This is a genomic window from Candidatus Limnocylindria bacterium (assembly GCA_036523395.1).
Classification (GTDB): Bacteria; Chloroflexota; Limnocylindria; order P2-11E; family P2-11E; genus CF-39.
The window spans coordinates 1-56,254 of the sequence record DATDEH010000021.1; the positions used below are offsets into that span (position 1 = coordinate 1).

Here is a 56,254-nt window from a genome sequence, read left to right on the forward strand (position 1 = left end):
CGTCGGGTGCGCGTGGATCGTCGCGATCACGTCGTCGGTCGTCGCCTCGAGGCGCATGGCGAGTGTCGCCTCAGCGATCAGCTCGCTGGCCTGCGGCCCGACGATGTGGACGCCGACGATGCGCTGATCCTTACCGGCCGCGACGATCTTCGTGACGCCGTCGCTCTCACCGAGCGCCCGCGCGCGCCCCGACGCCTTGAACGAGAAGCGCGCGACCTTCACTTCGTCGCCGTACTTCTCTTTCGCCTGAGCCTCCGTGAGACCGACCTGCGCGATCTCGGGATGCGTGTACACGACGTTCGGCACGACGTCGTAATCCATCGCGGCCTCTTCGCCGAGGATCGTATCGACGGCGACCTCGCCCTGTGTCGACGCGACATGTGCGAGCTTTGGAGCACGCGGATCGCCGATGCAGTCGCCGATCGCCCACACCCCCTTCACGCTGGTGCGCATGTGCTCGTCGACGGTGATGCCGAGCCGGTTGGTCGCGAAACCGGCGTTCTCGACGCCGGTGAGGTTCGCGACGCGCCCGGCGCCGAGCAGGACCTCGTCACCTTCGAACGCCTTTGACGCGCCGCCGACCTCGGCGGTCACCTTGACGGTCCCCCCGGACCGCGCGACCTCGGTCACCTTCGCCTCGCTGATGATCGTGATCCCGCGAGACTGCAGCGCCCGCACCAGGAGGCGCACGAGCTCGGGGTCCGCATAGGCGATGGGCTGCGGCAGCATCTCGAGCACGGTCACCTCGGAGCCGAGCTCGGCGTAGAAGGTCCCGAGCTCCAGACCGATCGCGCCGCCGCCGATGACGATGAGCCGCTTCGGTGCGGTCGTGAGCGAGAGGGCACCGACATTGTCGAGCGGCCTGGACTCGGCCAGCCCCTTGATGGGCGGCATGCCGACCTTCGATCCGGTCGCGACGATGACGTTCTTCGCGTCGATCGCCTGCTCTCCGCTCGCGGTCCGTACCCTCAGCTGCGCCGGCGACACGAGCGTGCCCTCGCCCTTGATGAGGTCGACCTTCCGCGCTTTGAGGAGCTGCTCCACGCCGGCGACGTTCTGCGCGACGACGGCATCCTTGCGCGCCACCGCTTTGCTCAGATCGAAACGCGCGCCCTGCACGAAGATCCCGTGCTCCTCACCGTGCGTCGTGACCCAGTACGCATGACTGGAATCGAGCAGCGCCTTCGATGGGATGCAGCCCACGGTCACGCAGATCCCGCCGACGCGGTCGCGTTCGATGAGCGCCACGCGCGCTCCTTTGATGCCGGCGTGGAGCGCCGCGACGTAGCCACCGGGGCCGCCGCCGAGGATGGCGATGTCGTACGGCGTCACGTGAAAAGCGTAATCACTTCGGATGCGTCGCGCTCCAGCGGATGCGCCGCATATCCGTGCTTCGCGTACAGCCGAAGGTAGAGCGGAAGGAACGCAAGACCGAGGCGCTCGTACTGCTTCACATGCCGGAGCTCGTGCCGCCAGAGGCGATCGGTCGGCTCGAACGCGAAAACGATCACGTGCCCGAAGGTGATGGCCGCGTAATGCCGGCGAGTGAGGACGAAGTGCGCGAGGCCGCGGTCGCTCACGTAGAGGAAGCATCCGTCGCGGAACCGTGGACATACGAACGACAGCCAGCCGAGGACATGTCCGATGGGATCGGCATGATGTTCGACGAGCAAGCGCGCGCTACTGCGGCGTGCGCGCAGCGCGAACGCCAAGCAGATGAGCGCAGCGAAGGCTGCGCGATTATTGCTCGACGCTATCGACCACCGCCATCACCGCCGCGGTCACGCGGTCGGCCGTCGTCGCGCGCGGATCGAAACGCACGATGAGCCGGCGATCCATGGCCTCGACGCTCACGCCGACCACTCCGTCGATCTTCCTGCTTCCCGTCACGACCTGTGACGCACACGAGCTTCACATCAGGGCCGAGATCTCGAGCGAGATCTCCACCGTGTCGGCCGCCGCTGTCGAGGCCGGCGCGTCGGGTGCGCTGCCCGGTTTCAGCGCGGGCGAGCCGCACGCGACCACCGCGACGAGCAAGAGAAAGGGCGCCAAGCGCACGTTCTCATTGTGCGCTTGGCGCCCCAGATCGCTATTGGTCAGGAAGTACTAGCGGTTGACGTCCTCGACGTCTTCCTTGACCTCACCAATGACCTGCTTGCCCTTGCCCTTGGCCTGGTCGAGCTTGCCGCCGATCTCGGTCGAGCGGTCGCCGCCGAGCTTGCCGGCCTCTTCCTTGACCTTGCCCTTGGTCTCGTCCCACTTGCCTTCCATCTTGTCGTGTGTGGAGTCCTTCATGAGATGTTTCCTCCTATGTGTGGGCCCGTAGGCCCTACAAGAGAAGCGGCAAGAGCGGTGCCAGCATCGCTCGTGTAACGGTGTTTTCGCCATGTGAGCGCGAAGCCGATCATGCGGGGCGGCGCCCAGCGAGCACGAGCCAACGATGCGCGCGCGCGATCGGCCCCGGCGCCCACCAGTTGAGACCACCGAGCAGGCGCATGGCTGCGGGAACGATGAGGGCGCGCACCAACGTCGCATCGAGAGCGACCGCGACGGCCATGCCGAGACCGATCGATTTGATGATCACGACATCAGCAAGCGCGAATCCGGTGAAGACGGCGACCATGATCGCGGCCGCAGCGGTGATGAGCCGACCACTGCGCTCGAGTCCCTCGGCGACCGCGTGCGTGTTATCACCAGTGCGCTTGTACTCCTCCTGGATGCGGCTGAGGAGCAGGACCTCGTAGTCCATCGAGAGGCCGAAGACGATGCAGAAGAGGATCACCGGCACAGATGGGTCGAGCGCCTGAGGCGTGAAGTTCATGAGCTGGCTGAGGTGGCCGTCGACGAACACCCACACCATCGCGCCGAACGACGCGCTGATCGAGAGCAGATTCATGAGCACCGCCTTGAGCGGTAGAACAACGGAGCCGAGCAGCAGGAACAGCGCCATGTACGTCAACACGACGATGAACGCGACGGCGCGGACGGCATGCGTGGCGACGAAGTCGATGGTGTCGAGGTCGAACGCGGTCTGCCCGCTCACGAGGATCTCGCCACCGGCCGGATCGGGAAGGGCCCGTATCGCGCGGACCAGGTCGCGCGCCGCATCGCTCGAAGCCGGTCGCGCCGTGATCACACGTATGACAGCGATGTGCGGTCCGGTCACCGCCGCGGCGGGCAGAAGGTGGCCGGAGTCATCGAACGGCGCCTCGACGCGCAGCACATCCGGAAGGGTTGCGATCTTGCGCGAAAGGGCGAACACCTCGGCGTCGCGTCCGGAGCGGAGCGGGTCGCCGTCGGCGAAATACAGGACGATCGGGAACGCCGACTGCTCCTGGCCGGGGAAGTCACGGACGAGCATGTCGTAGCCACGACGCGACTCGGACCCCGGCGGAAGCGCGGTCGTGTCCGCGTTGGCCAGACGGATGTGAAGGAACGGCGAGCCCGCGGCCAGCACGAATGCGACGGTCGGCACGAGGACGAGCAGCGGACGACGCATGACAGCGGTGGCGATCGAATGCCAGAGCCCGGTCGCGCTTTGCTCTCGACGCGGGAACGGAAGGCGCCACGCGTTCACGCGCGGCCCGAGGATCGCGAGAAGCGCCGGAAGGAACGTCAGGGCGTAGACCACGGCCACCGCGACGACGATCGCGCCGGCCAGACCCAGCGACGCAAGGAACGTCCCTTCGAAGAAGAGCAGGCCGGAGAGCCCGATCGCCACGGTGAGGCCGGAGAAGACGACCGCGCGGCCCGCGGTCCCCATGCTGCGTGCGAGCGCATCCTCGCGCGACGCTCCGGCCGCGAGCTCCTCGCGGAAGCGCGAAACGATGAAGAGCGAATAGTCGATCGACGTGCCGAGCCCGATGAGCGTGACGATGTTGAGTGCGTAGGTCGAGACGTCCGTGAAGCGCGTCAGGAGGAACACGCCCCCGAGCCCGCCGACGATGGCGAGCACTCCGACGCCGAGCGGTACGAGCGCGCCCACCACGGTGCCGAAGACGATGAGCATGAGGATGAGCGCGACGGGAAGCGACACGATCTCGGCGCGCTGGAGATCCCGGTCGAGGATCACGTCGAAGTCACGATTGATCGGGAGACCGCCGGTGGCGAGGATCGTCAGGCTGTCGGATCGGACCAGGGCACGCAGGTCTTCGAAGTAGACCTCTGCGACCGAGCGTGGGTCCTTCAGCTGGACGAACGCGAGCATGCCGTGCCCGTCGCGGGACAGCAGGCTGGGCGTCGGCGTGTCGTAGTAGGTGCGGATGCTCGTGACGCGCGCGTCTGCGCGCAGCGGAACGAGCGCGTCGACGACGGCCTGCTGGTACGCCGGGTCCTTGACCGCGAGCCTCTCGCTGCGGAACAGGAGAGTGAACGACGCTCCCGCCGGCGCGCCGGTCGGTCGTGGAAGCTCGCTGGTAAGGAGCTGCGACGCCCTCCCGGACTCGGTCGACGGGATCGTGTCGGGATTGCGGAGATCGCCGCCCTGGGCGAGGAGAAGGGCGCTCAGAGCCAGGATCGCGAGCGACACGCCGAGCACGGCCCAGCGTCGGCGGTGCACGAACCTTCCCCAGCCCTCCAGCATGCGCAGACAGTACGTTCGAGGCGGCCGCGAGGTTCCACGGCGGCGTCTCGACTACGTCGGATCGAACATTGACGGTCGGGCCGAGGAGCGGTCATCGTTCATGGCGATGGCTGTAGTTGACGTTCTTCGTCTTGGCGCGCGCCTGCCGGCGGGCTACCGCGCGCGCGACTTCGAGGAGGGCGACCGCGACGCGTTCGTCGCGGAGCGCAACAAAGAACAGCACTGGATGGAGCAGGGCAGCGCAGAAGAGTGGCGCTACTGGGACAACCTCATCAAAGACGCCACGCTCCTGCGGGTGAGCGTTGAGGCACCCGACGGCTCCATCGCGGCGCTGGCGGACATCGGCTCCGGCTTCACGCCGCGCCCCGACCGGTCGCAGTTCATCGGCATGACAGTGCTCGCGCGACACCGGCGTAAGGGCATCGGCGCCGCGCTGCTCGTGGCGCTCGAGGATGAGGCCCGGCGCCGCGACGTTCCGAAGCTGCTTGGGGGCGCGAACGAGGGCGAGAAGTTCGCGCTCGACTGGGCGCTCGGCCACGGCTACCGGCAGATCGGCCGCCGCATCGCTTCCTACGTCGAGCTTGCGACATTCGAGCCCGGCGCGGTTCGCTGATGCGCTCGACCGCGCACGCGCCGCCGGGATCAGGATCACGAGCTTCGCGGAAACGCTCGAGGGCAAGGACGCCGCCGCGCAAGAGAAGTGGTGGCGTGCGCTGTACGAGGCCGAGGCGCCGATGTGGGAGGACATCCCCTTCGCGACGCCGACCCCGCATTGGCCATACGACCGCTTCTACGAGGCGGCGACGAGTGGCCAGCAGCTCGCGGACCTATCGCTCGTCGCGTATGCCGGCGATCGGATCGCGGGGTTCACCACGACGGGCAAGAGCAAAGACAAGGACGGGTGGACCTGGATGACCGGCACGGCGCGCGAGTACCGCGGCCGCGGCGTCGCGCGCGCGCTCAAGGTCGAGGCGCTGACACGGGCCAAGCGCAAAGGGCTGCGCGCGCTGGGAACGACGAATGACGAGCCGAACAAGTCGATGCGCGGGATCAACGCGAAGCTGGGGTACCAGATGCTTCCGGCGCACGTGGAGCTTGAGAAGCCGCTGGCCTGATCTCAGCGGGCAGCAGTAGCAACACGAGCCCCGCGCCGAGCGCCGCGGTCGACGCGAGGATGAGTCCCCCACCCACGTCGGTGAGCTGCCAGATCGCGGTCGCACCGAGCGCGCCGATCACCGTGCCTGTTTGAGCGACCGCGCTCACGACGCCGAACACGCGCCCGCGCCGCGCAGCCGGCACGGCGTTCGTCAGGAGCGCGAACCACGACGCGTTGTACGCGGTCAGCGCCGCGCCGGTGAAGAAGCTGATGGCGTAGAAGAACGGCTTCGGGAGTCCGAAGAAGACGATGAAACCGAAGAGGAAGATCGGGAAAGACGCCAGCACCGCCATGCGGCGACGGCCGGTGCGATCGGCGAGGTGACCGAGCCACGGACCGAGCGTGATGTCGCCGATGCCGAAGATCGTGAAGATGATGCCGACGTCGAATGTCGACCAGCCCAGACGCGTCGTGACGAACGGCGCGTAGCTCGTGACCCAGCCGCCGAACCCGATGAGCAGGAGCAGGTTCCCGGCGAGCAGGATGAATACGGTCCGGTTCCACGCGCGGCCGCCTACCATCGCCGCGGCGTCGTCGTGCGCTCGCGCTTTCGGGCGCGGGAGGAACAGCGCGGCGACGAAGGCGAGCGCGCTCGTGGCGGCGACGATGAAGAACGGCGCCCGGAGATCGCCGCCGGCGGCGACGAGTCCGCCGAAGCCTGGGCCGAGGACGCTCCCCGCGGAGTTCGCGGCGGAGATGATGCTGTTGAAGAACGCCAGGCTCGCCTGCTCCGCAGTCTGCGATATGTACAGGCGGGTCGCGACCATGTTGACGCCGCCCCCGAGGCCCGCGACGAAGCGGTAGCCGATGAGGGCGATCGCGGTGGGCGCCGTCGCGATGAGCACGTTCGCGGCCGCATACGTGCCGATCCCCGCGACGATGAAGCGACGTGCGCCGTAGCGGTCCATGAGGAATCCCGACGCGAACTGCGCGAGGCCGTTCGCGACCGCGAAGCCGCTCGTCATCAGTCCGAGCTGCAGCGGAGATGCGCCGAGCGACAGCGCGTAGAGCGGGAGCAGGGGCAGCATGATCGAGATGCCGAGGCTCGAGACGAATGAGATCGTCGCGAGCACAGCGAGCGCCGGGCTGCCGTTGTCGCGGAGTCGCCGGATCACCGCGCGAGATTACGGCCACGACGGAAAGCTTCCACCTCGTGCACGACATACGCTTGTGAATGTGGGGGACACCGCGATCGCGTTCGACGGTACTAGCAAGCGATATCGAAATGGCACGGTCGCGCTCCGCGAGGTCACGTGGTCGATCCCGCTCGGGGCCCGAGCGTGCCTCCTCGGGCCGAATGGCTCAGGCAAAACGACGTCGATCCGTCTCCTCCAGGGCGCGCTCGCGCCAACGGCCGGCTCGGTGCGGCTCCTCGGTGAAACGGTGAACGGAGCCCACTTGGGGGACGCGCGACGGCGCTGCGGCATCGTTCCCCAGAACGCGGGCATGTATGCCGATCTCACGACCGCGGAGTACCTCGAGCTCGCGCGCAGGCTGTACGGACGCGGCGACCCCGGGCGCGCGATCGAGCAGTTCGGGTTGGGAGAACACCGCGACAAGCGCCTCGCCCAGCTTTCCGGCGGTTTTCAGCGCCGCGTCGTCGTCGCGGCGGCGCTGCTCTCCGAGCCGGACCTCCTGCTCCTCGATGAGCCCAGCGTCGGACTCGACCCGGTCGCCGCGCGCGAGGTCCACGGCTATCTGGGAGAGGCGATGAAGGGACGCACGACGCTCCTCTGCACGCACAATCTCGCGGAAGCCGAAGCGCTCTGCGACGACGTCATCATCCTGCGCGCCGGCGAGGTACTGCTCCACGAGCCGCTGGCCGCCCTGCGCGAGCGTCAGCGTCCGCGCACGCGCCTCGCGGCTCTGCAGCCCGCCGAGGCGCTCGCCGAACGCGTTCGCGCGCACGGTCACATCGCGTCCGTTGAGGACGGCGGCGTCATCGCGCTCATCGACGCGCGACGGGATGCGCCCGGCCTCTTGCGCTCGATGCTGAGCGAGGGCATCGAGGTATACGAGTGCCGGCCGCTGTCGGCAACGCTCGAGGAGCTCTTCCTCGAGGCGGTGGCGCGATGAGACCGAGCTCGATCCGCTCGCTGTTGTGGAAGGAGACCCGGCAGCTCGGACGTAACCGCACCGCGATGCTCACCGCCGCGCTGCTCCCGTTCATCATCCTGTTCCTCGCGCCGATCCAGCTACTCGTGGCGGTGCACTTCGGCGGAGGTCCAGGGATCGAGGACCTTCGCAATTCGCCGCTTCCGGGCTTCGCTGACGTCACCGAACCTTCGCAGCTCCTTGTGCAGTTCTTCTATCCGATGCTGCTTGTGATGGGTGGCCTGCTCCTCCCCTCTCTCACCACCACGTACGCGATCGTCGCGGAGCGTGAACGACGCTCGCTCGAGCTGCTCATCTCGCTCCCGGTCAGCGTTGCTGAGATCCTCGCGGCGAAGCTCCTCGCTGTGCTTGCCGTGACCGCGCTGATCGGCCTGCCATACGTGGCCATCGTCCTCACGCTGCTCCTCATCCTCGGGATCGCAGGCGCTGCGACGATACCGGCGCTGCTCGCGCCTTTCCTCGCTGCCGTTGCGTGCTCCATCTGCATCTCGCTCCTGCTCACGCTTCTCGCACGGGACTTCCGCACGGCGAACAACCTCAGCGGTGCGTTCGTGGTGCCCGCGCTGCTGCTGACCGTCGGAACGCTCGGCGCGGTCGGAGGTCCCGCGCGCACGTATGTCGTCGCGGTGATCCTCCTCGCGCTCGGCGCCTTTGCGCTGTTCGCGGCGCTGCGCTGGGTCAGCTTCGAGCGCTACCTGGACTAGACGCTCAGGCCGACGACACGTGACGCGTACGCTACGTCGCATAGGCGATCCCGTCGGCGGGTTCCTGCTCCTCGGCTCCGCGCTCTGCGCGATCGGCGCGAGCCTGATCGTCTGCTACGTCATCTGGCTGAACACCTGGGAAGGTTGGGAGTCCTGGAACGCGCGCACCGGCCTCGATGCGGACCGGGCGGACGAAGAGCGGCTCCTGGGACACACGCGACGCAGGTAGCCAACAAAGCGCAAAAAGGGAGGGAGGCGATCCCGCCTCCCTCCTTGTGCGCTTTCGCGAGCTTGACTATTCGGCGGGTGTCGCCTCGGTCATCATGCCGGGCTCTTCGCCACCGACCTCGGACCAGATCTTTACGTTCTTTGGCTCCTTCAGGAAGAGCGTTCCGAGGACCACGGTCATGAGCGCGACCGTGATCACGTACGCGAGGCCGAGGTAGATGTTCCCGTTCGGGTCAGGCGGGGTGGACGTGTTCATTGAACGCAGGTCGAAGATGCCGAGCCACGGGACATATGACGTCGCGATCGGGATCGTCGCACCGACGAGACCGGTGAACGTCAGCGGCAGCAGGCCGCCGAACCAGCCGTTCCCGAAGTGGTACGGGATCGAGAGCGATGTGTAGCGGACCTTTGCCCGGAAGTACTCGACCAGGAACGCAGCGATGGGTCCGTAGACCGCCGTCACGTAGACCACCTGGATCCACACCAGGCCGACGAGGAGGAGCGTGTCGGGATTCGCCTTCGTGATCAGTCCGGTGGGACCGTATTCGACGTGCGCCGCGTCGTACATCGCGTGATAGATCGGGATATAGGTCACCGCCGCGATGAGACAGCCGGCGAGGATGATGACCTTGCGTCCGATCTTGTCGGAGAGCCAACCGAAGAACAGGAAGAACGGCGTGCCGAGCGCGACTGCCCACAGCATCACGGTGTACGACTGCGTGAAGGTGAGCTTCAGATACGTCGTCATGAAGAAGTTCGCCTGGAACTGTCCCTGATACCAGACGACGCCCTGACCCGCGGTCAGCCCCAGGAGAACGAGCAGGATCGTGCCGAGCTTGCGTCCGCTGAAGCTCTCGCTGGCCCAGTTGCCGGCGCCGGTGACGGCATTGTTGGAGGCCTTGAGGCGCGCGAACAGCGGCGTCTCGCGAAGCCGGATACGGATGTAGAGCGCGACCGCGAGCAGTACGGCGCCGAGGATGAACGGGTAGCGCCAGCCGACGGATGCGAAGTCGGCAGCGGCCATCGTGGTGCGGAAGTACAGGATGACCGCGAGCGCGAAGAAGAAGCCGAGTGTTGCCGTGGTCTGGATCCATGACGTGTAGAGACCACGCTTGTTGTCCGGCGCGTGCTCGGCCACGTAGATCGCTGCGCCCCCATACTCGCCGCCGAGCGCCAGGCCTTGGATCAATCGAAGGATCACGAGGCCGATCGGCGCGAGGATGCCGATCGAAGCGTACGTGGGCAAGAGACCCATGAGAACGGTCGAAATGCCCATCGCGGTGATCGTCACGAGGAACGTGTACTTGCGTCCGATGATGTCGCCGAGTGCGCCGAAGATGACGGCGCCGAACGGCCGAACGAGGAAACCCGCCGCATACGCGGCGAACCCTGACAGCTGTACTGCGGTCGGGTTGTCACCCGGGAAGAAGAGCGGTGAAAGGAACGGAGTAAGCGTCGCGTAGAGATAGAAGTCGTACCACTCCACGATCGTTCCGGCGGACGCTGCAGAGATGACGAATGGAAGCCCGTAAGTCGGCTTCGCCACCGCAGCCGCGCCCGCTCTAGTCGTTGCCAAGTTCCACCCCCTCCGCCTAATCGCTGAAGCGGTATTTCTGAGACACGCGCGCGCTCACGTCAACTCGCCCATTCAACAGGCGAAAGGCCTCATGGCTCGCCTGGCCGCTCACTCCTCCTTGCCGGAGGCCGAGGCGGTCCGGATCGACTCGACGACGGTCGAGTCCGCCAGGGTGGTCGTGTCGCCCAGCGGCGTGCCGTTCGCGATGTCGCGGAGGAGGCGCCGCATGATCTTTCCCGAGCGTGTCTTCGGCAGCTCGGGCGTGAACATGATCGTTTTCGGCCGTGCGATCGAGCCGATCTTGCCGACGACGTGCTCGCGGAGCTCTTTCGAGAGCCCTTCCCCTGCGTCCTTGCCGCCACGGAGCGTCACGAACGCGAAGATCGCCTGGGTCGTCACCGGGTCTTCCCGGCCGATGACGGCTGCCTCCGCGACCGCCGGATGCGAGACGAGCGCCGACTCGACCTCCGTGGTCGAGATGCGGTGGCCGGAGATCTTCATGACGTCGTCGACGCGGCCCATGAGCCAGAAGTACCCCTCCTTGTCGCGACGCGCGCCGTCGCCGGCGAAGTACCGGCCGGGGTACTTGCTCCAGTACGTCTCGCGGTAGCGCTTGTCGTCCTTGTAGATGCCTCGGAGCATCGCGGGCCACGGCTTCGTGAGGACGAGGTACCCGGCGCCGCCGAGCGGGACCGTCTTGCCGCCCTCGTCGACGACGTCGGCGCCGACGCCAGGGAACGGGAACGTCGCGCTGCCCGGCTTCGTCGTCGTGATCCCCGGCAGCGGAGTGATGAGGATCATGCCCGTCTCCGTCATCCACCAGGTGTCGACGATCGGGCAGCGGCCGCCGCCGATGTGCTCGTTGTACCAGAGCCACGCCTCAGGGTTGATCGGCTCACCGACCGATCCGAGCAGCCGCAGCGACGACATGTCGTGCTTGCTCGGGTACTCCGCTCCCCACTTCATGAACGTTCGAATGGCCGTCGGCGCGCAGTAGAGGATCGAGACCTTGTACTTCTCGATGACCCGCCACCAGCGGTCCTTGTCGGGAAAGTCCGGCGTGCCCTCGTACATGACGCCGGTCGCTCCGTTCGCAAGCGGACCGAACACGATGTAGCTGTGCCCGGTGACCCAGCCGATGTCGGCGGCGCACCAGTACACGTCCTCGTGCTTGATGTCGAAGATGAGCTTGTGCGTCGTGGCCACGCCCGCCAGATAGCCGGCCGTCGTGTGCACGATGCCTTTCGGCTTCGCGGTCGTACCGGACGTGTAGAGCAGGTACAGCATGTGTTCGCTCTCGAGCGACTCGGCCGGGCACTCGGGCTTCTGCTTGTCCACCAGCTCGTGCCACCAGACATCACGCCCGATCGTCCACGGCACGTCCTGCTTGGTCCGACGCACGACGAGGACCTTCTCGATCGTCTTTGCCTGAGAGACCGCGTCGTCGGCGTTCTTCTTGAGCGCGACGGTGCTCCCCTTCCGGTAGCCACCATCCGCGGTGATGAGGACCTTCGCCTCCGAGTCGACGATGCGGCCCGACAGGGCCTCAGCCGAGAAGCCGCCGAAGACGACGGTGAACGGCGCGCCGATCCGCGCGCACGCGAGCATCGCGGCGGGCAGCTCGGGGATCATCGGCATGTAGATCGCGACGCGGTCTCCCTTGCCGACGCCGAGCTCCTTCAGCGCGTTCGCGCACCGGCAGGTCATCTCGAGGAGGTCGCGGTAGGTGAGGGTCCGCGTGTCGCCGGGCTCGCCCTCCCAGTGGTAGGCGACCTTCGTCCCGCGGCCAGCTTTGACGTGGCGGTCGAGACAGTTCTCGGAGATGTTCAGCTCGCCGCCGACGAACCACTTCGCGTACGGGGCATCCCACTCGAGGACCTTCTCGAAGGGCTTGCGCCAGAAGAGCTGCTTCGCCTGCTCGGCCCAGAATCCCTCCAGGTCGCGCTCCGCGCGCTGGTAGATGGCAGCGTCGTTAGCGTTGGCCTTGGCGGCGAAGTCGGGTGGCGGGGGGAATCTGCGGTCCTCCTGGGCGAAGGTCTCGAGCGCCGTGGTGCTCTTGGTGTCGCTCGCCATCGCTTCCACCCCCGTCGTTGTCTGGGTGCCCGAGTATGCGACTAGATCGCGGTGGCCGTTCCTTGGTCAAGCGCCCGCAGATGGGCGGTGTAGTGGTTCGGTAGCGTCAGGAGCCAGCCGAAGCAGTTCAGGTCGCCGTAGTACGGGTGGCGGGCTGTCGCACCCGTGTTCGGTTCAGCCGGGAACTCGGCGCGTAGCCGGCGCAGGGCCCCGGCGGCCTTGTCGGCCAGCGTGGTGATGCCGGGCCGGGTCACGGCCGACGCAGCCGGTCGTGGCTGACCTGTCGAGCCCGCTTCTTGTCCCTGAGCGAGACGAAGGGCGATCAGCGAGACGCCGCGCTCGATGATCAGGAGGTGGACGGCGATCTGACCGATCCCCCAGTCGTCGTCCGAACCCGCGGCGAGGTCGGTGTCGGTCGCATGTTCGACCCGCGCAAGGAGTCGCGCGCGCCAGTCGTCGGTCCCCTCGGCGAGGAGGCGGATAGTCTCACTGACCCAGGCCGGACGGTCAGGCGGGTCATCGGTTACGGTGAGCGTCACAACAACGCATATTGCGCCGTTCGTGTGTGAGAATGCGGCGCGAGTTGGCCGAAAGGCCGCACAGGAGGACGATGTGGCGGGGATCTCAAAGTCGGAAACACTGAATCGGCTCTCGGAGAAGACGCAGCTGACCAAGAAGCAGGTGGGCCTGGTCCTCGAGGAGCTCGCGGCCCTGGCATACAAGGAGGCCCGCAATGGCTTCACGTTCCCAGGCGTCGGCAAGCTCGTGATCGTGGACCGGAAGGCTCGCCTCGGACGCAACCCCGCGACCGGCGAGACGATCCAGATCCCGGCGAAGCGCGTGCTGAAGTTCCGGATCGCCAAGCAGGCAAAGGACTCGACCCTAGCCAAGCGCGGCAAGTAGGAAGCAGTCAGGCTCGCCTGACCGTCCTCTCCGCCGAGCTTCGCTTGGACGTACTAGCCCGCACTCGCGCTTATTAGCGAGGTCCTTCATCGCGTGCGGTGGAGGACCTCGCTGCCGTTCTTGGCATCTGCTACGTTCTGAACGTTCAGATGAAACAGAACCAGGCGAAGATGACGGCGGCTCAGCACAGCTTCATCGATCACATGGGCCAGCAGATGGTCGGCTGGAACCTCCCCCGTACGACCGGGCGCGTGTGGGCCTACCTGCTGATACGCGGGGAGCCCGCGGTGTTGGACGATATCGCGCACGACCTTGAGGTCGCGAAGAGCGGCGCGAGCGTGGGCGCGCGACAGCTGGTGGCGTTCGGTCTCGCACGCACCACCGGCGAACGCGGCAGCCGCCGGGTGCTGGTCAGCGCGATCGACAACATGGAGGCGATGTTCGCTGCTCGGAGCGAGAGCGCGCGCTCACTTCAGCGGCTCCTGCTCGAAGGCGCGCGCGCCGCTTCGACGCCGGGAGCGCGCACGACGCTGAGCGACATGGCATCAGGCATCAACGAGATCCTCGAACGAGAGAGCGCTGCGCTCGGTGCGCGGAGCCGGAAGGGAATACGAGCATGACAGAGGCCATCGAGGCGCTCGGACTCAGCAAGGACTACGGCAATGGTCGAGGGATCTTCGATCTCGACCTCACGGTCGCAGACGGCGAGGTGTTCGGCTTCCTCGGACCGAACGGCGCCGGAAAGACGACGACCATCCGGCTGCTGATGGGGCTGATCCACGCGACGCGCGGCTCAGCGCGGATCTTCGGACTCGATTGCGACCGCGACTCGGTCGCCGTGAAGCGCAAGGTCGGCTACTGCCCCGGAGAGCTCCCCCAGTTCGGCGGCTGGCGTGGCTCCGAGATCGTCGCGTACGTCGCCGGTCTGCGGGGCGATGTCGAGAACGCCTCCATCAAGGCGCTCGCCGAACGACTCGATCTCGATCTCGGCCGCAAGTACCGGGAGTACTCGCACGGCAACAAGCAGAAGCTCGCCCTCGTGCTCGCGTTCATGCACAAGCCGCTTCTCGTGATACTCGACGAGCCGACATCCGGGCTCGACCCGCTCGTCCAGCAGGAGTTCTACGGCATCGTGCGTGATGCGCGGAGCGCCGGATCGACGATCTTCGTGTCATCGCACGTGCTCTCCGAGGTCGAGCACATCTGTGACCGAGTGGGCATCGTGCGCGAAGGTCGCCTCGCGACGGTGAGCAAGCTGGAGGAGCTTGTCGGAATGCGCGCGTTCCACGTCGAGATCGAGTTCGCTGACGGTGTGCCGGCCGAACAGCTGAAGAGCGTCCCGGGTTTCGAACAGCTTCGCGTCGAGGATCACCGAGCCAGCGGCATCCTCCGTGGCAGCTTCGAGCCGCTCATGTCGGCGATCGCTTCGCGTCGAGTGATCGGTCTCGTGAGCCGCGAACCGAGCCTTGAGGAGATCTTCCTCACGTATTACCAGGCGAAGCCGTGACGCTCTTCCGCATCGCCCTGAAGCAGCAGCGGACCGGACTCATCGCGATGACGCTCATGAGCGTGATCGGGGGAGTGCTCAACGCGCTCGGCTTCGTTCAGGTCGCGGGCACGTCGCAAGCGGAGCGGCTCGCGTTCGCCAGGTCGATGGAGGTGCTCGGCGCCCAACTGTCGTACATGCTGCCCATGCCCGAGCGTCTCGACACTCTCGGTGGATACCTGCAGTGGCGCTACTTCGGCCTGATCGCGCTGGTCCTCGGCATCTGGGGCGTCATCTCCTCCACCGGCAGCGGCCGAGGGGATGAGGAGCGCGGACTGGTCGAGCAGTGGCTCGCCGCGGGCGCCAGTCGCGCGCGATATGTCGCGACGCGCGTTCTCGTCTTCATCCTCGTCGCGACGTTCGCGATCGCTGCGACGATGGTGTTCACGTACGTCGTGGGCACCGGCGCGGGAGAGCCACTACCTGTGGCGGGCATGGCCGCGACGGGACTCGACATCCTTGTCACGACGCTCGTCTGTTTCGGGATCGGGCTTGTCGTCGCCCAGCTTGTTGCGACGCGTCGTGCGGCCGGATTCGGCGCGGCCGGGCTGGTGCTCGCCCTCTTCCTCATCAATGGTGCGAGCCGGACCTCCGATGTCGGACCGGTACGCTGGCTCTCGCCCTTTTATCTCTACGAACGCAGCAAACCGCTGACGGGCGCAGGCGCGCTCGACCTCGGCGCCGTGTCCGCCCTGACGGTCGTGGCCTTCGTGCTCATCGCGCTCGCGTTCGCCGCGTTCGTGCGGCGCGACCTCGGCGGAACAGCGGTCACACGCGCCTCGCCGACGAGCCGGCCGACGATGTCGCCCTCCCGTGATCCGCTGCTGCGCCTCCCGGTCATCGCGTTACTCCGTCAGCAGTGGCTTTGGGTCATCACGTGGACGATCGGTCTCACCGCTGTGAGCGCCTTCCTGGCCTCGATCATCAAAACGATCATTGACACGCTCACCACATCATCGACCCCGGTCATGCGGGCGTACTTCGAGCGCGCCGGACTCGGTGGGTACGACTCCTTCGTCGGCGCGATCTGGCTCTCCACACTCATGCTCATCCTGTCCGCGTACGCGATCGTCCAGGTGCAGAGCTGGTCCGCGGACGACGCGGAGGGCAGGCTCGCCACGATCCTCTCGGCGCCGGTCTCGCGTGCTCGCGTGATCCTGGAACGCCTGACCGCCATGCTTGTCGCGGTCGGAGTGATCTGCGCCGCTGCCGGGACCGCCGTGTACCTGGTGACGACATCGCAGGCGATCGAGATCGATCGGTCGAAACTGGCGCTCGCGACCGCTCTCGTCGTGCTCATTCCGCTCGCGTTCGCCGCGGTCGGCCAGCTGCTCGCCGTGTGGCGGCCGCGCAGTGCGCTGGTGCTGCTCTCGACGATCGCCGTCGCCAGCTATTTCCTGGTGGAGTTCACGCCGCTCTTCGGGTGGCCCGAGTGGGTCGCGAACCTCTCGCTCTTCTCGCTGTACGGTATGCCGATGAGTGGTGAGGTGAACTGGAGCGGCATCGCGGGTCTGGTCGGCGTCACGATCGTTGGCACGATCGGCGCGCTCGTCGCGGTCCAGCGTCGCGACGTTGGCGCCTAGCGCTCCGGGACCGAACGTCCCGTTCCCGCCGCAGGAGGCGGAGCTCGTCGAGGAGATCCCGACGGGACCTAAATGGCAGTACGAGCCGAAGTGGGATGGCTTCCGCGGCGTGCTCGAGAACGACAACGGCGAGCTCGCGCTTTGGAGCCGGAACGGACGCCCGCTGCTGCGGTACTTCCCGGAGCTACGTCCCCTCGGCGAGATGCTCCCTCCGCACTCCGCGCTCGACGGCGAGGTCGTCATCGAGCGCGATGGACATCTCGACTTTGACGCGATGCAGAACCGCCTTCACCCGGCGGAGTCGCGCATCCGCAAGCTGTCAGCGGAAACGCCGGCGACGTTCATCGCCTTCGACGTATTGCTCTGGAACGGTGAGCCCGTCCACGAGAGGCCGCTCGCCGAGCGCCGAAAGAAGCTGCTCGAGGTTGCGAGGGGCTTCACGCTCTCGCTCACGACCACGGACATCACGACGGCGAAGCACTGGCTCGAGCGGCTCGAGGTGATCGGGCTCGACGGCATCATCGCGAAGCGCGTCGATAGCGCATACAAGCCGGGCTCGCGCGAGGTCGTGAAGAAGATCAAGTACCACAAGACCTGCGACTGTGTGATCGTGGGCTACCGGACCAACGGCGAGAAGATCGCGAGCCTGCTGCTGGGCCTTTATCGCGAGGACGGCACGCTCGACTTCGTCGGCCACACCTCGGGTATCGCTGGTCCACTTCAGACGCAGCTCCAGAAGATGCTGCCACCGTTGAAAGAGACGGGGGCCCTCGGCTTCGACCCCAGTGAGTGGGGCCGCACACCGGACGCCGGCTCGCGCTGGTCCCAGGGCAAAGACCTTCCGTGGCATGAGATCAGGCCCGAGCTGGTGTGCGAGATCCGCTACGACAAGATGGAGGACGAGCGCATCCGCCACGGCACGCGCTTTCTCCGCTTCCGGCCGGACAAAGATCCGAAGCAGTGCACCTGGGATCAGGTCCGCCCGCAGCCGAAGCGCGGCGACCCGGTGCTCGCGGAGCTGCTCAGCAGCTAACGCAGCAGCTCGTCGCGCGCATACACGAGCGCGGCGCGTTCACGCTCTCGCTCGAAGTTCCAGCCCTGCCAGTCCGGCCGTCGGTCTTCGTCGCGCCGCGACAGCGCGATGCGCAGCAGGATGTCGGCGTAGAGCCGCTGGCTCACCGGAAGACGTGGGAACGCATCCACCAGCTCGACGATCGCGCCGCCACCGAGCGTGACGAGACTGTCCGCGTCGAGGTCTCGCGCCGCATCAGCGGGAAGGCCCGACGGATCGAGGATGCGCGCGATGTTCTGGCGCGCGACGAACGCGGAAGGGCCGATCACGTTCGCGGCCAGCGCGACGATGACCGCGGCCATCGCGAGCGGTTGCAGCGAGAAGAGCATCCGGCCTCGCGCGAAGCACCAGGCGAAGATGACGAGCGCGAGGGCAAGGAACGCGATCGCGCAGTTCGCGTAGAAACGGAGCTCTGTCCAGCCGTAGGCCTGCTGGTAGAGGTCGAGCCGGTACCACGCGGATGCGAGCACGACCGCCGTGAGCGCGAGCAGTGTCAACGCGGCAGCGAGGTACGCACGGCCGCGGCGGTGCACCGCGAGCTCGAGCCCGAAGAGCAGCGCGCCGACCAGCGCCACCGCGCCGATCAGCTCGAAGAAGCCGCGGCGGGCGTACGCGCTGTACGTGATCGCGGCGGCATCGAGCGTGTCGCGGCCGCCGAAGAGATAGGCAAGCTGCAGTGTCACGAAGATCGCGAACAGCACGGCGATGAGCGAGAGGGTGACGGTCGCCGTCTGGGCTGCGAGCAGCGACCGCGCCCGTGACACGACGTGGTCGCGCGGCACGCGGTACAGCGCGGCCAGAGCGCCGGCCGCTGGCCAGGCGACCGCGAGCGCGATGAAGAGCCGGCCGGGGGTCTCGCCCAGGAGCTCGGCGATCCGCTTCAGGTCGAAGACGTTCTCAAGCGACCGCGCGAAGACGGCGTCGGCGGACGAGAACAACACCGCGAAGACGACGACGAACGGCGCAGCCAGACCGATGCCCCCGAGGTAACCGGATGCGCCGGCGAATCGCTTTGGCACGACGCGCAGACGCGGCCAGGCGGGAAGCAAGACGTCGGCGGCGCCGAGGATCAGGCGCTCGCTCAGCGACCAGGCTTCTCTGATCAACGCGACAACGGGGAGCGCACTGACTGGAACTCCGCTCCACGCGGCGACCGTCGCGCTGGCGAGACCGAACGCAGCGAGAACATCGAACGCGAGGATCGGCGCGTCGGCACGGAGCGCGCAGAACGCCGCGAACGCGACCGCGCTTGCCGGCAGCCAGATGTCGCGCCTATGAAAGGGGAGCGCACCGTCGCGCAGCGCCCACTCCGCAGCGAGGAACGGCACGGTGAGCAGCAGCGCGTTCAGTCCCAGTGGCTGGCGGAAGAGCAGGAACTGGGCGACCACGCCAAGCAGCGAGGCGAGCGTGACCGCGGCAAGGGCCCGTCGTTGGAGCATTCGGGGCATGGTCCCGGGCGTTCGCGCCTGAGTCATCGCGCGTGAGAGACATAAGAGTTAGCCGTCCCACAAGTGAGACGACGGCGACACGCGCGGCCGGTACTCTCGGGGACGTGCGGATCCAGAACGCCCAGCGCGTCTCCGAGGCGATCCAGACCCTGAGCGCGGGCACGTCGCTCGACACGCTCGTCGACCGCCTCTACGACCTCACCGATGGAACGCTCGCGCTCGACCGCGCGACGCTGCACCGCATTGCGCGCGGCAAGACGCAGGTCGCGCGCGCCATCGACTCGCCCGAGGAATGCATCCGCCTCTACTTCGCGCTCATGATCCTCGGCTGCGAGCGCGAGCTTTCGGTGGCGTCGATCGCGGAAGAGGGTCATGCGGTACTCGCGGGATTCGTCGGCGAGCCGCTCGCGTCACTGATCTTCCGCGACCTCGCGGCGACGCTGCCGAAGCTGAACGACCGCAACACGCTGAAGGAGTATCTCGAGGAGGGTCTGCGCGTATGGCTACCGAAGTGATCACGGGGCGACCACGCGCCGAGAGCCACACCCTCCGCGCCGAAGAGGAGCGGCTGCGCGCGCATCTCGAGCAGCAGCTTCGCGTGCGCACGCGTTTCGCCCCGCTCTCCGACGTCCGCGCGCTTCTCGTGAGTCCCGATCGCGCCGATCGGCCGAAGAGCCTTGTCGTGAGCTCGCAGGCCAGCGTCGCGGAGCGCATCTACCTGTACGTCCACGTGGCGGCGCATATCGCGCTCGGCCACAACCTTCCGCTGGTCACGATCGTCGAGGGCGCGCCAGGCGTGACGCGCTTCACCGACGCGTCGCGGCACCGCGAGGCCGAGGAACTGGCGCGCGCGATCTGGTGGGGCCAGAGCGATAAGGGCGGGCTGCTCGGCGCGCCGGCGTTCGTCCAACGCTCGGCCGTGCTTCGCCGCCTGCTCGCCAGCGAGACGACGCGCGGCGCGCTGCGCTCGCTACTGATCGGCATGCGGCACGTGTACTACGACCTGCGCATCGAACGCGCTCTGGCTGGCAGTCGGCTCGCGGCCTGGCTCCGCGACGCGCTCTGCGTGACCGCGGTGGTCAGCGTCGCCCCCCAGCTCTCCGACTAGAGCAGCGCCTCTCTGACCGTGGCGACTCGCTCGGGGTGTCGGCGCAGGCGCTAGAGGCCGAGGTACGCCCTTCGGACCTGCTCCATGCCGCGGACTTCCTTCGCGGGACCCTCGATCACCGTTTTTCCATGGTCGAGCACGTACGCGTGGTCGCTGATGGCGAGCGCCATCTGCACGTTCTGCTCGACGAGAAGCATCGTCAGGCCCTGCTTCTTGAGCGTGCGGACGATCTCGAAGAGGTTGATCACGAAGAGCGGCGACAGTCCCAGCGACGGCTCGTCGAACATCAGGATCTTCGGCTTGGCCATCAGGCCCCGCGCGATGGCGAGCATCTGTTGCTCGCCGCCGGATAGCGTGCCTGCGAGCTGCGCTCGACGCTCGGCGAGGCGCGGGAACAGCGTGAGGACCTCGGAGAGCGTTCGCTTCAGCTGCGGGCGCGCGTGCTTCGCTGTCGCACCCATCTCGAGGTTTTCCGCGACCGACATGGTCGAGAAGAGCTGCCGCCCCTCAGGGATGAGCACCAGGCCGAGCTCGGCCTTCTCGTGCGGCGAGAGCTTCGTGATCGGCCGGTCGTCGAGCCTCACCGAGCCCTGCCAACATGGCAGTAGACCCATGACCGTGCGGAGCAGCGTCGTCTTCCCCGCTCCGTTCGAACCGAGGAGCGTGGTCAGCTTTCCCTCGCGCAGCGTCAGGGACGCGCCCCAACAGATCTGCACCTCGCCATAGCCGGACTGCACGTTCTCGACGACGAGCGTGCTCACGCGCCCTGCTCCTCGAGGAAACGCTGCGCGACCTTGGGATCGCCGAGATAGGCCTCGATCACCTTCGGATCGTTCTGCACCTCGGTCGGCGTGCCCTCGGCGATCTTCTTCCCGTGATCGAGTACGACGACCTTGTCCGAGACGTTCATCACCGCGTGCATCAGGTGCTCGATCATGATCACCGTGACGCCCTGGCCCCGGATGCGCCGGAAGTGGCCGAGCATGTCGGCGACCTCCTGCGGATTGAGCCCGGCCAAGACTTCGTCGGCGAGCAGGAGCCGCGGACGGGCGGCCAGCGCCCGCGCGAGCTCGAGCCGTTTCTTCTGAGCGACATTGAGCTTGCCGGCGGGAATCTCGGACTTGTCGGCGAGGCCCAGCTCTTCGAGCACCTGGTCCGCGACCTTCGACGCCAGCGAGAGTGGGAGGTTCTCGCGCCCGAAGCACGCTCCGACCGTGACATTGGCGCGCACCGAGAGATCGTTGAGCGGCCGGACCACCTGGTGCGCGCGCGCGACGCCACGGCGCGCGACCTGGTGGGCGGGCATGCCGGTGATGTCGTCGCCGGCGAAGACGATGTTGCCGCTGCGTGGCTTGTACACGCCGTTGATCGCGTTGAAGAGCGTCGTCTTCCCCGCGCCGTTCGGTCCGATGAGCCCAACGATGGTGGCCTCGTCGGCGTCGAAGGAAGCCCCATCGACGGCGACCAGGCCGCCGAAGCGAACGGTGACGTCACGGACGGAGAGGATCACTGGATGTACGCCCTCAGCACCGGGAATCGATTGCGGAGCCAGCCGATCAGCCCGGCCGTGACGAACAGGACGGTCACGAGAAGCAAGAGTCCTGCGATGGCCAGCTGGAAGTTCGCGAACGTTGGGCTGGTGATGAGGAATCCGCGCAGCCACTCATAGACTGCGGCGCCGACGACCGGCCCGGCGACGGTGCCGATGCCGCCGAGTACCACCATCACGAGCGATTCGATCGACCGCAGCAGGTCGAACGCGTGAGCCGGCTCAATGATCCCGTTCTTGAAGAAGAACGCGGCGCCGGCGAGCGCTGGGAAGAACGCCGACACGACATAGGCAAGCACCTTCGCGCGCGCCGGGTCGATCCCAACGACCATCGCGACGTCCTGGTCCTCACGGATGGCCATGAGCGCGAGCCCGAACTTCGAGCGCTTGATCGCATAGCTGGCAGCGATCGTCCCGAGCGCGACAGCGGTCATCGTGTAGTACGCAAGCTGCGCGGCCTCGCGCGCTCCGCCGTATGTGCCGTAGATCGAGAACGGAAAGAACATTCCGACCGCGCCACCAAAGGGCTCGAAGTTCGTCACGAACGACTTCATCGCCTCGTTGATGCCGATCGTAGCGAGCGCGAAGTAGGCACCTCGCAGGCGGAGGATCGGCACGCCAATGAGTCCCGCGATGAGCGCGGCCGGGATCGCGCCCGCGACGGCCGCGAGCAGGAAATGCATGCCGAGCGTCTGCATCAGCCAGAACGCGATGTAGCCGCCGATCCCGAAGAAGACGATGTGGCCGAACGATACGTACCCGGTGTAGCCCATGATGATGTTGATGCTCGACGCGAGCGTGATCAGCATGAACATGAGGAAGAGCTCTTCACGCAGCGACGGGTTGTTCGTGACGATCGGCACCGCCGCGACGACGGCCATAAGGACCAGGAGCGCGGGGAGGAAGGGTGCGCGCACCTGCCTCACGCGCGCGAGCCCAGCAGTCCCGACGGCCGGACGAGGAGGATCAGCACGAAGATCACGTATTCGAGCACAGGCACCCACGACACTGGGATGAAGACGGTGGCGACTCCCTCAAGCAGCCCCAGCACGATCCCGCCGACCAGGGCGCCCGTGGGGTTGCCCAGTCCCCCGAGCACCACGATGACGAACGATTTCACCTCGTAGGTCGTGCCAGACAGGATCGTGAAGGAGAACAGCGTCGAGAGGAGCGCGCCGCTGGTCATCGCGAGGGCCGTGCCGATGCCGAAGGAGAGCGCGAGCATGCGGCGCGAGTCGATCCCCATGAGCTCCGCGGCCGCACGGTTGTTCGCCACGGCGCGGATCGACTTGCCGAGGCGGGTGCGGAAGAGGAAGGCGTAGAGCGCGGCCGCCACGGCGATCGCTATCGCCACGGACACGGCATGCGTTCCAAGGATCGTGATCCCGCCGCCGCGCAGTGCGCCGAGGTCGATGTCGACGGCGCGCGGGCTGGTGGTGAAGATCACCGTGCCCATGCCGATGATCATCAGGTTGACCGAGAAGGTCGCGAGCAGCGTCGTGAGCTCGGGAGCGTTGATGACGCGGTCGACCGCCACGAAATAGATCACAACGCCGAGAAGAAGGCCGAGGAAGAGAGCGGCGACGAGCCCAAGGTACGGGTTGAGTCCGAAGGTCTGGCTGAGAACGAGGACCGTGAACATGCCAAGGGCGATGACCGGTCCGTGCGAGAGGTTGATGACCTTCATCACCCCGAAGATGAGCGTCAGGCCCATCGCGGCCAGGCCATAGACGAAGCCGAGCATGAGTCCGTCGATCGCCGACGGGATCAGCGCGTCGAGGCTCATGCCCGGCTTGTACTACTTACTGCGTTACTTGCGCATCTGCGCGTCCGCGGACTTCGCCTCCAGCGGCCAAACGATCTGCGTGGCGAGCTTGCCGGACGCGTCCTTGAGCCACTGCACGTAGACCATGTCGTGCGCGACCTGCTTGCCGTGTGTTTTCGCTTCGGTCGAGAACTTCACGTGCCCGAAGAAGGTCATGAGATCGAGCTTATCGAAGGCGGCGCGGACCTTTTCCTGATCCGTGCTCTGCGCGTCCTCGAGCGCCTTCTGGAGCATCAGGCCGGCGGCGTACCCCCCCGCAGAGTGGTAGGACGGTGGAGCGTTGAACTTGGCCGTGTAGGCCTTCGTGAAGTTCTCGACGCTCGTCCCGTAGTACGGGATGCTCAGCGCCTTCGCACCTGCCTCCGAATACTTCACCTGAGTCTCCCACTGCGATGGTCCGACGATGTACTGCGCCGCATCACCGACGTCGGAGAACGTCGGCTCCGGCGGTGCGACGAGGAGAGCGATGAAGCGTGCGTTCACCTTCTTCTCGAAGAGCTGCTTGGCGAACGTCGTGCCGTCCTGGAAGTGGCCCCCGCCGATGATCGCATCCGGCGTGGCCGCGACGATCTTGTTGATGAACGGGTTGAAATCGGTGGCGCCAGTGTCGTAGCCCTCGCTGACCACGACCTGAAGACCCTTGCTCTCGGCATAGGGTTTCGCGGCTGCGACGACCGAGGTCGAGAACGGATCCTTCTCGTTGACGATGGCGACCTTCTTGATCGTCGGGTCGAGCTTGAGCATCAGGTCGATCGCGCCGGTGAGGTACTTCGAGGCCGGTGTGTAGACCTGGAAGATGTACTTGAAGCCCTGCTCCATGGTCGCGTCGTCGGCCCCGCCCGCGGTCACCATGACCTTGCCGTTCTGCTCGGATACGACGGCCGCGGACTTCACGAGGCCGCTCGAATACGGCGACAGGAGGAAGTCCACCTTGTCGTCGTTGATGAGCTTCGTGTAGAGCGCCTGGACGCGGTCGGTCTTGGATTCGTCGTCGTAGAACTTGATCTCCGGCATGAGGACCGTGTTGTTGCCGATCTTGATCCCGCCCGCCTTCGTGACGTCGTCGACCCAGAGCTGGATGCCCTCGGTCTGCTTCTTCGAGGCGACGTTCTGCGCACCTGTCTGCGAGGCAGTGAAGCCTACGACGAGCTTCTTCGTGGTCGCCGCCGCCGACGCTTGCGTCGTGGCGGTCGGCGAGGCGACGGGAGCCGCCGTACCGCCACAGGCTGAGGCGAGCAACCCGACCAGGACAATGGCGACCGCACTCGGGCGGATGAAGTTCATATGTCTCTCCTCCAAAGGGTGCCTGAAGGAGCACGCTAGTACAGCCCGTACCCGCCAGGGGAAGGGCCGAATGTCTCTAACCTGCCGCCGTTCGTCGCGCGTGCGCCTCCTGGGCGCCTAAGCCGGGTCGCGCGGCTCCTTCGCCTTCGCCACCGGCGGCCGCCGCGACGTCCCGCGGTTCCACCCGCTGCCGCGCCCGCGCTCGCGCCAGGCGCGCTGCTCCTCGGCGGTCCACTGGCGGCTGGGGCGCACGAGCACACGGTCGTCGATCACCGGGTCCTTCAGCTTCAGCGCCTTGAACAGCGGCTTCAGGTCCGCGCGGTGCTGCCAGATGTCAGCCGTCAGGTCGCCGACCTTCGCGACGCGGTCGCGCATCGTCTCGAGCGTGAACGCCTCAGGCCGCACATCCGGCACCTCGTCCCAGCGAAGCGGGGCCGACGCGCGCGCGTCGGCCATCGGTCGGATCGAGTACGCCGACGCGATGGTCCGGTCGAAGGCGTTCTGACCGTAGTCCACGAAGACGCCGGTGCGGTCCTTCACGACCCAGGTGATCGTGGCGATCTTCGGCACGCGATTCGCGACCTCGGCCGCCACGGCCTTCGCAAAACGCCGCACCTCCGGGAACGGGAGCTCGATGACGATCGGCGTGAGGATGTGCATGCCCGACACGCCGGAGGTCTTCGGATAGCTCGGCAGCTTCAGCTCGTCGAGGACCTCCTTCACGACCATCGCGATCTCCCGCACGTGCTCCCAGGGATTGCCCTCGCTCGGATCGAGATCGATGAGCATGTAGTCGGGCTTCGCGACATCGGGGACGCGCGAGTGCCAGGTGTGCATCTCGATGCAGCCGAGGTTCGCGATCCACACGAGACCGGCCGCATCGGTCACGACGGGAAAATCGGCCTCGTTGCCGCTCGGGTAGCTGATGTGGACGGTCTCCAGCCAATCCGGATGTGGATTGGGGACGCGCTTCTGGTAGAAGAAGTCCCCTTCGACCCCGTTGGGGTGGCGCTTCATCTGCATCGGGCGGCGCTCGACGTGGTTCAGTACGTACGGTGCGAGGTCGGCGTAGTACTGGATGAGGTCGCTCTTCGTCAGGCCCTGAGCCGGGAAGAACACTTTCTCGGGGTTGGTGACCGCGACTTCACGCTCGCCGACTTTCACGAGGTCATTGTGCCCGGAGCGACGCCACCACCTTCGCGATGCGCGCAACGCGGGTCTCCGGACGCTTCGCGCCGGTGACCGCCTCGACGTGCTCCTTCCGACGCGTGAACGACAACGCGTCGAAGGCCGGACGTCTCTTGGCCGACGACAGGGCTCGCGCGAGGTCGCTCGGGACCATCACGGTACGCTCCGCGGTGTCCGCTTCGAGTGTCACGTGAGCGCGTTTGCCCGGTGCCAGCTTCGCGGCCTCGCGGACCTCTTTACGCGCGGGCAGGTAGAACTTCCCGCCGTACACCGCGATCGTCGACCGGTAACGAACGCCATTGAGCGTGACGTTCACCGGGACCCGCTTCTTGTCACTGAGCGCGGCGACGACGCGGGCTGGAACTTCGATGAGGAGCACTTCCCCGGGATCTGGATCCGGCTGCGCGACCGTGGTGAACGAGACGGCGGCCACGCGACGAGATTAATCGAGGCGCGAGTCAGCGGACCGTGATCGTCCAGTAGATGCCGGGATCCTCGAGCCAGGTCGCCCCGTCGATGACGCCGCGCGCACGCAGCACGTACGAGCCGGGCTGCGCGGGAGCGCGCACCTGGAACTGGAACCACCCGAGCTGCCCGGGCCCGACGTACGCAGTCGTCGTTGTCGCGATGCGTGAGGCCGACGGCCAGCCGTAGTCGAGATCCCAGCGCTGCGCGTCGAGCGGGTCCGCCGTGCCGAGATTCGCCTGCTGGCCGGCGTTGCCCCGGTACCACCCGCGGTAGCCGGTGTTCCGGAGCGCGACGACCATCGTCGCGGTCTCGCCCGGCGAAAGCGTGACGTCGGGACTCTGCACCCCCCACGCCGCGTGATAGCCGAGGTCGAACGCGGAGACGGCGGTGGCGGCATCGACGATCCCGCCAACGTCCATGACCCAGTAGGTGTGATAGCTCGAGCCGTCGCTGAAAGCGCGACCGACGCCGATCGCGCGGTAGTTCGGATTCGTCAGGACCGCGTAGTGGGCCGGACTATTGAGCCAGCCGTTCAGCACCTCGCTCGCGGTGGCGTATCCGGCCGCCATGTTCTCGCCGGTGTAGGTCTGCGGGCCAGGGTAGCCCGCGTCGGTCATGCGCTGGACGGGTGCACGGCCATCGCGCGAAGTGTGTGAAAAGTAGTCGTAGATCGCCATGTCGGTCGCCATCCATTTCGCGGCGAACGTGAGGGTGTCGGAGAGAGAAAGGCGCGCGAGGCCATGCGAGGCACGGAAGGTGTTCACCACCGAGACCAGATCGGACTCCTGCGCATCAAGGCTCGCGGCGGCACTCGGGAGCCCGCCAGGCCAGGCCACGAGCAGGCAGGCGATGAGGGCAGCCGCGACAAAGACACGGGGCGCCGCGGGCGTGGACAACCCTTCCCCTCCTCAGCCGGCCTCAATTCCGGCTTCGCAGGGTCAACGATGGGTGTGTGAATGTGGTGCGGCTATCCCCCGTTCCGCCCAGTACGTGAACAGTGGGCCATTACACCGCCCGGTTGCTCGCTATCGCGTCGCCCGCGCCGGCGACGCGGCGATCCAGGCACGGGCGGTGGCGTGCAGCGAGGCGTACGCACCCCACGTCGAACGCGCCCAGTGGAGCAGGACCTCTCTGTAACGGACCGGATCGTCCGTATCGACAAGCTGGCGGATCGTGACCGCGCCATAGGCCGGCGGCAGCGTCGGTTTGTCGATCGGCGACGGCCCGTTGAGCCAGCGCTGCACGGCCGCGTTGGCCGTCGGCGCGTTGGGCTCGTCATCGAGCCATGCGCACAGCCCTGTAAGGTGCGCCGCGAACGACTTGGCGGAGCGGCCATACCGATCGGGATGCTGCAGCGCGTACACGTCGACGACGATCCGGTGGTAACGCGCGAAGCGCATGTCCTCGTACTCGCGCAGGCCGATCGACTCGAAGAGACGCTGGCAACCCTCTACGCCGTCCGCGACCGCGAGGCCGCAGGAGCAGACATCGCTCATCCGCGACCCACCCAGTTCGCGCGCGCGACGCGCACGGCCTCGGCGAGCCCCCGGTCCCAGGGCTCGCCGTGTCCCGCGAGGACGAGACGCGCGTCCACACCTTCGAATCGCCCCAGGGACGCGAAGGCCATTTCGTTGTCCGTGTTGAAGTTCGGGAAGAGCTGTGGCCCGGTCGCGCCGTTGATCACGTTGCGAGTGACGAACGCATCGCCGACGCAGATCGCGTCGCGCCCGGCGAAGTGGAGCGCGGCGCTCCCCGCCGTGTGGCCGGGCGCGTGGATGACACGCGGCGTGCCGGGAACGTCGAGCGTCGCGCCGTCGCCGAACGTCGCGACCTCGAGGATCGGTGGGGAGCGCAGCCCGTTGTGCAGGCCGAAGAGGAGAAAGCCCAGGAGCGGAAGGACCTTGAAGTCGCCCAGGGCCCTCGGACCCGGAACCTGACCTTTCGCGCGCAGCTCGTCAAGCTCGTGGACGCGGATCGGTACGCCGCGCTCGGCCCGGATCCGCTCCGCGAACCCGATGTGATCGCTGTGGGCGTGCGTGAGCACGACCGCGCGGACGTCTTCGAGCGAGCGTCCCATCGCCGCGAGCTCCGCCGGAAGTGCGCGCCAGTAGCCGGGCATTCCGGCGTCAACGATCGTGACGGCTCCGCCTTCCTCGAAGAGGTACACGTTGGCCAGGCCCGGGCCGATGCGGCGGATGCCTGGCGCGATCTCCACGCCGTCAGTCTGCGGCGCGCGACAGCGTGGTGCGCCGTCCGCGAAGATGCCCGCGGGAGAGCGCAATCACGATGAGCCAATCAACCGGGACCCCGATCAACCCGACCGCCATCAGCGAGATGTCGGAGGGTCGGCTAAGAGCGATCCCGACGACGAAGCTGCGCACCTGGCTCGGTATGTTTCCGAATGCCAGAGCGAGCGACAGCGCGAATACCGCGGCCGCGGCCACGGGAGTTGCGATCGATGCCGATCCAGCGCGCCACCGCCGGATCGACCACGTCGCGGCGACGACCTCGCTCGCGAGAAGACCCAGGACGATCACCTTGAGGAACCGCAGCGGCGGCGCCGATCGAGGAGTGCGCTTGGTCGGCGCAGTAGACGACGAGTCGATCGGACATCGCGCCGACGAGCGACTCGCGAGCGCATGCGAGCGCGGTCATGTTCGCGGCGGACCCGCCGCTGGCGAGAAGGCCGCCCGCATCGGCGGGGTAACCGATCCATTCCTTGACTCAGTCGAGGACGACGAGCTCGAGCTGGCTCGGGCCCGCCGACAGTCCCCAGCCCACATCCATGTTGAGGCCGCTCGCGATCAGGTCGCCGAGCGCGGATGGCCCATGCCGCAGCCTGGTATGTACGCGAAGTAGCCCGGATGCTCGTTGCGGGCCATGAACGGAAGCACGTCCGCCTCGAGCCGCGCGAGGAGCTGTTCGAAGGGACGGCCGGCCTCGGGCGCCGGCTCCTGCAAACGTGCGGCGAGGTCTTCGGGTGGGAGCGCGGTGACGACCGGCGTCGCGTCCCGCGGGCGCGTCAGTCGTTCGGCTATCGCGTCAACGGTCTCGCGCCCGAGCCTGCGCATCGTCTCCGCGTCGAGCCACAACGGGCGACCATCCATGGCAGCGCAGAGTACGGGAGCGAGCTAGGCCGCCGCGCGCCGGGTCCCGCTACATCAAACGGGCGCGGTGCGCGGTGCGATGACGTGAGGACCTGCGCTCTTGTCGTCCTTCTTGGCTCGCCACGGAGTGCCGAGGAGCGGTAGAAGGAACCGGTCGAGCCCGATGAAGCCGGCCGTCTTCCACGCGAGGACGAGCAGGAACCCGAGAAGGAGCATCACCGGGTTGGTGCTGGCGCTGCCGGCCAGCATGAAGTTCAGATTCATGAACGCGCCGCTTACGGCGGCGATACCAACGAACGCGCCAAGGATGAGACCGACCCCTACCGCTGTTTCGCCGAACGCGATGACCTTGCCCATGACGACCTCGGCGTGGCTGTCGATGAGGAATTGGATGAACCCGCGGTACCAGTCGTAGGTGATCGCAGGTTTCGCGGGTGCGGCGGGGATCGCCGCGATGCGCGTCCAGAACGCGAGGATGCCGGAACCATCCACGATGTAGTTACCAGGACCTACCGTCTCTACCTTGTGCCATCCCGATTCGAGCCAGGCCCAGCCGACGTAAATGCGGATCAGCAGCCACACCGGAGCCATGCGCGTATCCGAGAACAGGAACCGGGCGAGTGGCGGGTCCGAGATGATGCGGCTCGTCATGATTCCTCCGCGAGTGGCAACGTGAGCACGAAGACGCTGCCCGCGCTGCTGCTGGTCTCCAGCGCCAACTTGCCGCGATGCTGCTCGGCGATCCGCCGGCTGATGTGAAGGCCAAGGCCCGTGCCCGCGATGTCGCGCGTGCGCGATGTCCGGAAGAACGGCGCGAAGAGCATGTCGCGCTCCTCGTCTGGCACGCCGACGCCACGGTCCGTCACGCGCAGCTCGGCATTCTTACCGACGACCGCGAGCGAGACGTCGATGGGCGAGTCCGCTGGGCTGTACATGACCGCGTTGTCCAGGAGGTTGGACAGGACCTGCGCGAACCGATCCGGGTCACCACGAACACGTAATGGCTCTGGGGAGCTCTTGAACGTGATGCGCGGCTTCTCCTCGTGCTCATGAAGGCCGATCGTGATCGCGGTCGCGACGCCGAGGTCGAACGTCACCACTTCGAGGCTGAGCGCGCCCGCGCCAACGCGAGCGTGATCGAGCAGATCGCTGAGCAGCCGGGTCATGCGTCTGGTCTGCTCGCGGAGCCGGTCGAGTGCCTCGCTGGCCTTGACCGGGTCTTTGGTGAGGAGCCGCTGGGCGCGCTGCGCCTGACCGTCGATCGTGGTCAGAGGTGTGCGCAGCTCGTGCACCGCCATGCTGAAGAAGTCGGCGACCGCCCAGCCCTCTGAGTCCGGTCCGGCCAGTTCCGGGAACACGCTGATCGCTTCGGTGGCGAGGCCCTTGCCGTCCGACGAGTGCGCATTGTGCGGTGTGTCGACGGCGTGTCTCAGAGTCGCGAGGAACTCGACCACGAGGAACGGCTTGTCGATCACACCTGCGTACCCTGCGGCCTTGCTTCGGGCGGTCGTGCCGGCCCGGGCCTCTGCCATCGAGGCAGGATCGGCGGTGAACATCAACACGGGCAGATCCGGATGAGCGCGACGGATCGTCGCCGCGTCGGCCCACGAGCGCTGGTGACCCTTCGATCCCGGATCGCTGTCGAGGATGACGCACTTGGGCCGCCAGCGAAGGATCGCGCCCGCTATCTGATCGTGATCGGTGATGGACACATGCTCGTAACCGGCCTCGTCGAGCAGCTTCCCCACGAGCTTGCTGAGGGTCGGCTCGTCCTCGACGAGCAGCACCCACGGCTTCGCCGCTGGATCGTTGAGTGTCGTTTGCTGTTTGATGGCCATCGCGCCCTCCGGCCTGCTCTCGAAGCTGGCCGCCCCTATGACGCGATGGTCCCGCCGATCGCTCAGGGAGTCATGACGGTTCGGTCACGCCCCAATCCCGCGTCATCGCGTGTTCTTGGACCAGGTGGGCGAGCGCGCGACTAGGTCGGCGCAAGCAGGTCGAAGGCGGAGCCGACCGCGTGCAGCACGTCAGCGGTGAGGTCCTCGGAAAGCCGGTAACGGATCACGTTCTGCTGGCGACGGCTCACGACCGCGGATGCGTCGCGCAGTATCCGTAGGTGATGGCTCGTCGCTGAACGGCTCCGGTCGATGACGACCGCGAGATCGCCAGCAGCAAGCTCGGTCGCCTGGAGCGCGCGAACGATCTTCAGGCGGGTCGGATCGCACAGACACATGAGAACGCGCTGCGCCTCGCGCGCGGACCGCGGCGGCAGCATGCGCGCTTCGGCGAGTGCGACCGCACCGTGATCAATGATCCGTTGGGCGGCCATATGTCCCTCCACCTAGTTCGATGCCCGTCAAAATTGCGCCCCAGGACCTGGTTCGACATGGTGCGGCCGGTAACTCAGATCTTGGTCATCGAGGACGACCGCGACATACGAAACCTCATCCGCCAGGTGCTGAGCGATGAGGGCTACGACCTCGCGTTCGTCGACGATCCGGATCGCGTGTCGTCTGACGCGGTTCCCGATCTTGTGATCACCGATCTCGTTGGCGTGCGCCCCTACGCGAGCGCTGCGGCGCGCGCCTGGGTCCGGCGCGTCCAACAGCGGTATCCGACCGTGCCGATCATCGTGTGCACGGCCTATGAACCCGCGGTGGAGGAGGCCGATCGCCTTGGCGCGGCCGCGGTGTTGCCCAAGCCGTTCGCGATCGAACAGCTCCTCTGGACCATCGACGAGCTGACTACCCGTTAGCGCACCCCACGACGATGGTGGACGGCGTCCGTGGCAAAGACATGACCGTTCCGTCACGCTCGGCATCGCAGGAGCGGCGTGTCCCGGCTAGCCCATGACCCGTGAAAGCCCGGCCCATGGTTCGATGCCAGGAAGCCCGTTGCTCCCGAGGGCCAGCGAGATCTCCCCGGTGTGAAACGCGTCGTGCGTGATGAGTCGTATGAGAACGGACTGGCGTGTGTGGATGCGGACCTCGGTCCCGTGCGTCCGCCGAGCCTCCCGGCTCAACGTCTCGGGCGCCCACGTCGCGAGGCAGCTCTCCACGATCTTCCAGGTCGACGTGAGAGCACCGACGAGCTCGTCGGCAGATCGCGGGTGCGTGAGGTCATCCTCCCAGCCGAAACCCGTAGGGTCGTTGAACGGCGTCGTCTCCGCGCCGGGCTCCTTGAACACGTGGCACAACCAGAACACGCGCCCGCCGGCGAGGTGCGACGCGCTCGCCCAGATCGGCCAGGTTGGCGAGCCGACGGGGAGCGCGAGCTGTTCGGCGGAGAGAGGTGCAAGCGCCTTGACGAGATGGTCGTTGAACAGGCGCCACCCCTCGTAGAAGGGCGCGACGGTGGTGTTTCGCATGAGCGAGAGGCTAGCCAAATCGAGGACGTCCCGTCCCGCTCGCCTTCGCTCGCCTCGGCGCGTGTCTGTACATCGCGCTCGCTCCGCTCGCGCTGTGCAGCTGCTTGTTGCCCGCGAAGCTGGCAGCAAGCAGTAGCCCGTACCGGATTCGAACCGGTGGTCTCTGCCTTGAGAGGGCAGTGTCCTGGGCCGCTAGACGAACGGGCCGGAGGCTTCCATTGTACCGAGCGTGACCTGCAGCGGTCGTCCCGCGCGCTGAGCGATCTTGTCGCGCCGGGCATCCGGCGTATCCCCATTCCCCTCCCCATACGCGGTCTCTCGATCGTCAACGCCTACCTCGTCGAGGCAGCGCACGGCTGGAGCCTCGTTGACGCCGGTCTTCACACCGCTGAGGCCGAGCACGCGCTCCGAAGCGGACTCGCCGACGCGGGCATCGGCCCCGAAGACGTGCAGCGCGTCTTCGTCACGCACCTCCATCCCGATCACATGGGCATGGCCGGCACGCTCGAGCGCGCGGGCGCCGAAGTGCTCATGCACACACCCGAGATCGCCGCGGCTCGGCGCACCTGGTCGAAGGGGCACGAAGCGATCGACGCGACGTACGACTGGTTCGTGCGCCACGGCATGCCGCGCGACGTCGACGAGGGCATGCGACAAGCCTGGATCGCGATGGGCGAGCGCGTCGACGATCTCGAGCACGTCGGCGGCGTCGACGACGGCGAGAGCGTGGATCTCGGCGGCCGCGCGACGCGACTTCGCTGGACACCGGGGCACACCGATTACCACGCGGTGCTCATCGACGAACGCGATGGCGTGCTATTCGCCGGCGATCACGTGCTTCCACGGATCACGTCGAACATCGGGCTTTACCCATCGTCACGCGACGATCCGCTCGGCGACTTCCTCGGCGCCCTCACAAGGCTGCGCGACCTGCCGGTGAAGCGCGTCCTACCGGCGCACGGCGATCCGTTCGACGATCTCGCCGGCCGTGTGGACGAGCTGCTCGCCCATCATGCGACGCGACTCGAAGTGACTGTCGCCGCGGTCGGTACCGCCGAGCGCGACGCCTATGCCATCGCGCGGATCGTATTCCCTGTTCTGCGCTCGGCGCACGAGGAGCGCTTCGCGCTCGCGGAGACCCTCGCGCACCTACGGCACCTGGATCGGAAGGGTCGCGTGCGCGAGATCGACGGATCACCCGCGCGCTGGCGAACGACCTAGATCGGCGAGCGGTACCGCTCGAGCGTGCGCGGATCCTCCCGACCATTCGCTTTGAGATGCCGTTCCAGGACGCCTGGCCCCTGCTCCGGGAAGACATTGAGGCACATCGGGTCCATCAGGAGGAACAGCTGTGCGTCGCGGGTGCGTGGGACCACCAACGGACCCGACAACGAGTGGGCCTCGACCATGTGTGCGAGAGGCTCGGGTCCGCCGAGCTCTCGCACGATGCGGCCGGCCTCGATCGCGTGGTTGTATCCAGGTATGCCTGCGACCGCGCCGTCCTTCTCACTGAACTCGATGACCTTCGCGGCATCGTGCACGTACACGGCGGTGCGGAAGGTGTCGAGATCGAGCTCCTGTTTCCAAAGGTCGCGGTAGATGGGCACCAGCGCTTCGCTGAGACGCGCCATCGCGATCACGTGCTTCACGAGGTTGCCGTGCGTCGCGATCGGCATCGTGGGGTGCAGAGGGATGCGCTCGATGTCGGTCCATGCGGGATTGCGTTCAGAGACGTAGCGCCACACATCGGTCGCGAGCTTGCGCAGTCGCGCCTCACGGATGGACGCGATCGCCGGAAACACTCGCAGGAGATCGCTATCGGTCAGCACATCGCGCAGAATAGAATCTCATCGCCAAGGTTCGCTTTCAGGCTCGTTCTGGCAAATGCGGGTGTGGCGTAGTGGCAGCGTGCGACCCCTCCAAGGTTGAGGTGCGGGTTCGATTCCCGCCACCCGCTCAGGGAACGCCAGGTTGCGTCTTGTGCGTCGGCCCGGACCGCCCGAAGCGAAGGCCATGGCGGGCCAGGGCACGAGGGCGTTACTTTCCGCGCATGGCGGTCGTGTTCCTGCTGGATCTCGATAACACGCTGATCGACAACGACGCGGTGCGCGAGAAGCTCACCGAGGGTACGCGTCGTCTCTTGGGAGCCACGCTGGCCGACCGCTTCTGGAAGATCTACGAAGAGGTCCGCGACGAATTCAACCATGTCGACTTCCTCGAGACGCTCGATCGCTTTCATCGCACGGCGAATGAGCCCGCAGATCGGCAGCGCCAACTCGACAGAGTGATCCTCGACTTCCCCTACGCAGAAGCGCGTTACCCCGCGACGATCAATGTGCTCGCCGCGTTGTGGCAGGCCGGCACGCCGGTGGTGCTGTCTGACGGCGACCCGGTGTTCCAACCGCTGAAGGTCTTTCGCTCCGGCGTCGCCGACGCGGTTCGCGGGAACGTGCTGGTGTTCCCGCATAAGGAGAGCTGTCTCGATGCCGTCGCGCGCCTCTTTCCCGCCGACAACTACGTGGCGGTGGACGACAAGGCCGCGATCCTCGCTGCGCTGAAGACCCAGTGGAAAGCTCGACTCACCACGGTCCACGTGCTGCAAGGCAAGTACGCGGACGATGCTCACAACGGCCCTGCCCCCGACCACGTGATCGGGGGAATCGCGGACCTGACCGAGTTGATCGCTAAGGGCTATTCGATCGCGTAGCTGATCAACTTGAACGTGGTGATCGTCTTCCCGTTCAGCGTCCCATGCGCGCCGTCCGGTTGTTTTGTCGCGAGAAGCGCATCGTCAGGGGTCGAGAGGAACTCGAACTGGGCGGCAGCCGTCGCATTGCCGATGGCTTGCTTCGAGCTGAGCCCACCACCAGGGTTATAGGAGTAGATCTTCCAACCGCTCGAGCTGACGGCGTCGGCCGTCGCTGTAATCCCGCCTTTGGCCCACCCGAGCCTGTCCTGTGGCTATCCGGTGGCGCAAGCAAGACGGCGCTGGGTCGGAGGAGCTACAGGCTAAGCGGGGATCTTGACCCTTGATCCGATGCCAAGTCGTTCCTGGCGGAAGGGCACCTTCGCACGCCGCCGCAGGTCCGCGAACGCTGCGTGTTGCGTCTCGTTCACGAAGGTGAAGGCGACGCCGCGCTTTCCCGCGCGGCCGGTGCGACCGGTGCGGTGCACGAAGGTCTCGGCATCTTCGGGCAGGTCAAAGTTCACGACGTGACCGATGTCCGCGACGTGGATCCCGCGCGCCGCGAGGTTCGTCGCGACGAGGGTCGGGATGCGGCCGCTGCGGAACCCCTCCAGCACACGCTCGCGCTCGTGCTGGCCGACGTTCCCATGCAGCGCGCGCGCCGGGCTGCCGAGGCGCTCGAGCGCCTTTACGAGCTTGTCGGCGCCGTGCTTTGTGCGCCGGAAGACAAGTGTGCGCACGACATCATCGCGGCGGAGGATCTCGTGGAGCGCGGCGACCTTGTCGGTCTCGCGCACCTGCACCCAGGCTTGGTCGATCGCGGCAACGATCGGCTCTTCCGGCTTGATCGTCACGCTCACCGGATCCTTGGTGTACTTGCGTGCTACCGCTCGAACGTCGTTCGTGAGCGTTGCCGAGAAGAGCGCGGTCTGCCGCGGGCCCCTCAGGAGCGCGACGATGCGCGCGATGTCCGGTGCGAAGCCAAGGTCGAGCAGGCGGTCGGCCTCGTCGAGCACGAGGACCCGGATGCGCGAGAGGTCGAGCGTTCGCCGGGACGCCAGATCGAGGAGACGTCCGGGCGTGCCGACGACGACGTGCGCTCCGCGACGCAGGGCGTCTTCCTGCGCGCGGTAACCAACGCCGCCGTACAGGGCGACGACGCGCGCATGACGGAAGCGTCCGAGCACCTCGATCTCGCGGGCGACCTGCTGGCCGAGTTCCCGCGTCGGTACGACAACGAGGGTGAATGGGGCACCGGCGCGGCCCTCGACGCGCTCGAGGATGGGCAGGGCGAAAGCACCGGTCTTGCCGGTGCCCGTCTGCGCTTGGGCGAAGAGGTCGCGTCCCGAGCGAAGCGCCGGTATCGCGAGCTCCTGAACGGGCGTGAAGGTGGTCCAGCCGAGCTGCTTCACAGCGCGGTCGAGATCGGGGGTAAGCGAGATCAACAGTTTTCCTTTGCGGGCAACAAAAAAGCGAGCCGAAATGTGACTCGGCTCGCTGTTCACCGACGCGACCGCCGGCTATTTCTTGAAGGACCCGAGTGATTTTCTCACTTCAGCGTAACACAGCGCTCGAGCTAGCGCCCATTCGACGCCTTGGTCTCTCCCTTCGCCGACCGAGTCTTGTTCACCGTCGCGGCAGCGATCCGCTTGGCGGTCACGGTCGAGCGACCACGCTCTCGCTCGTTCTCTTTGATGTGCTCGTACTGACGCTCGCGCTTCGCTGTCCAAGCCTTCTGCGGCATGTGAACACCTCCTGTTCGGATGTCGCCGCTGCATGACGCGTGCTCGCCGCTCATTTAGAGTCATCACAGATGCACGTCAGTCGCTCGTACACACGGTCACTCGCCCTCCTCCTCGCGAGCACAGTGATCGTCGCCGCCTGTGGCGCCCCGAAGACGATCGAGTTCTCGCCCTCGCCGGCCGCATCGACGGTACGCGCGAGCGCGACGCCGAAGGCGACCCTCGATCCCGCGGCGGCTTGTGAGGAGTGCTGGCCGCTCAGCGGCCTGCCAGCCGCGAGTGGCGCGGCGACGAACCGGAGGCCCCTGCTGATCAAGATCGACAACGCGCCCGCCGCGCGGCCCCATTACGCCATCACACAGGCGGACTTGGTGTTCGAGATCATCGTCGAGGGCGGCGTCACGCGGCTTGCGGCGATCTTCCAGACGCAGGACCCGGCAACGATCGGCGGCGTCCGCTCGGCGCGGCTCGTCGATCGCTCGCTGACACCGATGGTCCGTGGCGCGCTCGTGTACTCGGGGACATCCGCGTACGCCTGGTCGCTCATCAGCAAAGACGCCGACCAGGGCAAGTACATCGAGCTCTCGGCCGATCATGCGCAGGGCTACTTCCGCGTGAACTTCCGGGCCGCTCCGTACAACCTGTTCACCAGCGCCGCGAACCAACGACAGAACCTGAAGCAGCTCGGCAAAGAGACGGCGAACGACATCCCGAAGTGGGCATTCCTCGTGTCGCAGGATCATCCGGCCACGCTCGCCGGCATGAGCGGCGGCGTACCCGCGACGGAGATCGCCATCCCCTATCGCGCGGATACCTCTGCGGTGAGCTACCAGTACGACGCTGCGACCAAGACCTACGCGCGATTCCAGAACGCCGCCGGACGGCCCGCCCGCGATGTCGATGCCCTCACGAACAAGCCCGTGTCGGCGACGGACGTGGTGATCATCCAGACCGAGATCTGGGACGTGCCGGACATCGTCGACGCCGCGGGCGCGCTCTCGAACGACATGCGTATGACGGGCACCGGGCCCGCCACGGTCTTCCGCGACGGACTTCGCCAGGACGGCACGTGGTCGCGCAAGGACGACCTCTCACCGTTCGTGTTCAGGAACGCGGCTGGCGAGCAGATCCTTCTGTCTCCCGGACAGCCGTGGATCCATGTCATCCCGCTCGACATGAAGGTCAGCTCGCAGTAACAGCGACGTAATCTCGACCGGTGATCTTCTACCGCGACCATCGAAGCGAGCGCCCCGAGATCCCACCGGAGCGACGCCAGCTGCGCCGGGTGCCGCGCGTTCTCGCGTCATCGTTCCGCCTGGTCTGGGAGGCTGCGCCACGCCGGTTCGTCGTGAGCCTCGCGCCACAGGCCGTGAGCGCGGTCATCGTCGGCGCCCAGCTCGTCATCACACGGGATCTCATCGCAGCCGTCCTCGCGACCGGAAGCGGCGGCGACGTCGGCCGTGTCGGGCAGCTCTTGGTCGCGACGATCGGGCTGTCGCTCCTTGGCAGTGCCGCCAACCTGATGCAGAACCAGCAGCAATCGCTGCTGTCCGCGATCGTCGAGCGGCACACGAATTCGGTCCTGCTCGACCGCATCATCGCGATCGACCTGAAACGCTTCGAGACCCCGGAGTTCCAGGACCTGCTCCGGCGCGCGATGAACGCGATGGGTCGGATGATGGGCGTGACCGGCGCGGCGATCGGGCTCGTGCGGGGTGTCGCACTCATCGTCGGCGTCGCGGCCGCGCTGTACGTGCTCCAGCCAGTGCTCCTTCTCATCGCGGTCATCGGCTTCGTCCCGATGTGGCTCGCGAGCATGGCGACGAGCCGCACGATGTATAGGTTCTTCCGCTCGATGACGCCGAACGAGCGTCAACGCAGCTATGTATTCAACCTCTTCACCCAGCGCGAGTACGCGAAGGAGATCCGCGCGTTCGGCCTGGCCGGCTATCTCCGCGCCCTCTACGAGCGCCTCTCGAACGAGCGCCTCGAGGAGCTGGGCAAGAATCTGCGCAAGCGCGCGCGTTATCAGGCGCTGAGCAGCGGCGCCTCGGCGGCGGTCAGCGCGCTCACGTATGGCGCGCTCGCGTACCTCGTGATCGACCATCGGATCGGCGTGGCGGAGGCCGGCGCGGCGGTGGTCGCGAGCCAGCAGCTGAACGGCCAGCTCAACGGGATCGTCCAGAACATGTCGCAGCTGTACGAGGCCAGCCTGTTCCTCGAGGACTGGGAGGAATTCTCCGCGCTCGCACCGGCGCTCCAGCTCGCCACCCCAGGTCCCGGGACGCCGTTCGAGCGCATCGAGCTCGAACACGTGACGTTCACTTATCCGCGCACGAGTCCGAAGGACCCGGCGCCGGCACGCGCGGCGCTGTCCGACGTGTCGCTGGACATACGGAAGGGAGAGGTCATCGCGCTCGTCGGAGAGAACGGCTCCGGAAAGACGACGCTTGCGAAGGTGCTCTGCGGTCTATACCCGCCCGACGCCGGCCGCATCCTCTGGGACGGCGTCGACGCGTCGACGCGCGAGTCGGGCTGGATCTTCGACCGCGTGGCCGTGCTCTTCCAGGACTTCGCGCGCTTCATGCTGACCGCGCGCGAGAACATCGGGCTAGGCCGCGTCGAGCGGATCGGTGACGCCGACGCGGTCATCCGTGCCGCGGAGCGCGCCGGCGCGACATCGTTCATCAACGAATGGCCGGAGCGCTACGACACGATCCTCGGCCCGGTCTTCATGGGCGGCAAGGAGATCTCGATCGGTCAGTGGCAGCGTGTCGCGCTCGCCCGCGCGTTCTTCCGCGACGCGCCGCTCGTCGTGCTCGACGAGCCCACGGCCGCGCTCGACGCGCGCGCCGAGCACGACCTCTTCACCCGCATCCGCGACCTGTTCGCGGGCAGGTCCGTCCTCCTCATCTCGCATCGCTTCTCGAGCGTCCGCTCGGCGGACCGCATCTACGTGCTGCACGAAGGACAGATCGTCGAGCACGGAACGCACGACGAGCTCATGCAGCTCGACGGCCGCTACGCGGAGCTCTTCACGATGCAGGCCTCCGCGTACTTCCCGGAGCTGCTGAAGACGCGCGCCTAGGGCGGCGGACCGATCGCTGCGCTGTTGATCGCGTGTATCCGCCAGCGGCCGGATTCGAGCCCGAGATCGAAGAAGCGCGTCGGCCGAGTGCCCCACGCGCCGCCCGGGTCCGATGCGAAGGTCCACGACGCCTGGATGACCGGACGCCCGCCCGTGACCGAGACCTGTTTCATCTCGTTGAGGGTCGCCGCCGGCAGGTCGCCCCACATCGTCCCGACGCCCACGCTGGCCTCACCGATGTATTCGTTTGCGAAGCAGTCGAGCGCGGCATCGGGTTGGTGCTGCCCAATAAGCGCCATCAGCGTGCGCACCGTGTCCTCCGGCGCGCCACCCAGTTTCGCGCACGTGCCCTCATTCACTCTCGTGTAGGTGTTCGCGGGTGCCGGCTGGCCAGTCGGATCGAGCGACCACGCGACGTGCAAGAGATCGTCACCGGTGAAGGTGTCCGACGTGATAGATAGGACACGGCCGCCCTCGCTCCAACGAACGCGACGCGTTGCCGGTGTCGCCGCATCGTTCCACAGCGAGGTCGGAAAAGTGAGCGTGGCCGGCACCCCGCGCACACGCATGCCGTAGCCCGAGCCGTTGACCTCGGGCAACTGTCCGAGCGCGAGGACGATCTCCTTGTTGCCTGCGAGGAACGCGACGATGTAGCGCGGATCGGCCGAATCCGCAGAGAGATCGCGGATCTCCACGTGGTCGCGATCGAGCGCCGCGGGCAACCACCTGGGCATCGCGACAGGCGTCCCTGGTGGAAGGGCCGCGCGGACCGCCGCCCACACCTGCGCCTCGCTCATCACACGCACCGCCATCGTGCTTGCCGATGATGGCGACGGCGTCGGCGTCGCACTGAGGGACGGCGCCGTCGCGGCGGACGGTGCCGGGCTGCACGACGCGAGCAGGAGGAGCAATACGACGACTCCACGCGTCACAGTGAACATGGTGAACTCAGCGGCGGCCCCGGTCATCCGACATCGACGCGCGTAACTGCTAGCCGCTTGCTGGACGAGCTTCCAAGCTCCGCCACTCGGCCGCCGTCCTCACTCGTGGCAGCGGCGAGAAGATCAGGAAGAGGAGCGATGCGGCCATGCCGGCCCATCCGACGGCGATCGCGCCGCGAACCCCGATCCCTTCGGCGATCGCGGCCGCGGCGAGCGCGCCGATCGGGAAGCCGATCCCGTGTGAGACGACCTCGAGCGTCGCGTTCGCGCGACCGAGGATCCGATCGGGTATGAGGCCCTGCACGAGCGAGATCTCCCCCACCCCCTCGATCGTCTGCAGTCCGTCCCCGATGAGTTGCGGCAGGAACACCATGAGCGTCGCGAGGAGGACTGGACCTTGGGCCAGGGGCGTGAGCACACCGAGTGCCGACGACCCGAGCGCCATCCAGATGATCGCGGGGCCGATGCCGAGAGCTGCGATCACGCGCGAGGCGAAGACCGATCCGACCAGCGAGCCGACGCCGCCGGCGGAGATCACGATCCCGAGAAGGAAGGGATCGAGGTGCAGGTCCTGCAAGAGGTAGAGCGAATAGAGGACGCCGTAGAACGATCCGAAGATGTGGCCGAGGATCGATCGCAGCGCGAGCGGGAAGACGACGGCGTGACGCCGCACGACCCAGAGGCCCTCGACGATCTCCTGCGCGATCCGTGTCGTCGTATCGCGCACGGGTCGCAGGGGCTCGGGACTGCGGATCATCGCGAGCGACACCGCCGAGGCCACGAACGAGAACGCATCGACGAGGATCGCGAACGGCGCGCCGGCGATCTGCACGAGGGTTCCCGCGAGCCCCGGGCCGCCGATCTCGGCGATCGACGAGCTCGTAGCCAGCTTGCTGTTCGCGTCGACGACGCGGTCGGTCCCGATGAGCGATGGCACGTAAGCCGGATACGCCGAGTTGAACAGCGAGGCGAGGCACGCCTCGAGGAAAGCGACCGCGTACAGCTGCTCGATCCGCAGGGCGCCGATCGCGTACGCGACGGGGACCCAGAACAGCAGCACCGCGCGGATGATGTCGGTCCCGACGAGGATCGGTCGTCGTCTGAGTCGATCGACCCAGGCACCCGCGACGAGTCCGACCACAAGCACCCCCAGGCTGGCCGAAATGACCAGGTAGGCCATCTCGCGGGGTCCAGCGCCGAGCACGAGGAGCGCGACGAGCGGAAGGGCGGTGCGCGTCACCACGGACCCGAGCCTGGAGATCGTCTGTCCGGTCCAAAGCTTGAGGAAATCCGCATGCCGCCACAGCGACGGTGTTGACACTTCGGCGCGAGCGTACCGTCGCCAGAGAGCCTTCGTTCTTGCGGCCTAGGGAATGGGCGCGCAGGGAAAGAAGGCGGCCCCCGCCGGGCCGACACGACGAAGGGTGCTGGTGACCGCTCTCGCCGCCGGTGCGGGTGTCGCGGGCGCCAGGATCCTCGGCCTGCGCAACCTCGATGCGACCGCCTCGCTCAATTCGGCCATGGATGCGATGGACATGTCCATGTCGACCGGCCTGTCGGACTCGGTGGACGAGTACGACGCAATGTTCGGCGTCCCCGACGACTCGTTCTTCGGATCGCAGGACCTCGACCCGGCGAACATCCCGCAGCCGCGGCCCGCGACGCTGCCGGCGATCAACGTCCGTCCCGCGGTGGCTCTGCAGCCACCGATAAGCGGCATCGCAGCGCCGAAGCTCGCCGGCGACGTCGACTGGATCTCTCCGCTCGCGAAGGAGAGCGCGAAGGTCACGCATCTGTTGCGGCGCGCCACGTTCGGCGCGACCGACGCCGAGCTCGACCGCGCGCTGTCGGAGGGCTTCGCGCGCACGGTCGAGCGCGTCATCGAATCGCCCTTCGTCGAGCCGCCGGTCTTCCCCGCTCCGGCCGCACCGCGGCCGTCGGCCTCGCCGTCAACGGCACCGCGCGCGAGCGCAAGCGGCTCCGCAAAGCCCTCCCCAACGTCGGCGCCGATCACGACGTTCACCGTGCGGCCGAGCCCGACCACCGCACCGAGCATGGGCGCGGTCGCGGCGAGCGCGGGCCCGAGCGTGCCGGGGGTGATGACGAACACGACTTCGATCAACATCGGCAACCTCCAGAGCTGGTGGCTCGACTGGATGACGAAGAGCCCGACGCCGTTCGCCGAGCGCATGACGCTCTTCTGGCACGGGCACTTCACCAGCGACTACCGCAAGGTCGGGACGAACTCGCCCGCGATCTACTGGCAGAACCTCACGTGGCGACGGATGGCCCTCGGCGACTTCAAGAGCATGCTGCTCAAGGTCACGCCAGACCTCGCGATGCTGCGTTACCTCGACCTCGCGGCGAGCACAGGGCGCGCGCCGAACGAGAACTACGCGCGCGAGCTGCTCGAGCTCTTCACGATGGGCGTGGGCAACTACACCGAGGACGACGTGAAGGCCGCGGCGAAAGCGCTCGCGGGCTGGCGACTCCCGGCTCGCACCGAACCGACCGGCCAGACCGGCATCTTCGACGCGCGGCGCGCCTACGCCGGCGCGGTGACTTTCCTTGGCAAGACCGGGACGTTCAACACCGAGAGCGTGGTCGATACGATCCTGGCCCACGACGCGACGGCGCCGTACATCGCGCGGCGACTCGTCACGTCGTTCGTGACGCCGAGCCCTTCGGATGCGTACATCGCGCGACTCGCGGATCGTTTCCGCCGATCGCGCTACGACACGAAGCTGCTGATGCGCGACATCCTCACCAGCCCTGAATTCGTCGCGCCCGATACGTTCCGCGCCCTCATCAAGTCGCCCACCGACTTCATGGTGTCGACCGCAAAGGCGCTCGGCGCGACGAACCTCAGCGCGACGATCCGCCAGTACGGCCCGACGCTCGGCCAGAACCTGTTCGACCCACCGAGCGTTGCCGGCTGGGGCGATGGGGCGTCGTGGATCTCCTCGAACACGATGCTGCAGCGCGCGAACTTCGTCACCGCGGCGCTCGGATCGATGCGCACCGCGCCGTCCGCGGCGCGCGCTCACGAGCGCCACCTCGACGCCGTGCTCGCCCAGGGCACGGTGAACGAGCTGAATCTCGCGCGCGACGACAAGTCGCGCTGGTTCGCGGTGTTCGCATCGCCGGAGTTCCAGCTGAAATGAGGTACGCGTAATGGGCGCCACCGATCTCTCACGGCTCTCACGTCGTGACTTCCTCAAGAACGGCTTCGTCTTCGGGGCCGGCGCGGCCGGTCTCGCGGCCGGTTACGCGGCGGTGCCCGACGTCTTCGCCCGCGCGGTCTACGGCGGCAAGCGCGACGGCGTGATGAACGACCGCGTTCTGGTGATGATCCAGCTCGCCGGCGGCGCGGACGGGCTCCAGACCGTGATCCCGCTCCAGGACCCGAGACTGCGCACCTTGCGGCCGCAGCTCTCGCAGGCGGCCAACACCGCGCTCCCCCTCGATGGGAACTTCGGCCTGAACCGGTCGATGCGCGGCGTCAAGACGCTCTTCGACCAGGGCAAGGTCGCGATCGTCCACGGCGTCGGGTATCCGCAGCCGAACTACTCGCACTTCGACTCCATCCGCATCTGGGAGACCGGCGACCCCATGCGTCGGCAGCAGGACGGATGGCTCGGAAAGACGATCGCGGCGAACTACGACTCCGCCGGCCACCCGCTGGTCGGCTGCGCCTGCGGCTCGTCCGAGATCCCGGGCGCGTTGCGCGATCTCGACGCCACGCTGTCCGTCGTGAACGGACAGAACACGTTCAAGTTCAACGGCACGGACGCCGAACGCGCGATGGGCGTCATCTACAACGGGACGCCCGGCATCTACGGCGCGCTCTTCGACACATCGGTGTTCAGCGCGCGCGACACGATGGCGCGGCTGCGGCTCGCGCGCGAGAAATACACACCGCGCGCGTCATACAACGACAACGTCAACCTCGTGTACTCCTCGCGCAACCAGCTCGCGTCGGCGCTGCAGCTCGCGGCGCAGCTGATCATCAGCGGCGTCGGCGCGAAGATCCTGCACGTCACGCTCGGCGGCTTCGACACGCACGACCAGCAGATGGCGCGCGTCGACAGCCTGATGGGCTACGTCGACAGCGCGATCGCGGCGTTCCACGCCGACCTCACCGCATACGGAATGGCCGACCGAGTGCTGATCGCGACGTGGTCCGAGTTCGGACGCCGCGCAGCGGAGACCGCGAACGGCGGGACCGACCACGGGGCGGCCGCGCCGATGTTCCTCATCGGGGACACGGTGAAAGGCGGCTTCTACGGCGAGGCGCCGAGCCTGAGCGCACTCGATCGAGGCGGTAGCCTCAAGTACACCGTGGACTTCCGTCAGGTCTACCAGGAGATCCTCGAGTCGCACCTCAAGGTCGACGCGCAGGAGGTCCTGGGCAGGCAGTTCGAGCGCATCGCGGCAGTCGCGACCGCCTAGTGCCGCCTTGGGCGCTTCGCGTGCTGGCCGCGGGCATCACGACGCTGTCGCTCCTCGGTTCAACGAGCTACGCGCTGGCGCACCCGAAGAACCCGAACGCGCCGCTGCAGCCGCCGGTCGCCGAGAGACCGGCCGCGCCACCGGAACCTTCGCCGACGCCTGTGCCGACGCTTCCGTTTCGCACGGTCACGCCGACCACACCGCCACCGCCCACGACGCCACCACCGACCGCCCGCGCGACCGCGGCCGGGCCGACGCCGTCGCCCACCCGCGCGCCGACGCTGCGCCCGGCGCCCGTTCCGCAGATCACGCTGCAGGCCGGCGTCCGCGCGACGGCGCTGCCGCGGGTGACGATCACGCACGTTTCGTGACCCTTTCCTAACAACGACGCTCCCTCGCTCGCCTAGCCTCTCCTTGTGAACGACCTCACCTTCTGGTTCCTCGCGCGGATCACCGGCCTCACGGCGTTCGCGGTGCTGTCGCTCTCGGTCCTCTCCGGCGAGGCGCTGCGGACGTCGGTCCTCGACTTCCTCGCGTCGAACCGCGCCATCCGCAAGCTGCACGATTTCACGACGCCGCTCTGGCTGCCCCTCGTCTTCGCGCACATCGTCTCGCTGCTCCTCGACAAGACCGCGCAGATCCGCCCCATCGACATCGTCGTGCCGTTCGTGAATCCGTACGAGCCCTACTTCCTGCCGATCGGGCTCGGGACGGTCGCGTTCGACATCGTCATGGTCGTGACCGTCACGAGCTGGCTCAAACGGCGCATGAACAACACGCTCTGGATGTGGATCCACCGCACGAGCTACATCGCGTTCGTCGCGATCTTCTTCCACGCGGCACAGTCCGGCACCGACTTCGACGCGCCGCTCGTGTCCGCGATCGCATGGTCCACTGCGGCCGCGCTCGCGATCATCGGCGTGACGCGCATCGTGTGGGGTCGCCTCCCCGCCTGAGCATCGATAACTCGTTAGTCTCCGTGCCGTGATCGTCCGATACGCCGGTGACGCGATACGCGCGCGCGAACAGTACGCGAAGCGCCCGGGATCGAACCTCAAGTTCGTGCTGCGCAAGCGCTTCTCGTGGATGCAGCACTACCTCGGAGCTCGGACGTACGCGGTCGAGATCGGCTGTGGCGCCGGCTTCAGCGAGATGTTCCTGCACGCCGGGACGCTCGAGCTCACCGACGCGGAGGCTCGTCCGTGGGCGAAGCGCGTCGTCGACGCGCACGAGCTCCCCTATGCCGACGCGAGCATCGACGTGCTCATCGCGAACAACGTGATCCACCACCTCGCATTCCCCGACCGATTCTTGCGTGGCGCGGCGCGCGTGCTCCGTGCGGGCGGGCATATGCTCATCCAGGAATGCAACTGCTCGTGGACGACGCGCATCGCGCTCCGCGCGACGGGCCACGAAGGGTACGACTTCTCCGCTGACCCGTTCGATCCAACCCGTCCATGCAACGATCCGAGCGATCCCTGGAGCGCGAACTGCGCGATCCCCAACCTGCTCTTCGATGACCTCAAGCGATTTCGCGAGCGGTACCCGGAATTTGCGGTCGTGGACTCGGGGATGTCCGAGTTCTTCATCCAATTCAATTCCGGCGGCGTTACCGCAAGCGTCCCGTACGTCCCGCTGCCCTGGACTGCGCTCCGCGTGGTCGACCTCATCGACACCGCGCTTGTCGCGATCGCGCCAGGTGTCTTCGCCAGCCAGCGCCGCTTGGTCCTAAGGCGCTCGTAGCCGCCACAGCGGCCAGCCTGTCGCGGGTTCCGTTCCGGCGCGATCGTAATTCGCCACGACGAACTCGACGACACCTTCGAGCTCCGGTAGGGCCGCGTACTGCGGCTCCGGCGAGGCCCACGAGCTCAGGCCGGCGAGATCCAGCGGTGGTGTCACGAAGCTGTCGCGCGAAGAATCGACGATGAGCGTGGGCCGAGCGCGCCGCAGATCGGCCAGGAGCTCCTCCACGCGAGCTGGCGTCGCGTAGCCGCGCGTCGAGAGAGCGGCGTACTGGTAGACGTACCGCGTGGGCGACCGCCGATCCGCGAGGAAGAGCACCTCCGCGTGCGAGCCCCAGATAAGCACGGTGTCCTGCGGCCGCGTGTTCGAGGCGACGTACGCGGCAGCGGAGCGGATCCTTCCGTCTGCGGTCGTCAGCGCCAGACGCGAGACCAGGAGCGCGGGCTGGACCGACGTGAGCAGCACCGCGGCCGCCAGCGCCGGTCGCGCGACACGCGATGGAACGACACGCTGCAGCTCGCTCGCCGCGAACGCGGTGACGATCGCCATCGCGGGCAGCCACGGGATGAAGTAGTAGTGGTACCCGCGGCCCCACGTCGAGAGCACGATCTCGAGCGGCAACGCGACAAGAGCGATGGCGACGAGGGCCGACGCGAACCGGCGCGATGCGATCGCGTACAGCCACGCGCCGACGGCCACGACCGCGAGACCCGACGGCAGCGTGAGTCGGAGACCCGAGAGGACGGCGTCGATCCGATCCGAGAGAGGCGCGAAGCCCGCGTACGCGCGGTTGTAGACGACGGCCTGATCCAGCATCTCTCCGAGAACGCCGCGCGCGGTGGCCCATGCCGCGGCGACCGCGAGCGGGACGAGAGCACCGAAGGCGATGAGCGCGACCGGCGTGACGGCGGCGCGCCTGGCTCGCAGGAGGGTCACCAGAGCGACCGCGACGACGATGCCCACGAGCGTCGGCTTGAACAGCAGCATCGCGCCGGCGAGCGCGCCGATGCCGAGCGCGCGCGACCGCGTGAGGGGCACGCCGTACAACAGAAGGACCGCGAACTGGAGCGGCAGGGCGTAGAACTCGACGAAGCTCGTCTGTGCGGCGTCGGACAGGAAGAGGCGCGGCAGAGCGACGAGCCACGCGAGTGAGCCGACGAGCGCGGCCGCCACGCCGAATTCGCGGCGCAGCGCCCGGTAGCCGATCAGCGACGCCGCGATCAAGAACGCGAGCTGTACGAGCCACACGCCGGTCTCGTGCGCGAGCGCGATGCCCACGGCATCGACGAAGTACACGCCCGGCGGCTTGTGGTCCCAGATGTCGCGGTAAGGCGCGCCGCCGTCGAGCAGGCGCTGCGCGGCGTAGAAGAAGACGCCCGAGTCCTCCGCGGGGTCGCGGCCGGCGGGTTGATTCGGCAGGAGCACCGCGATCGAGACGAGGACCAGCAGCGGGACCGCGACCGCTCCGACGCGCATCGCGAAACAGATTCGCGCATCCTGTGCGCTGGTGCCGCGGCGGGTAGCGATCGTCGGCGCGGGTGTGGCCGGACTGGTGGCCGGCCGCGAGCTCGCGCGCCGCGGACACCCGGTGACGCTGTACGAGAGATGGCCCGATGTCTCGGGCCAGGCCAGTGCGTTCGATCTCGGGAACGGCGTGTGGATCGACCGCTACTACCACCACCTGTTCCAAAGCGACAGCGACATGATCGCGTTGCACGACGAGCTGCTGCCCGGCGAGCTCGAGTGGCACACGTCGTCCGTCGGCATCTGGGCGCGCGGTCGCGTATGGCCCTTCGTGAGCCCGCTCGATCTCCTCAACTACCGACCGCTTCCGCTCGTCGACCGCCTGCGACTCGGATACTCGGTGCTCCGCCTGACGGCGCGGACCGACTGGGAGCGGATGGACGACATCGGCGCGCTCGACTGGCTGCGCAGTGCCTCCGGCGAGCGCGCGCTCGCGTCCGTGTGGACGCCGCTCATGCTCGGAAAGTTCGGCGCAGACAGCGAACGCGTGCCCCTCGCGTGGCTCTGGTCGAAGTTCCGCTTGCGCCGCAGGCTCCGCGGCAGCGGCGCGACGAAGGAGCAGCTGGGCTACCCGCGCGGATCGTTCCGCGCGATCTGTCAGAAGCTCGCGACCGAGATCCGCAAGCTGGGCGGGGAGATCATCGTCGACCGTGAGGTCCTTCGCGTCAGTGAGGACGACGTCACCGAGCGGGGCGAGCCCGCTTATCTGCTGCACTGCGCGGGACCGGGCGCCTATCGCCGTCGCGCCGGCGAGAGTCCTGTGGAGGCGGCGCTCGCGGGCCGCGCCGACGCAGTGCTCTTCACCACGCCGACGTTCGTCACGCGTCGACTCACCGAGTGGCCGGCCGACTTCGGGCGCCGCCTCGACGACTGGACCTACGAGACCGCGGTCGTGCTGCTGCTCGAGCTCCGCCGTCAGTACAGCCCGACGTACTGGACGAACATCGCCGACAGCAACGTGCCGTTCCTGGGTCTGGTCGAGCACACCAACCTCGTACCGCCTGAGCGGTATCCGGCCCGCTATCTCTACGTGTCGAATTACGTCGCGAGCGGTCATCCGCTCACGCGCATGAACACCGAGGAGCTGCTCCGCCACTACCTCGCCGCGCTCGGTCAGATGAACCCGCGCTTCGATCAAAAGGACGTGCTGCGGTACTGGTCGTTCCGGGAGGACGCCGCGCAGCCGGTCCCGCGCATCGGCAACCGGCACCGGATCCTTCCGTTCTCGTCGCCGCGGCGCGGCCTGTATCTCGCGAACACGACCCAGATCTATCCCGAAGATCGCGGCACCAACTACGCCGCGCGGATCGGTCGCGAGATCGCGGAGCACATCGCGAAGGACGGCTAGCATCGGCGGGTGAAGCTCGCGGTCATCTTCTCTCCCGCGGCCGGTCACACATACGTCGAGCTGCGCGACTTCGCGCGCGAGGCCGAGCGCGTCGGCGTCGAGTCGTTCTGGGTCAGCGATCACTTCTTCGGTGGACCAGTGGGCGTTCCCGACCGCGACTGCCTCGAAGCGTTCACGCTTCTCGCCGCTCTCGCGCGCGACGCGACGCGTATCCGTCTCGGCGTGCTGGTCGCCGCGGCGCAGTACCGGAATCCCGCGCTGCTCGCGAAGATCGTCGCCGGCGTCGACCAGATATCGGATGGACGTTTCGAGTTCGGTATCGGGGCCGGGTGGAAGGCGGAGGAGTACCGCGCGTACGGATACGAGTTCCCGTCAGCGGGCGCTCGCGTTGACCAGTTGAAGGACACGCTCGAGATCTGCCAGCGCATGTGGACGAGCGAACGCGCCACGTACCACGGCAAGCACTACCGGATCGAGGACGCGGTGTGCTCACCCAAGCCCGCGCAGCATCCCCATCCGCCGATCTGGGTCGGTGGCAGCGGCCCGCGTGTGATGCGACTCGCCGCGCGCTACGCGGACGGCTTCGATCTCGGCCGACGTGGACCGGCGGGCGCGCCGCTCAGCGCCGGCGAGATGGCCGCTGCACTTGCAGAAGTGCGGAAGGTCTGCGACGACGCGAAGCGCCAGCGACCGATCGCGCTCTCGCACTGGGTAAGTGCGGAGCTCGGCCCTGACGACGGATCGAAACAGGAGCTGCTCGACCGGATCCGCGGCTACGAACGAGCTGGTCTCGATCGACTCCTTCTAGCGTTCCCGCGCGACCGCGCCGGCGAGATGATCAGCCGCCTCGGTGAAGAAGTGCTGGCGCAGGTCTAGCCCGTCGGCGGCGCGGCCGGATCGCGGAAGCTCACGTGTGGTCCATCGCCGATCGCGAAACGCACCTCGCGTCCGTCACGCATCCGGATCCACGCCTCGCCTTTTCCGTGCGCGAGACGCCCGAGCCACGCGCGCGCGCCCTGCGGCTCCGGACCGAACGACGCGACGTCCTCCTCGGCGACCGCGAGCGTCCGTGTTTGCTCCGCGTCGCCAAGCGTGATGTCGGCACCGTCGGGCGTGAGACGGATGCGCCTCAGCTCGCTGCGCTGGAAGCCCAGTACGGTCTCATCGGCGAAACGGATCACCCAGCGACCTTGATCCGACGCCGATACCGCGCCGAGCCACGCCCGGAATCCCGTGATCTCAGGCCCGTAGGTCTCGACCTCGTCGAGCTCGACCTCGATCGGATCGCCGACGGGAAAGCGAAGTCGAGCACGCGTCACGCGATGAACGCTAGACCGTGCGACACTTGAAGTCTCTTGAGCACACCCGAGGCCTACCGCGCTGAACCCCTGAACGACGCACCGTTCTCGTGGCGCGCCATCCTCGAGATCGTTCAGGCGCTCGCGCTCGCCGTGATCATCTCGGTCGTCCTGAACCTGTTCGTGGTGCAGGTCACCGAGGTCCGCCAGCGCAGCATGGAGACGACACTCCTACAGAACGACCGCGTACTGGTGAGCAAGGTCGACTATCGCCTCACGTCGCCGCAGCCGGGCGACATCGTCGTGTTCAACCCGACGATCGACACGCAGATCCCGTACGTAAAGCGCATCGTTGCCGTCGCCGGCGAGACGGTGGAGCTGCGTGACGGGAACCTCTACGTCGACGGAAAGCTGCGCCTCTTCGCACAGGCGCACGGCGCCACGCTGCCGCAGGTCCCGGACATCAAATACCCGTACAAGGTCCCGGACGCCTCGTTCTTCGCGCTCGGCGACAACCGCCTTTCGTCGCAGGACTCGCGGACATTCGGCGCACAGCCCTACAACCGCATCATCGGCAAGGTGATCGTGCGGTTCTGGCCGGTCGACCGCCTCAACTTCTTCGACTGGTGACGCGCAGCTAGCCGATCAGGCTCCCGAGCTCAGCATCGTCATCCGGACGCAGCAGCACGACGCGACCGTCCTCCTCGATGGCTCCCAGGGTCAGCACTTCCGAGTCGAAGGTCGCGATGCGTCGAGGCGGGAAGTTCGTCACGCAGACGACGAGACGATGTTGCAGGTCGGATTTCTGGTACCACCGCCGCACCGCCGCGGACGATCGGCGCGTGCCGTGCGCGCCGAAGTCGATCGTCAGCTTGTAGCTCGGGTTGCGCGCCTCGGGGAAGTCTTCGACGGCGAGGACGCGCCCGACACGCATCTCGATCTTCTGGAAGTCTTCGATCGTCGCCATCTCCGTATCATCGGACCTGTGAGCGATGTCTTCCACCGAGCGACCGACTGGGAGATCGTCGCGCCGACGCGCGTCCTGCGCGTCACATGGGACGACGGCAACGTGAGCGAGTACCCATGGGAGCCGCTTCGCCGCGCCTGCATGTGCGCGTACTGTCATGGGGAAGGCGCGTACAAGGGCGAGGTGAACGAGGACACGAAGTTCACCGACGAACAGACCACCTTGAAAGAAGTATTCCCCGTGGGTCGCTACGGTCTAACGCCGTCATGGGGCGACGGTCACGACACGGGCATCTACACGTTCAAGATGCTGCGACGCGCCTCGGGCCTCGAATGATCCAGATGGAGCGAAGGTCATGAAGTTCTTCACGAAGAAGGCCGAGCTTCCGCCGGAGACGGCGGCGCGCGTCCCGCCCGGCCAGTACCTGACCGAGAAGTGGCCGGTGCTCCACTACGGCCCGGTGCCGCCGTTCAACCCGAAGACCTGGGAGTTCCGCGTGTTCGGGAACGTCATGAACGAGTTCAAGCTCAACTGGGAGGAATTCCAGAAGCTTGACCAGACCGCGGTCCAGGCGGACATGCACTGCGTCACGACCTGGTCGCGTCTCGATCAGAAATGGGAAGGCATCCCGTTCGCGAAGATCATCGACCTCGCGAAGCCGAAGTCCGACTCGAAGTTCGTCATCGCGCACTCGGAGTACGGCTTCACCGCGAACACGCCGCTCGAGTACTGCATGCGCGACGACTGCCTCATCGCGCTGCGCGCGAACGGCGCGCCGCTGACAGCGGAGCACGGCTCACCCGCGCGTCTTGTGGTGCCGCGCCTCTACGCGTGGAAGAGCGCGAAGTGGCTGCGCGGCATCGAGTTCTCAGACGTCGACAAGCCAGGTTTTTGGGAGCGGAACGGATATCACAACACCGGCGATCCGTGGAAAGAGCAGCGCTACTGGGGCGACGACTGAGCTAGGGCGTTCCCCGCTCCGGTGCCTCGACCGGGTCGTAGTGCGCGCGGAAGAATCGAACGATCTGCGTCTGATCGACCGTCGGTAGCTTGTACAGCCACGACCAAGCGGTCAGCGCGACCTTCGCGTCGGTGAGCTTCGGGTAGGGCTCGAGGATGATCTTCGGGAAACCGGCGGACATCAGGTCGCGAACGATCTTCTTGAGCTGATCGACCTCAGTGGTCGAGAGGTTGTTGAAGGCGATCACGACGCCCCCGTGCTCGAGGTTGTGCGTCGTCACCTCGTCCTTGAGGTTCACGTCCTTGATGCCCCACGGCGCGGGAGCCGCGGGCGCGGCCCAGTGCTGTCCGGATGTCGGCGGCACCGAGTTGTAGACCCCGGTCTGTCCGGAAGGGATGTGCTCGGGGCTGAGCGCCTCGACCTTCGTGCCCACCGTCTGTCCGGTCGTGTCGAACTGCTGCGCGTTCACGTCGATCGGCGCCGCCGGCGCGTCGAACGCGCCGAGCGCGCGGGCGACCAGGACCAGCGCGATGAACGCGATGACGACGCCCAAGACGATCCAGCCCTGGCCGATGCGTCGCCTGGGCGCCGGGCTGCCACCGCCGTTCCGGCGGCGCTGCTGCCTGGTCCTCTCCCGTTCGCGCCGGTCGCGGCGTGTCGTGACTGTCATCGCTTTCAGGATACCTAGACTTGAGGACGTGACCGTCCGCGTCCGTTTCGCGCCATCCCCCACCGGTTCGCTCCACATCGGGAGCGTCCGGACGACGCTCTACAACCACTTCTTCGCGCGACAGAACGGCGGAAAGCTCGTCCTCCGGATAGAAGACACCGACCAGGACCGCCTTGTGCCCGGCGCCGTGGATTCGATCTACGACGGACTCGGCTGGCTGCGGGTGACCTGGGACGAGGGCCCGCGCGAGGGCGGCCCGCACAGTCCATACATCCAATCGGAGCGCCTGCCCCTGTATCAGGAGCACGTACAGAAGCTCGTCGATGCCGGTGATGCGTACTTCTGCTTCTGTTCAAAGGAGCGCCTCGCCGCGATGCGCGCCCAGCAGGCCGCGCGCAAGGAGATCACGCGCTACGACCGCTTCTGCCGGAACATCGACCCGAGAGTGGCAGCGGAGCGCGCCAAGACCGAGGCGCACGTGGTGCGACTCAAGGTGCCGGACGAAGGAACTCTCGCGATCGACGATCTTGTGTACGGCCACGTTGAGTGGCCGATCAATACGATCGAAGACCAGGTGCTCCTCAAGTCAGACGGTTTTCCCACGTATCACCTGGCGGTGGTCGTCGACGATCACGTGATGGGCATTACCCACATCTTTCGCGGCGAAGACTGGCTTCCCTCGACCCCCAAGCACGTCCTGATCTTCCGCGCGTTCGGCTGGGAGCTGCCACCGATCGCGCACTTCCCGAACGTGCTGGGACCGGATGGCAAGAAGCTCGCGAAGCGGCACGGTGCCACGCAAGTGGAGGAGTTCAAGACGCAGGGCTATCTGCCTGAAGCGATGGTGAACTACCTCGCGCTCGTCGGCTGGTCACCGGGTACCGAGGAAGAGATCTTCGGGGTGGACGAGCTCATCGCGCGCTGGCGCATGGACCAGGTGCATCGCGCCGGCGGGAAGTGGGACAAGGCTCGGCTTGACTGGTTCAACGGGATGTGGATCCGCAGGCTCAGTGAGGACGACCTGCTCGGACGTCTAGGGGGGTTCGTGCCGTCGGAGTGGGATCGCGAGGTGATCCGGAGGACGCTGCCGCTCCTGCGCGAGCGGATGGCCACGCTCGCCCAGGCGCGTGACCAGCTCGAGTTCCTCTTCGCGGAGCCGCCAGCGTACGAACCCAGATCGCTCGTGCCCAAGAAGAAAGAGCCGCAGGAAACGTTCGACGTGCTCGTGAAGTCGACCATCCTGCTCCATCACGTCGAGCCGTTCGAGCACGCCGCGATCCGCGCGGCGATCGAAGGCATCGCCGCGGAGATGAGCTGGAGCCTCAAGGACACGAGCCACCCGATCCGGGTGGCGGTCACCGGCCGCACGGTCGGCCTGCCCCTATTCGAATCCCTCGAGCTTCTCGGCAGGGAGCGCGCGCTGGCGCGCATCGAGCGCGCGCAGGATCTTCTCGAGAAAGGTGTGGACTAGATGGCCACCCTCGCACGTCGCGTCGGTCTGGGTCTCAATGCACGCGGTGACGTTTCGGACGTCGTGGCTTGGGCCGAGCGTGCTCGCTCGGCGGGTCTCGAGTCCATCTGGATCCACGACTCCTACTTCGAGCGCGACGCCGTCACCTATGCGAGCGCGGTCGCGGCGCAAGTAGCGGACATCAAGATCGGCCTCGGCGCGCTCAATCCGTTCACCCGCCACCCCGTGCTCATCGCGATGACGATCAGTGCGCTCGACGAGATGGCGCCCGAGAGGATCCTTCTGGGAATGGGATCGGCGCTCCCGCTGCGCCTCGGGCAGATGGGCATCCCGTACACGCCCGAAGACGCCGTCACGAAGTCGAGCGAGGCCATCGACACGCTGCACACCCTGTGGAAAGGCGAGCGGATGCCTTCGGGAAAGCCGGGCCTGCCGCCGCTGCAGCCGATGTTCCCGCCGGTCCATCGTGTGCCGATCTACC

The 56,254-nt window shown here is 67.1% G+C and carries 65 protein-coding genes and 2 tRNA genes (1 of these 67 cut by a window edge); 30 read left to right on the top strand and 37 right to left on the bottom strand.

Annotated features, from left to right (window positions below; genetic code table 11):
* The 6 genes from lpdA to VI056_02745 form a co-directional block, all read right to left on the bottom strand.
* Positions 1-1,332: dihydrolipoyl dehydrogenase (gene lpdA / locus VI056_02720; protein ID HEY6201934.1), on the bottom strand; the 1,332-nt coding region annotated here is incomplete at its 3' end.
* Complete coding sequence (locus tag VI056_02725; protein HEY6201935.1) at positions 1,329-1,673, bottom strand: hypothetical protein; 345 nt, start codon at positions 1,671-1,673, stop codon at positions 1,329-1,331. The genes VI056_02725 and lpdA, both read right to left, overlap by 4 nt.
* A 67-nt stretch (positions 1,674-1,740) precedes the next feature.
* Entirely contained in the window at positions 1,741-1,890 is a 150-nt protein-coding gene (locus tag VI056_02730; GenBank protein HEY6201936.1) for a hypothetical protein, read from the bottom strand.
* 21 nt (positions 1,891-1,911) lie between these two features.
* Positions 1,912-2,058, bottom strand: coding sequence for a hypothetical protein (locus VI056_02735; protein ID HEY6201937.1), 147 nt, complete (start codon positions 2,056-2,058; stop codon positions 1,912-1,914).
* Positions 2,059-2,106: 48 nt separating this feature from the next.
* A complete protein-coding gene (locus tag VI056_02740) occupies positions 2,107-2,295 on the bottom strand; it encodes a CsbD family protein (GenBank protein HEY6201938.1) in 189 nt (62 codons plus the stop codon).
* A gap of 109 nt (positions 2,296-2,404) precedes the next feature.
* The gene (locus tag VI056_02745) at positions 2,405-4,582 is read right to left on the bottom strand and encodes an MMPL family transporter (GenBank protein HEY6201939.1); all 2,178 of its coding nucleotides are present in this window, start codon (positions 4,580-4,582) and stop codon (positions 2,405-2,407) included.
* A 106-nt stretch (positions 4,583-4,688) separates the two neighbouring features.
* Here VI056_02745 and VI056_02750 point away from each other — a divergent pair, with 106 nt between their 5' ends.
* Positions 4,689-5,195, top strand: coding sequence for a GNAT family N-acetyltransferase (locus VI056_02750; protein ID HEY6201940.1), 507 nt, complete (start codon positions 4,689-4,691; stop codon positions 5,193-5,195).
* Positions 5,164-5,697: a GNAT family N-acetyltransferase gene (locus tag VI056_02755; GenBank protein HEY6201941.1), complete on the top strand. Its 534-nt coding sequence runs from the start codon at positions 5,164-5,166 to the stop codon at positions 5,695-5,697. Before VI056_02750 ends, VI056_02755 begins: the two co-directional genes overlap by 32 nt.
* Here VI056_02755 and VI056_02760 read toward each other — a convergent pair.
* A complete protein-coding gene (locus VI056_02760; protein HEY6201942.1) occupies positions 5,633-6,853 on the bottom strand; it encodes an MFS transporter in 1,221 nt (406 codons plus the stop codon). The two genes, VI056_02755 and VI056_02760, sit on opposite strands and share 65 nt — an antisense overlap.
* Before the next feature lie 61 nt (positions 6,854-6,914).
* Between VI056_02760 and VI056_02765 the strand changes: the two genes are divergently transcribed.
* The 3 genes from VI056_02765 to VI056_02775 are packed head-to-tail and all read left to right on the top strand — an operon-like array spanning position 6,915 to position 8,786.
* A complete protein-coding gene (locus VI056_02765) occupies positions 6,915-7,814 on the top strand; it encodes an ABC transporter ATP-binding protein (protein HEY6201943.1) in 900 nt (299 codons plus the stop codon).
* Positions 7,811-8,557 (top strand): ABC transporter permease subunit, encoded by a 747-nt coding sequence (locus tag VI056_02770; GenBank protein HEY6201944.1) that lies wholly within the window; start codon positions 7,811-7,813, stop codon positions 8,555-8,557. Before VI056_02765 ends, VI056_02770 begins: the two co-directional genes overlap by 4 nt.
* 19 nt (positions 8,558-8,576) lie before the next feature.
* Positions 8,577-8,786, top strand: coding sequence for a hypothetical protein (locus tag VI056_02775; protein ID HEY6201945.1), 210 nt, complete (start codon positions 8,577-8,579; stop codon positions 8,784-8,786).
* A gap of 66 nt (positions 8,787-8,852) precedes the next feature.
* Here the strand turns inward: VI056_02775 and VI056_02780 are convergent, their stop codons facing one another.
* The 3 genes from VI056_02780 to VI056_02790 form a co-directional block, all read right to left on the bottom strand.
* Positions 8,853-10,361, bottom strand: a complete 1,509-nt coding sequence (locus VI056_02780) for an MFS transporter (protein HEY6201946.1) — start codon at positions 10,359-10,361, stop codon at positions 8,853-8,855.
* Between the two features lie 108 nt (positions 10,362-10,469).
* On the bottom strand, positions 10,470-12,434 hold the full coding sequence (acs, locus tag VI056_02785) for an acetate--CoA ligase (GenBank protein HEY6201947.1): 1,965 nt from the start codon (positions 12,432-12,434) through the stop codon (positions 10,470-10,472).
* 41 nt (positions 12,435-12,475) lie between these two features.
* Positions 12,476-12,973: a DinB family protein gene (locus VI056_02790; protein HEY6201948.1), complete on the bottom strand. Its 498-nt coding sequence runs from the start codon at positions 12,971-12,973 to the stop codon at positions 12,476-12,478.
* Positions 12,974-13,046: 73 nt separating this feature from the next.
* On the opposite strand from VI056_02790, the gene VI056_02795 reads away from it, so the two are divergent.
* The 5 genes from VI056_02795 to VI056_02815 all read left to right on the top strand — a co-directional run bounded on the left by VI056_02795 (position 13,047) and on the right by VI056_02815 (position 17,499).
* Positions 13,047-13,337: an HU family DNA-binding protein gene (locus VI056_02795; GenBank protein HEY6201949.1), complete on the top strand. Its 291-nt coding sequence runs from the start codon at positions 13,047-13,049 to the stop codon at positions 13,335-13,337.
* Between the two features lie 98 nt (positions 13,338-13,435).
* On the top strand, positions 13,436-13,957 hold the full coding sequence (locus VI056_02800) for a transcriptional regulator (protein ID HEY6201950.1): 522 nt from the start codon (positions 13,436-13,438) through the stop codon (positions 13,955-13,957).
* Positions 13,954-14,844 (top strand): ABC transporter ATP-binding protein, encoded by an 891-nt coding sequence (locus VI056_02805; GenBank protein ID HEY6201951.1) that lies wholly within the window; start codon positions 13,954-13,956, stop codon positions 14,842-14,844. Before VI056_02800 ends, VI056_02805 begins: the two co-directional genes overlap by 4 nt.
* Positions 14,841-16,466: an ABC transporter permease subunit gene (locus tag VI056_02810; GenBank protein ID HEY6201952.1), complete on the top strand. Its 1,626-nt coding sequence runs from the start codon at positions 14,841-14,843 to the stop codon at positions 16,464-16,466. Before VI056_02805 ends, VI056_02810 begins: the two co-directional genes overlap by 4 nt.
* On the top strand, positions 16,456-17,499 hold the full coding sequence (locus tag VI056_02815) for an ATP-dependent DNA ligase (protein HEY6201953.1): 1,044 nt from the start codon (positions 16,456-16,458) through the stop codon (positions 17,497-17,499). Before VI056_02810 ends, VI056_02815 begins: the two co-directional genes overlap by 11 nt.
* Here VI056_02815 and VI056_02820 read toward each other — a convergent pair.
* Complete coding sequence (locus tag VI056_02820) at positions 17,496-18,977, bottom strand: DUF4173 domain-containing protein (protein HEY6201954.1); 1,482 nt, start codon at positions 18,975-18,977, stop codon at positions 17,496-17,498. The genes VI056_02815 and VI056_02820 overlap by 4 nt on opposite strands.
* A 113-nt stretch (positions 18,978-19,090) precedes the next feature.
* On the opposite strand from VI056_02820, the gene VI056_02825 reads away from it, so the two are divergent.
* On the top strand, positions 19,091-19,501 hold the full coding sequence (locus VI056_02825) for a hypothetical protein (protein ID HEY6201955.1): 411 nt from the start codon (positions 19,091-19,093) through the stop codon (positions 19,499-19,501).
* Positions 19,486-20,094, top strand: a complete 609-nt coding sequence (locus VI056_02830; protein ID HEY6201956.1) for a hypothetical protein — start codon at positions 19,486-19,488, stop codon at positions 20,092-20,094. The genes VI056_02825 and VI056_02830 overlap by 16 nt, the downstream gene beginning before the upstream one ends.
* Positions 20,095-20,144: 50 nt before the next feature.
* On the opposite strand, the gene VI056_02835 is transcribed toward VI056_02830, so the two are convergent.
* From VI056_02835 to VI056_02905, 15 genes are all read right to left on the bottom strand, one after another.
* On the bottom strand, positions 20,145-20,855 hold the full coding sequence (locus VI056_02835) for an ABC transporter ATP-binding protein (GenBank protein HEY6201957.1): 711 nt from the start codon (positions 20,853-20,855) through the stop codon (positions 20,145-20,147).
* Entirely contained in the window at positions 20,852-21,604 is a 753-nt protein-coding gene (locus VI056_02840; protein ID HEY6201958.1) for an ABC transporter ATP-binding protein, read from the bottom strand. The genes VI056_02835 and VI056_02840 overlap by 4 nt, the downstream gene beginning before the upstream one ends.
* Complete coding sequence (locus VI056_02845; protein ID HEY6201959.1) at positions 21,601-22,569, bottom strand: branched-chain amino acid ABC transporter permease; 969 nt, start codon at positions 22,567-22,569, stop codon at positions 21,601-21,603. Before VI056_02845 ends, VI056_02840 begins: the two co-directional genes overlap by 4 nt.
* Positions 22,566-23,429, bottom strand: a complete 864-nt coding sequence (locus tag VI056_02850; GenBank protein HEY6201960.1) for a branched-chain amino acid ABC transporter permease — start codon at positions 23,427-23,429, stop codon at positions 22,566-22,568. Before VI056_02850 ends, VI056_02845 begins: the two co-directional genes overlap by 4 nt.
* Positions 23,430-23,453: 24 nt before the next feature.
* Positions 23,454-24,752 carry an amino acid ABC transporter substrate-binding protein gene (locus VI056_02855; GenBank protein ID HEY6201961.1) on the bottom strand — a complete coding sequence of 433 codons (1,299 nt, stop codon included), beginning with the start codon at positions 24,750-24,752 and terminating at the stop codon, positions 23,454-23,456.
* 117 nt (positions 24,753-24,869) lie between these two features.
* On the bottom strand, positions 24,870-25,916 hold the full coding sequence (gene ligD, locus VI056_02860; protein HEY6201962.1) for a non-homologous end-joining DNA ligase: 1,047 nt from the start codon (positions 25,914-25,916) through the stop codon (positions 24,870-24,872).
* 4 nt (positions 25,917-25,920) lie between these two features.
* On the bottom strand, positions 25,921-26,373 hold the full coding sequence (locus VI056_02865; protein ID HEY6201963.1) for a YdeI/OmpD-associated family protein: 453 nt from the start codon (positions 26,371-26,373) through the stop codon (positions 25,921-25,923).
* Between the two features lie 25 nt (positions 26,374-26,398).
* On the bottom strand, positions 26,399-27,304 hold the full coding sequence (locus tag VI056_02870) for a CAP domain-containing protein (GenBank protein HEY6201964.1): 906 nt from the start codon (positions 27,302-27,304) through the stop codon (positions 26,399-26,401).
* A 129-nt stretch (positions 27,305-27,433) separates the two neighbouring features.
* Positions 27,434-27,904, bottom strand: coding sequence for a DUF5946 family protein (locus VI056_02875; protein HEY6201965.1), 471 nt, complete (start codon positions 27,902-27,904; stop codon positions 27,434-27,436).
* A complete protein-coding gene (locus tag VI056_02880) occupies positions 27,901-28,623 on the bottom strand; it encodes an MBL fold metallo-hydrolase (protein HEY6201966.1) in 723 nt (240 codons plus the stop codon). The genes VI056_02875 and VI056_02880 overlap by 4 nt, the downstream gene beginning before the upstream one ends.
* A 4-nt stretch (positions 28,624-28,627) precedes the next feature.
* Positions 28,628-28,945 carry a hypothetical protein gene (locus tag VI056_02885; protein HEY6201967.1) on the bottom strand — a complete coding sequence of 106 codons (318 nt, stop codon included), beginning with the start codon at positions 28,943-28,945 and terminating at the stop codon, positions 28,628-28,630.
* Positions 28,946-29,212: 267 nt separating this feature from the next.
* The gene (locus VI056_02890) at positions 29,213-29,515 is read right to left on the bottom strand and encodes a hypothetical protein (GenBank protein ID HEY6201968.1); all 303 of its coding nucleotides are present in this window, start codon (positions 29,513-29,515) and stop codon (positions 29,213-29,215) included.
* 54 nt (positions 29,516-29,569) lie between these two features.
* Entirely contained in the window at positions 29,570-30,166 is a 597-nt protein-coding gene (locus tag VI056_02895) for a DoxX family protein (GenBank protein HEY6201969.1), read from the bottom strand.
* A complete protein-coding gene (locus tag VI056_02900; GenBank protein HEY6201970.1) occupies positions 30,163-31,353 on the bottom strand; it encodes an ATP-binding protein in 1,191 nt (396 codons plus the stop codon). Before VI056_02900 ends, VI056_02895 begins: the two co-directional genes overlap by 4 nt.
* A gap of 140 nt (positions 31,354-31,493) precedes the next feature.
* Positions 31,494-31,844: a metalloregulator ArsR/SmtB family transcription factor gene (locus VI056_02905; protein ID HEY6201971.1), complete on the bottom strand. Its 351-nt coding sequence runs from the start codon at positions 31,842-31,844 to the stop codon at positions 31,494-31,496.
* Positions 31,845-31,877: 33 nt separating this feature from the next.
* On the opposite strand from VI056_02905, the gene VI056_02910 reads away from it, so the two are divergent.
* The gene (locus VI056_02910) at positions 31,878-32,270 is read left to right on the top strand and encodes a response regulator (protein HEY6201972.1); all 393 of its coding nucleotides are present in this window, start codon (positions 31,878-31,880) and stop codon (positions 32,268-32,270) included.
* A gap of 87 nt (positions 32,271-32,357) precedes the next feature.
* On the opposite strand, the gene VI056_02915 is transcribed toward VI056_02910, so the two are convergent.
* Positions 32,358-32,882 carry a DinB family protein gene (locus VI056_02915; GenBank protein ID HEY6201973.1) on the bottom strand — a complete coding sequence of 175 codons (525 nt, stop codon included), beginning with the start codon at positions 32,880-32,882 and terminating at the stop codon, positions 32,358-32,360.
* Positions 32,883-33,015: 133 nt separating this feature from the next.
* A tRNA-Glu gene (locus VI056_02920) sits at positions 33,016-33,089 on the bottom strand.
* Here VI056_02920 and VI056_02925 point away from each other — a divergent pair.
* Complete coding sequence (locus VI056_02925; GenBank protein HEY6201974.1) at positions 33,051-34,103, top strand: MBL fold metallo-hydrolase; 1,053 nt, start codon at positions 33,051-33,053, stop codon at positions 34,101-34,103. The two genes, VI056_02920 and VI056_02925, sit on opposite strands and share 39 nt — an antisense overlap.
* On the opposite strand, the gene VI056_02930 is transcribed toward VI056_02925, so the two are convergent.
* On the bottom strand, positions 34,100-34,711 hold the full coding sequence (locus tag VI056_02930) for an HD domain-containing protein (protein HEY6201975.1): 612 nt from the start codon (positions 34,709-34,711) through the stop codon (positions 34,100-34,102). The two genes, VI056_02925 and VI056_02930, sit on opposite strands and share 4 nt — an antisense overlap.
* Positions 34,712-34,768: 57 nt before the next feature.
* On the opposite strand from VI056_02930, the gene VI056_02935 reads away from it, so the two are divergent.
* Together VI056_02935 and VI056_02940 are read left to right on the top strand one after the other, a co-directional pair.
* Positions 34,769-34,839, top strand: a tRNA-Gly gene (locus VI056_02935).
* A gap of 93 nt (positions 34,840-34,932) precedes the next feature.
* Positions 34,933-35,589, top strand: a complete 657-nt coding sequence (locus tag VI056_02940) for an HAD family hydrolase (protein ID HEY6201976.1) — start codon at positions 34,933-34,935, stop codon at positions 35,587-35,589.
* 302 nt (positions 35,590-35,891) lie between these two features.
* Here VI056_02940 and VI056_02945 read toward each other — a convergent pair whose 3' ends face one another.
* A complete protein-coding gene (locus VI056_02945) occupies positions 35,892-37,013 on the bottom strand; it encodes a DEAD/DEAH box helicase (GenBank protein ID HEY6201977.1) in 1,122 nt (373 codons plus the stop codon).
* Positions 37,014-37,144: 131 nt separating this feature from the next.
* Positions 37,145-37,312 carry a hypothetical protein gene (locus VI056_02950; protein HEY6201978.1) on the bottom strand — a complete coding sequence of 56 codons (168 nt, stop codon included), beginning with the start codon at positions 37,310-37,312 and terminating at the stop codon, positions 37,145-37,147.
* Positions 37,313-37,381: 69 nt separating this feature from the next.
* Here VI056_02950 and VI056_02955 point away from each other — a divergent pair, with 69 nt between their 5' ends.
* Both VI056_02955 and VI056_02960 read left to right on the top strand, forming a co-directional pair.
* Positions 37,382-38,506 carry a DUF3048 domain-containing protein gene (locus tag VI056_02955; GenBank protein ID HEY6201979.1) on the top strand — a complete coding sequence of 375 codons (1,125 nt, stop codon included), beginning with the start codon at positions 37,382-37,384 and terminating at the stop codon, positions 38,504-38,506.
* A 20-nt stretch (positions 38,507-38,526) separates the two neighbouring features.
* Complete coding sequence (locus tag VI056_02960) at positions 38,527-40,398, top strand: ABC transporter ATP-binding protein (protein HEY6201980.1); 1,872 nt, start codon at positions 38,527-38,529, stop codon at positions 40,396-40,398.
* Here VI056_02960 and VI056_02965 read toward each other — a convergent pair.
* Together VI056_02965 and VI056_02970 are read right to left on the bottom strand one after the other, a co-directional pair.
* On the bottom strand, positions 40,395-41,330 hold the full coding sequence (locus VI056_02965; protein HEY6201981.1) for a hypothetical protein: 936 nt from the start codon (positions 41,328-41,330) through the stop codon (positions 40,395-40,397). The genes VI056_02960 and VI056_02965 overlap by 4 nt on opposite strands.
* 58 nt (positions 41,331-41,388) lie before the next feature.
* Positions 41,389-42,660 carry an MFS transporter gene (locus tag VI056_02970; GenBank protein HEY6201982.1) on the bottom strand — a complete coding sequence of 424 codons (1,272 nt, stop codon included), beginning with the start codon at positions 42,658-42,660 and terminating at the stop codon, positions 41,389-41,391.
* A gap of 109 nt (positions 42,661-42,769) precedes the next feature.
* Here VI056_02970 and VI056_02975 point away from each other — a divergent pair, with 109 nt between their 5' ends.
* The 5 genes from VI056_02975 to VI056_02995 are packed head-to-tail and all read left to right on the top strand — an operon-like array spanning position 42,770 to position 47,534.
* A complete protein-coding gene (locus VI056_02975) occupies positions 42,770-44,503 on the top strand; it encodes a DUF1800 domain-containing protein (protein ID HEY6201983.1) in 1,734 nt (577 codons plus the stop codon).
* Positions 44,504-44,513: 10 nt separating this feature from the next.
* Positions 44,514-45,791 (top strand): DUF1501 domain-containing protein, encoded by a 1,278-nt coding sequence (locus tag VI056_02980; GenBank protein ID HEY6201984.1) that lies wholly within the window; start codon positions 44,514-44,516, stop codon positions 45,789-45,791.
* A complete protein-coding gene (locus VI056_02985; GenBank protein HEY6201985.1) occupies positions 45,791-46,162 on the top strand; it encodes a hypothetical protein in 372 nt (123 codons plus the stop codon). The genes VI056_02980 and VI056_02985 overlap by 1 nt, the downstream gene beginning before the upstream one ends.
* 45 nt (positions 46,163-46,207) lie before the next feature.
* The gene (locus VI056_02990) at positions 46,208-46,747 is read left to right on the top strand and encodes a ferric reductase-like transmembrane domain-containing protein (GenBank protein HEY6201986.1); all 540 of its coding nucleotides are present in this window, start codon (positions 46,208-46,210) and stop codon (positions 46,745-46,747) included.
* A gap of 28 nt (positions 46,748-46,775) precedes the next feature.
* Positions 46,776-47,534 (top strand): class I SAM-dependent methyltransferase, encoded by a 759-nt coding sequence (locus tag VI056_02995; GenBank protein HEY6201987.1) that lies wholly within the window; start codon positions 46,776-46,778, stop codon positions 47,532-47,534.
* On the opposite strand, the gene VI056_03000 is transcribed toward VI056_02995, so the two are convergent.
* Complete coding sequence (locus VI056_03000; protein HEY6201988.1) at positions 47,520-49,010, bottom strand: hypothetical protein; 1,491 nt, start codon at positions 49,008-49,010, stop codon at positions 47,520-47,522. The genes VI056_02995 and VI056_03000 overlap by 15 nt on opposite strands.
* Positions 49,011-49,041: 31 nt before the next feature.
* Here VI056_03000 and VI056_03005 point away from each other — a divergent pair, with 31 nt between their 5' ends.
* Both VI056_03005 and VI056_03010 read left to right on the top strand, forming a co-directional pair.
* Entirely contained in the window at positions 49,042-50,406 is a 1,365-nt protein-coding gene (locus VI056_03005) for an FAD-dependent oxidoreductase (protein HEY6201989.1), read from the top strand.
* Between the two features lie 9 nt (positions 50,407-50,415).
* Positions 50,416-51,282, top strand: coding sequence for a TIGR03560 family F420-dependent LLM class oxidoreductase (locus VI056_03010; GenBank protein HEY6201990.1), 867 nt, complete (start codon positions 50,416-50,418; stop codon positions 51,280-51,282).
* On the opposite strand, the gene VI056_03015 is transcribed toward VI056_03010, so the two are convergent.
* Positions 51,279-51,725 carry a hypothetical protein gene (locus VI056_03015; protein ID HEY6201991.1) on the bottom strand — a complete coding sequence of 149 codons (447 nt, stop codon included), beginning with the start codon at positions 51,723-51,725 and terminating at the stop codon, positions 51,279-51,281. The genes VI056_03010 and VI056_03015 overlap by 4 nt on opposite strands.
* Positions 51,726-51,761: 36 nt before the next feature.
* Here VI056_03015 and lepB point away from each other — a divergent pair, with 36 nt between their 5' ends.
* Positions 51,762-52,334, top strand: a complete 573-nt coding sequence (gene lepB, locus VI056_03020) for a signal peptidase I (protein ID HEY6201992.1) — start codon at positions 51,762-51,764, stop codon at positions 52,332-52,334.
* Positions 52,335-52,341: 7 nt separating this feature from the next.
* Here lepB and VI056_03025 read toward each other — a convergent pair whose 3' ends face one another.
* Positions 52,342-52,671: a tRNA-binding protein gene (locus VI056_03025; GenBank protein HEY6201993.1), complete on the bottom strand. Its 330-nt coding sequence runs from the start codon at positions 52,669-52,671 to the stop codon at positions 52,342-52,344.
* Between the two features lie 18 nt (positions 52,672-52,689).
* Here VI056_03025 and VI056_03030 point away from each other — a divergent pair, with 18 nt between their 5' ends.
* Complete coding sequence (locus tag VI056_03030) at positions 52,690-53,007, top strand: DUF971 domain-containing protein (protein ID HEY6201994.1); 318 nt, start codon at positions 52,690-52,692, stop codon at positions 53,005-53,007.
* Positions 53,008-53,026: 19 nt separating this feature from the next.
* Positions 53,027-53,632 (top strand): sulfite oxidase-like oxidoreductase, encoded by a 606-nt coding sequence (locus tag VI056_03035; GenBank protein HEY6201995.1) that lies wholly within the window; start codon positions 53,027-53,029, stop codon positions 53,630-53,632.
* A gap of 1 nt (position 53,633) precedes the next feature.
* On the opposite strand, the gene VI056_03040 is transcribed toward VI056_03035, so the two are convergent.
* Positions 53,634-54,302 carry a DUF3105 domain-containing protein gene (locus VI056_03040; protein ID HEY6201996.1) on the bottom strand — a complete coding sequence of 223 codons (669 nt, stop codon included), beginning with the start codon at positions 54,300-54,302 and terminating at the stop codon, positions 53,634-53,636.
* 28 nt (positions 54,303-54,330) lie between these two features.
* On the opposite strand from VI056_03040, the gene gltX reads away from it, so the two are divergent.
* The gene (gene gltX / locus VI056_03045) at positions 54,331-55,773 is read left to right on the top strand and encodes a glutamate--tRNA ligase (protein ID HEY6201997.1); all 1,443 of its coding nucleotides are present in this window, start codon (positions 54,331-54,333) and stop codon (positions 55,771-55,773) included.
* On the top strand, positions 55,774-56,254 hold the 5' end (the start) of the coding sequence (gene menA / locus VI056_03050; protein HEY6201998.1) for a 1,4-dihydroxy-2-naphthoate octaprenyltransferase. Its footprint extends 1,499 nt past the window's final position; 481 of the gene's 1,980 nt are visible here — the first part of the coding sequence; its start codon is at positions 55,774-55,776; its stop codon lies off the right edge, out of view.

Bases quoted from the DNA above. Each gene is read 5' to 3' on its own strand.
- VI056_02855 (HEY6201961.1), bottom strand. From the start codon at position 24,752: ATGAACTTCATCCGCCCGAGTGCGGTCGCCATTGTCCTGGTCGGGTTG.
- VI056_02750 (HEY6201940.1), top strand. From the start codon at position 4,689: ATGGCTGTAGTTGACGTTCTTCGTCTTGGCGCGCGCCTGCCGGCGGGC.
- VI056_02950 (HEY6201978.1), bottom strand. From the start codon at position 37,312: ATGCCGCAGAAGGCTTGGACAGCGAAGCGCGAGCGTCAGTACGAGCAC.
- VI056_02850 (HEY6201960.1), bottom strand. From the start codon at position 23,429: ATGAGCCTCGACGCGCTGATCCCGTCGGCGATCGACGGACTCATGCTC.
- VI056_02820 (HEY6201954.1), bottom strand. From the start codon at position 18,977: ATGCTCCAACGACGGGCCCTTGCCGCGGTCACGCTCGCCTCGCTGCTT.
- VI056_02980 (HEY6201984.1), top strand. From the start codon at position 44,514: ATGGGCGCCACCGATCTCTCACGGCTCTCACGTCGTGACTTCCTCAAG.
- VI056_03025 (HEY6201993.1), bottom strand. From the start codon at position 52,671: ATGGCGACGATCGAAGACTTCCAGAAGATCGAGATGCGTGTCGGGCGC.
- VI056_03000 (HEY6201988.1), bottom strand. From the start codon at position 49,010: ATGCGCGTCGGAGCGGTCGCGGTCCCGCTGCTGGTCCTCGTCTCGATC.
- VI056_02890 (HEY6201968.1), bottom strand. From the start codon at position 29,515: ATGGATGGTCGCCCGTTGTGGCTCGACGCGGAGACGATGCGCAGGCTC.
- VI056_02895 (HEY6201969.1), bottom strand. From the start codon at position 30,166: ATGACGAGCCGCATCATCTCGGACCCGCCACTCGCCCGGTTCCTGTTC.
- VI056_02805 (HEY6201951.1), top strand. From the start codon at position 13,954: ATGACAGAGGCCATCGAGGCGCTCGGACTCAGCAAGGACTACGGCAAT.
- acs (HEY6201947.1), bottom strand. From the start codon at position 12,434: ATGGCGAGCGACACCAAGAGCACCACGGCGCTCGAGACCTTCGCCCAG.
- VI056_02900 (HEY6201970.1), bottom strand. From the start codon at position 31,353: ATGGCCATCAAACAGCAAACGACACTCAACGATCCAGCGGCGAAGCCG.
- VI056_02740 (HEY6201938.1), bottom strand. From the start codon at position 2,295: ATGAAGGACTCCACACACGACAAGATGGAAGGCAAGTGGGACGAGACC.
- VI056_02905 (HEY6201971.1), bottom strand. From the start codon at position 31,844: ATGGCCGCCCAACGGATCATTGATCACGGTGCGGTCGCACTCGCCGAA.
- VI056_03040 (HEY6201996.1), bottom strand. From the start codon at position 54,302: ATGACAGTCACGACACGCCGCGACCGGCGCGAACGGGAGAGGACCAGG.
- VI056_02940 (HEY6201976.1), top strand. From the start codon at position 34,933: ATGGCGGTCGTGTTCCTGCTGGATCTCGATAACACGCTGATCGACAAC.
- VI056_02830 (HEY6201956.1), top strand. From the start codon at position 19,486: ATGGCTACCGAAGTGATCACGGGGCGACCACGCGCCGAGAGCCACACC.
- VI056_02875 (HEY6201965.1), bottom strand. From the start codon at position 27,904: ATGAGCGATGTCTGCTCCTGCGGCCTCGCGGTCGCGGACGGCGTAGAG.
- VI056_02955 (HEY6201979.1), top strand. From the start codon at position 37,382: ATGCACGTCAGTCGCTCGTACACACGGTCACTCGCCCTCCTCCTCGCG.
- VI056_02915 (HEY6201973.1), bottom strand. From the start codon at position 32,882: ATGCGAAACACCACCGTCGCGCCCTTCTACGAGGGGTGGCGCCTGTTC.
- VI056_03035 (HEY6201995.1), top strand. From the start codon at position 53,027: ATGAAGTTCTTCACGAAGAAGGCCGAGCTTCCGCCGGAGACGGCGGCG.
- VI056_02770 (HEY6201944.1), top strand. From the start codon at position 7,811: ATGAGACCGAGCTCGATCCGCTCGCTGTTGTGGAAGGAGACCCGGCAG.
- VI056_02745 (HEY6201939.1), bottom strand. From the start codon at position 4,582: ATGCTGGAGGGCTGGGGAAGGTTCGTGCACCGCCGACGCTGGGCCGTG.